Here is a 51,972-nt window from a genome sequence, read left to right as displayed (position 1 = left end):
AGGGAGATTGGAATTCTAAAGGCGTTAGGCGCATCTAATAACCAGGTAATACTAATATTCCTCCTTGAAATACTCATAATGAGCATAATAGGCTCGGTAATAGGCATAGTACTCGGCATAGCAGGTGCCTACCTGGCCAGGTACATAATGATTAGGCTGAACCTGCCAATAATAATACCCGTGATATTACTACCAACGCTATACATATACTCACTAATAATAGCCATAGCCACATCGGTAATTGCATCAATACCGTCGTTAGTATCAATAACGAAGATCAGACCTATGGAGGTACTAAGGATTGAGTAAATTAAGCTTAGGAAATTAGATCAAGGCCCTCAGTAATCCTGAAATCAACCCTATACCTGGCACCTAGGCTCTCTGATTCAAGTAATTGACCAAAGAGTCTCTGCGGTGTTGCGTCCGTGACCCTCACCCTCACGAATGCGCCAATGTCGGCCTTCCTCACTGCAATCGGTTTGTAATTGTATGAACGAACAACGTAATTCTCACCCTTAAAGTCGACCTCACTCACGATACCCCACATCTCCCTGCCAATGAACATCCTATTCCTCTCTAGGGCGACCTTGTTAAACGCATCAGTGGCGATTTTACTCCTCTCCTTCTTAACCTGCTCAGGCACCTGCTCCATATACGCAGCCTCGGTAAATGGCCTACGGCTATACCTAGCCAGGTTAACCTTATCAATACCCAACTCCTCAATTAGCTTCACACTCGCCCAGAAGTCCTCATCAGTCTCCCCAGGGAAGCCCACAATAATGTCCGTGGCAATGGTCGCGTCAGGAAAGACCCTCCTAATCCTCATGATGATGTCCCTAAATAGGTCGACTGTGTACTTCCTCCTCATTAGCATTAGTACCCTATCACTACCACTCTGCACTGGGACGTGGAAGAACCTATAAACACGCCAATCGGACTTCACAACATCAAGGAGCCTATCAATTATTCGGCTTAACTCAAGGGGCTCCATCATCCCTAGCCTAATCATGAATCTACCACCAACCTTTCTCAGAATATTCTCAAGTAAGTCCACAAGGTCATAACCTCTGTCACGCCCATAAGCGCTAATCTCCTGCCCCGTCAGGTAAATCTCCCGTGCGCCCTTACTAACGGCATTGGCAATGGCATTGATTATATCGTCTATGTCGTAACTCTTCACCCTACCAAAACCCATCCTACCAATCTTCGTAACGCAGAAACTACAATTACCTAGGCAACCAACCTGTATCGGTACTACATACCTATGCCCATGAAGCTCGGGGTAGTAATTGGGCAGGTACTTTGCCGGTCTATCATCATAGATATAAATATCCGCATTACCATTCATAGCCTCATCTATAAGCTCAGCCCCATGTGATGTGACAAGCACGGCATTAGGAGCCGCGTCCTTTATGGATGCTGGTCTAACCCTGGTTAAGCACCCAATAACGATTAACCTCTTATCCTGATACTCCTTGCTCAACTTCCTCAGAAGCTTAAGCTCATTCCTCTCGGCCTCTTCTCTAACGGCGCATGTATTCACGATTACTACGTCAGCAGACCCCACATCCTCCGTGTACTCCCAGCCAATGACCTAAGCCTAGTAATCACTATGTCACTATCCGCCTTATTCAGCCAACAACCAAATGTTATCACGGCAAACCTACCGCCCATACCTCATTAGTAACGGGCAACATTAACGCCCTTAAAAACCCAGGCGCGCATAATCACAACTCTGGCACCTTTTTCGTTAAAAACAGGCAGTGTTTTTAAATGGGTAATTCATTGAGTACTAGGAATATGATGATAACGGCATTAATAGTACATGCAATACTTACGATGATTGGGGTAGATCCGCAGACCCCATTCACTGTGACAGGAATCACTTGGTACTATGGATCCTACACAGAGCCCGTGGGTAATTATACTCATGTATACACAGGCGTTAATGTAAATAGCACCTTAGTGATTAGCATAAATGACGAATCATCAATACCAATCAATGCATCCTACACCCTAAGCATTGGAAGTTACTCAATCCAGGGCCTATGGGAATTACAGCCAGGGAATAACTCATTTAATATAACAGTACCGGCGTTACCCGAGAATAACTATAACGCAAATCTAATAATATCCACGGTAAGTTATACCATTAAATATTACTTCACGGTGTCCTCAGTGGTACCTGGAATAATCATAAATACAACAACAACGAAACTCTATAGTGGCATGCTCAAGTAGTTACGTTTGAGATAATGAATAGCACACCCATACCAATAAGCTCAGCATTAATAACCGTGACCGGAATAAACGCTGCAGTTGGTAATGGCGTAATTACCGTAAAGCCCTCAGCAAGCGTAGGCATAACCATAACCCCAGGCCCGTACTCGCTGGGTACATCAACAATAACATTCAAAATCACATATACCGATGCTGGAGGCTATACCTGGAACGAGACAGAGACAGAGACTTTCACGGTAGTATCAACACCAGTTTACCTAAATCTAGTCATGCAGAGCACTGTTAATTATGGCAATTACATGCCCATAACAATAAATGCAACAACGCCCGTGGGGCTGCAGAACCAGAAATTAAGTATCTACGTTGATAATAATTACATAACATCATTAATGACCAATAACTATGGGATCGCGCAGTACTTACTACAAGCTAATTATAGTCCTGGCTCCCATGTATTAACAGTAGCGTTTACTAACACCACGTATTTTCAGGAGCCGTCATTAATTATACCTTCATTGTGCAGCCAGGCACCGTGTATATAATAGCCAATGTGAATAGTACCAATGTGACATACGGTAGTGCAGTTAGTATTTACGTAAAGTTATCACCATCAATTTCAGGTGGAACACTAACCATAAGTTACCTAATCAATGGGACAACAACCATGGGGACAATAGGTAGTTATACCCCAGTAAACGGCACGGCACAGGTGACTTGGATTCCGCCGCAGGCAGGAACATATTTAATAACTATTTACTACATAAACTCGCCCAATTACCTACCAAGCTCCACAAACCTAACAATAATTGTTAATAAAGCTCCCTGTTCATTATCAATAATAATTAACGGAACACCAGAGGTATTGCACGAAATATTCATTTTAAGTCAAATGAAGCCGGTAATCATAAACGCTCAATTAAACGTATTAGTAATAAGTAATACCTCATCAATAATTGGAACAATGTACATAAATGCAACTGGATTTGGTACATATACCTTCATACCGAAACTACCTGGTAATTATTCAATAACAGTATCCTGGCCTGGAAACATTAATTACCAGGGATGCCGCGCAACTTATGCACTAAATGTGATGAAGGCACCATTAACTCTTTACGTTAATGGAAGTAGTAACTTAATTGCAGCAGGTGGCTATGAAACATTTAGTATAAATATCACGACGAACATACCAATTAACTATGTTGGTGGAAACTTAACAATAGTAATTAGAAGTGGAAACAAAACTGTAAATACCTATGAAGTGCCAATTAATGGATACTATATGAAAAGTTCAATACAATTCTCTAAACCTGGCCTTTATGAAGTGTTTGTACAATACCCTGGCAATAATTACGTCATGCAGAGTATCTACGGTCCGTATTACGTAACGGTAATACCAGGCCTTCTGGGGATACCTTGGTACACATTACTTGCCTACTTAATATCAATGGCCCTTGGAGTATCAATGGGCATAATAATTAATCGTAAACTCCATCGAGCGTAGCAATGAGACCCGGTAGCTCAGCCACGCTTCTAATCACGAACTTTGTCGGAAAATCCCTAGCCCATGTGGACACTCCTATATTTACTGTACCTAGCCCATTAACCAGCAGGATATCCCTTGGATGGTCAGTCACATAGGCAGCATCGCCGGGTGGCAATTTGAGGATACCGAGCGCCTCTTAACTAAGTCAAGCTTATCATGACCGGGGCCTAAATCACCCAGTGACACGCACCCCTCTATGAATTCCGTGAAACCGTAATACCTTAACTCATGCATCATGCGCGGGCACTCCAATTCCCTACCGGTGGCTATGATTAATCTCTTATTCATATTACGCAGAGTCTCCAGCGAACCTAGAACGCCTGGGAACACCTCACCATATTCTCCCCTCTCTATGTACAATGTCCAGCATTCATGCCAGAACCAGAAATTCCTCGATAAATCACCAAGTATCTCACTTAATGATGGATCTCTATAATAAACATTGAGCAGGTAATTAATATCGCCACTCACGTTCTTGCCATACCTCGCCGCGCACTCCCTTAATATACCTAGGAATTTAGGTAACGTATTTACCAAGGTCATGTCGAGATCCAGAATTACGGCTTTGATAACCATAGTGTAGGGAATATGTTTTCTTCTTAACTCATTAATAAACCATTTTACTACATTTGATGAAGAGTAAAACACTTATTAAGAAAATCGCAACTTAACTATACAGTGAACAAGCCAAGGTTTAGAATCGAAATAATCCTTGAACAAGATGGGAAGGTACTAATGGATGATCTAACGGCGAGACTTCTTGAGATCCTTGAGAGAAAGGGTTCTTTACTATCCGTGGTTAAGGACCTTGGATTGCCATATTCAAGGGCTTGGGAATTGATTAATAAGTTGGAAAGTGGGTTGGACATTAAGATCGTTAATTCAAGGAGGGGCTATAAAGGAGGCATGTCATTAACTACGGAAGGCAGGGAATTGCTGAGTACGTATAGGTCAATAGTGAGTAGGTACGTGTGGAGCCCCGACGGCACCGTGTGCGACACAGTCTACGCCGGGAGCGATGATTGCATAGTTAGGGACATAATTAATGAAATGAGGAATGAGGGTTACTGCATTGATGCCTATTGGGTTGGCTCAATGGGTGGGTTAAACATGGTCATTAATGGCTTGGCCGACATAGCCGGTATTCACCTAATCGATCCAACAAGCGGTGAGTACAACATACCCTACATGAACTCATTGGGTGCCTGGGATAATGCCGTCTTAATAAGGGGCTACATGAGATTACTAGGCATTGTGCATAGACCGTACCTAAGCATTAGCGATTTAACGGACATACTAGGGCTAAGGATGGTTAATAGGAATCCAGGTTCAGGCACGAGACTGGCAACGGAACTCCTACTAAATGGAATAGCTAGGCATATTGGGTATAGCGTGGATGAGTTGAGGAGGATTGTGAGGGGTTACGATGATGTTGTTAAGACGCACGTGGAGGTTACGGAGAAGGTTGCCAGGGGACTTGCCGACTATGGCGTAGCCATTGCCGGGCAGGCACTTACAATGGGGCTTGCTATTAAGCCCATAGCCCTCGAGGAATTCGACATAGTGGTCTCTAAGGCGAGTATCAATAAGCCGGCGGTTAGGGAGTTCATGCGCAGGATAAGCAGGGCCGGGCCTAGGCCCGGTTATATAATGCTTAGGAACACCGGTGAGGTTTACTCAAGGTAATCATAATCGCTGCCGCCAACGTATACATTATGCAACACTCTGTAAAGGGCATCAAGACCCTCACCAGTCTTTGCGCTTATTGGTATTGGCTTAGGAATGGTGCCAATAGCCGTCAATATATCCGACAACCTAACACTCAAGTCAGCCTCCAACTTATTGGCCTGACTGGACATTAATGCCTCCCTGAGCAGGTCAGTCTCCTCACCCCACTCAAGTATTTCATCAACCACAGACCTATCGAGCAAGTCAATCTTATTTAATACGTTTACCTGGGGCATGTTAAACCTAAACTGTGTTGATAATGCCAGAAGCATTGATGACACATAACCACTAGGGGTCTGCGCCTGTGTTGCATCTATTACGAAGACTACGGCTGACCTATCCATGCTTAATCTATTGATTAATACCGAGCCAACACTCCTAAAGGCGAATAGCTCCATCTGGCCCGGCGTGTCTATGAGGACGTAGTTCGCGCCAATATCCATTATTTGGCTCTTAATCTCCTGAGCCCTAACAGCCAGCATGTCTATTGCGGCTATTATCGACCCATTGGGGCCAAGCTTATACTTCCTCATTAACTCCCTGGCCGAAACCACGTCCCTAATGTCTATATCCGGTATGTAGGGGACATACTCCACGGCCGGGTCTAAATTAACAATGGCCACATCATACTGATTATTCTCAAGCCACTCAGCAAATGTATTAACAAGCGTTGTTTTTCCTGATCCAGCAGTACCCACTATAAATACTGTGAACATCCAACTACGTAAGTAAAAACCTCAATAAAAAAACTTCCGAACCGCATTAAACACTCATGTATAACGTAGCCGTTAAAGCCCTAGCCGCGGCATCGCCAAGCAGCATGTACCTAACGCTATCCTTTAAACCCACGTAGTTGGCAACCACGGTCACTAATGCACCGCTTATTAATGACCCAATTAACGTACCAACACCATAGAATAGGTTGTACAGGCTAACCGCCGTTCTTCTATCTTCGGAATTATCATATACGAAGGATATATAGGCAACATTAGAGACGGAGTTTGTGAATCCCGCCACCGTGTTTGCTAGGTAAATCACATAAACATTATTGGCTAAGGCATACGATAATGGAAACGTCACAAGCAAGAACCTCCCCAGAAACATTACCAACTTCCTATTCCTATCAAACCACCTACCCACAAATCTCTGCAGGACTAGGGTTGACACACCACTAATCACATTAACAATAGCCAACTGCTCAACATTCATATTAAGCAGATAAACCTGAGCTAATGGGAAGAGAGGCCATGCAAAGCTCCATACAATGGCAAATAGAGTATTGATGAGGAGGAACCTTGTTAATTTCCTATTACTCCTAAGCATTGATAACGGCTCGGTAATTACCTGATCGCTGGGATCTGCCGATTCAATGCTCCACGCATTAATTGCGTTGATGAAAATAAGCGATGCCGTGGTCATGAATACATAGTGCATTACCACATAATTACTACCGACTATGACGCCCGTAATTAATGTAGCCAATAAACTGCCTATGGAACCATAAAACGCAAAGTTAGCCAATACCCAACCCCTACTACCTCTACTCAGTCTCTCCATTATTAATGCCCACGCGAACGAATTCGCACCACCAATACCGGCTATCAGACGTAAGTTATTAAGTACATTGTGGGATTCCCATAGGCTATGAATGCCATTATGAACCATAAAACGGCAAGCAACAGCGTTGAAAACTTCAGCAACTGCTCAACCTGCCTAACCCTCCTCAATGGCAATTGGACTACGCCACTGAAGAACGATGATGCTGATGAAACAATACTGATACCAACGTTGGGCACGCCTATTACGGTGGCTAGGAAACTCATGAAGGGGGATGCAAGTCCATTAGCGAGGTTCTGAATGAGTATGTAATTTTTCAATTTCTTATGATCCATATATTAACTAATCATTGAATGAATTAAATTGCTTAAAAACCATATCCAGATTCAGCCCGGGTTCTATCAATCACTAGGTCATCCTGGTCCAGTACTCATCACCGCAGATACTCCATAAATACAATAAAAATAAGACTTACCCACTAAGGACCTTTAATCATTAGGTATGCTAAATCACCCATGAATAGTACCAACACAAAAAGTACTATTACGAATGTTACGACAAAACTCACCGAAGCATAAAGTGAGTATAGGGTCAATACCCAACAGCCACAGAGACATCGAGTATAAGGCAATAAGCAAAAGCCAACTCCGTAATGATTGAGGATTGATTGTGGTGGACCGGCCGGGATTTGAACCCGGGATTTCGGGCGCCTATGCGTCTCCCGCGCGCCAAGCGGCATCCTTCCAGGCTAGACTACCGGCCCAGGAAGAAACGTAAATCAGCAAATTTAAGCTTTTAGTCTCGTGGGTCTATTGCCGATTCTATGCAATGCGGTGGTACGTAGTCCACGAGCCTTATCCTATCTGTCGCAATCAATACCTGGTAACCATCCTTTCTTAGGCAGTCTGCGTTTATCCTCAGTATTACCACATCGTCACCATGCCTAATGGCCACCTCGTATGCATCCCTCGGGTCCAGTACCAAGTGCACGTACTTCCTATTCATAGGCTTTATCCCCTCACGCATTATCTGCGTTAAGGCGCTCCTCGTGGTTCCGTGATATAGGGTCTTCACTTCATTATCAATCTCATACTTTATATTGACATTGAGTGACTTATCATGCCCATACCTAGCCCTAATCATCCCATCCCTAACCTCAAATCTACCCTTTGGGTCTAGCAATGCCACGGCCATTACATGCTCCCTCGTTAACCATAAGTAGGACTTGAAACCCCACTTGGTCCTTATTGAGTTACTAATTCGTCAATACCTACCCAGCCTTCGTTATCCATTAATAAGTTAATCACCTTAGGGTTGTGCCGAAGCAGGTAAGTCATTAGGTGACTTAGTTTGCTCCTTAAATAACCATCTATGACTAACTTAGCTGGTGAACCGCAATGGATGGAATTTTCAGTGTATGCACCGCATATAGTGCACCTGTAGATTGCCCTCATACATCACTAAGCCATAAAATAATGCTTCAAATCTTTATATTCCCTTGTCCTGTCATCAGAGGCAAATCATGAATAAGTAGCATTATCAGTCATAAATACCTAACACCGCTTGGATCAAGCCTACCCAGGAATTGCAATTCCTCATCCGTCACAGGTTCAAGCATACTTAATGGTTCCCTAACTCTTGGCTTAAAGGCCATGTTATTTATTACTTCATCAATATTAACGCCAGAAAACAAACCAGTCAGCACCAATTCTCCTGAAACATGATCAAATTCAAGCATTGCCTTTGGCGTGCATATTGTTAAGTGCGGGCCCTGCTTCGTGGGGCCAGGAGCCGTGATGAAGTCAACCCTCTCAACAAGCGTCCTCCTCGAGTGTTCCCTAAGCCACATCACTATCCTACGGGCCCTCCTATAAAGGTAAGCCGCGGCTGCACCGCCTGGTAGTCGAACCCTGGGCTTTTCATAATTACCGATTACGGATAAGTTCATGTTACCACGGCGATCAACCTGGGCCGCCGAGAAGAACATTACGTCTAGCTGCCCTCGCCTGGCGAGATCAAATGCGTCTAGGCTTATTACAAAGCCCCTACCATTAATTAGCGAGTATGGGTCCCCCGACGATGGCGTTATTATGAAATCCTCGGGTTCATAAATCTCGGCCACATTTATAAACCAAGTATTTACACCCCAATGCCTAGCCAATGCTACTGCCAATACCGCCGGGACTGAGGCCAAGCCCGTATAGGCAATGTCACCATCCCTTAACTGCCTCGCCATGCACTTAATGACGTTATCCATGTCAGCCATGGGTAAACACCTCAAGCACCTTCTCAATACTAAGCCCAGCCTTAACGCTGTCGAAGTACTTCTTGATAATTTCGTAATCAGCCTTATAGTAGCCGTACATCGACGTTGGCCATGCACCCCTTGGCGAATGCACAACCGCGGTCACCATAAAGCCAGGTATTGTTAATCGCTCTGGGTGATCCCTAAAGTAATCCTCACTGACTATCTCCTCAGCCGTAACTATAGCCTTCCTGGCGGCTTGGATCTTAAGTAAATCCTCGTATTTAGGGCCATAAATCTCAACATCACCTCTCTCATCAGCCTTGTGGACATGCACCAGAGCCACGTCAGGCCTTATCGCCTTGACCACGACTAACTCCTGATCATTAAATGGATCCTTAGTCACCTTCCAAATGCCCCTCTTGACGTTCAACGGGACTAAATCACTGTCCAACGCTATTGCTGATGGCATGAAGGGAAGTCCGTAAGCCCCTGCACGGAGTCCCGCCATTACACCCTCACAAACATCCTCTACGAACTCCACCTCGCCGCCCTCCACCATTCTCCTAAAGCCTGGCGCAATGCCGAAGTGCTCGAAGGTGACCATCGCAGCCCTAATCCTCTTAACCCTACCTGAAATCGTTAGCAGATCAAAGGCGAGCCCAGGCTCCCTATCCACTAATGCCAAGTCCCTCTTGTTTGACTTGACTATGGCTATAGCCATCGACATGGGGTTACGGTGAAAGGACATGCCTCCAATCGCTATTTCATCACCATCATTTATCAAATCTAAGGCTTCGTTAATGCTCATTAACTTGTTCCTAGCCATTCGCAATCACAGTACTAATCTGCTTAAGCGGAGGTATTAAGTTTTATGATATGAATGCCTTAGGTGCAATTAATACCTCGTCACCATCATTAAGGCCGGTAAGCAAGCCCCTCAGCCAATGTATGTCCCTACCATTCACAATCACTACGTAATTCTCATTAAGCTCATTACCCCTAAGCAGTATTTTTGGTATTTCCGGATTTAATTCACCAAGCCTTATTATTAAATCCTTAACCGTGGATCCATCCGGTACCTGCACAGTTATGTTTATAGCGTTGGCAAGCTCATGCAAATTAGCCGATAGTATTACCCTCACCCTCATAATTATCAGATACAAACAGAGTCAACAAATGCCCTTGCCAATTCCCTAGCGCGATCTATCGAATTCGTCTCCTCAACACATGCGTTCTCCTCATCCTTCATGTAAACAATGTATTTACCACCAACCTCGTAAATTATGCTTCTACCAAAGCAGTTCTCCTCAAGCAACGTCTGATAAGCCTCAATAGGTTCTTTATCAGATAAACCATCAATAATACTCCTCACCTTATCATTATTACACTCCATTAAGCACGTAGGAATTATAGTCCTTAATAAATATAACGTTAATACTTAATTAAGCTAGCACATGCTAAGTTACCGGATGGGAAGAGAATACCCGAGATACCCCTTGGTGGGTGTTGGCGCCGTAGTTATTAGGGATGGTAAGATCCTCCTAATAAGGAGAGGTGCGGAGCAATAGGGGTAAGTGGTCGGTACCAGGCGGCATGGTTGAACCAGGCGAAGACCCAGACCGTGCCGTACTTAGGGAATTGCGGGAGGAGACGGGCATTATTGGTAGGTCAATAGGGCTCTTTGGCGTTTACCAATACATAGAACGAGATAAGGAGGGCAGGGTTAAGTACCACTTCTTACTGCTCGATTATTTAGTGGAACCCATTGGCGGTGAACCTAGGGCATCGAGTGATGCCACGGAATTAAAATTTATTGATTTAAGGGGAGCATTAAACCTCGACCTAACAGACACCGCCAGGCAATTGATAATGGACCTAGTGGATTCGGGACCCAGACCGTGTGGCGGCGGCCTAATTAAGTACGTTAATAAAGTATCTCAAAATCGCTAAACTCATTCCGGGGCTCCTCATACTCCACCTCAACATCCTCAACCACGGCCCCCGGTGGCCCCTGCTTGGTAATACTTATCAACTGCTCGATGGCGTCGTCCGGGCCCTCCGCCACTATCTCCACAGTGAAGCCGTCGGTAGATTCCTGACAAAGCCCTTAATGCCCAGCCTCTTGGCATTCCTCCTCACAAATGCCCTGAAGCCAACTCCCTGGACTAGGCCTTTAACAAGTATGTGGACTCTCTTCATCTTATGGTCCGAATAACGCTTTAAATGGGTCTTTAAAGGGTATCTAACGTGTTAATTACCGACGTTAATAAAGTGATTAAGGCGTTGCCTGGGATTGTGCTTTTCATAAGTCTATTGTTCCTCATTGGTATCAATACCGCGCATGTTCTGATCATGGTTGCGCTCTTTGTGTTGTTTTATGAGTTATTTAGGAAGTATCCGTTAAGGATAATTGGTTTATAGTACCGTTGGTTTCGGAGGTCATCCTTGCATTATCTGTGGCGTTTATAATTAGTAATGCCTATATCTACGATGCACTGGCCGTATTCGTCGGAATCACTGTACTAGTTCTGTCATTGAGGGTTTCTGACTTTAGGGCAATTATTACGTTAGCTCTGTTGTATATCCTATACCTATTTTACATGGGTTATGTTAATCCAGCGCCTCCTGAGCTTTACTTACTGGTTAATTCGCTCCTCATATTTATGTCCTCATTAGTAATCACAATTAGAAACTCGATCATAATGTATAGGATTGACTTCCCAGAGGATTTGATTGATAGGGTAATAACATACTTAGGCGTATTATTGATAGTACCGGCGGCAGTATTTCTCTTCGTATTTAATCAACCTACGTGTATATGACACTGGTACCATCTATAGTGTCGGCAACACCAATGATGAGAAGACTCCCGGGCTATATCTCTGCAACCCTATTAATACTGACACTTGTTTATGGCGTTTACCCAACAATTAGGATTTATTGGTTGGGTGTCACTGCCTTAGTACTTATCTTCACAATAATGTACTTGAGACCAACCAGGTTAAGGTTTGTTAAGGGGTTAAGACCACCAATATCGTGGTTAGGCGCCTGGTTGGGCGGTAAGTACCTAGTTGATGATGTGGTTGCCACGGGCGGTTTCAGCTACGTGCTTAGGGGCAGGGACGAGTTGGGTAGGGTTTACGCCATCAAAGTTCTTAAGGACCGGGACTCCCGAGGTAATCCGTTAGCTAACGACCCAAGGTGCTCTCGTCATTCAAGAAGGAGATGAGCGAGTACCTACTCATTGAAAGCCCACACATTGTTAGGGTGTTTGAGGTTCACATACCACCTGACGAGAAGCTTCCGTACAAGTCACTGGAGGATTACTTGAGCGAGCCGCCTTACGTGGTTATGGAGTTCATGGAGGGAGGATCACTGAGGGATTTAATGAGGGAGAAGGGACCACTAGAACTCAATGAGTTCTTGAGGCTGGCGTACTCGATAACGCTTGCGTTGTCCGAGCTCCATAAGGCGAATATAATACACCTAGACCTTAAGCCTGAGAACATATTGTTTAAGGATAGGGAGAGAAGGATCGTGAAGATCGGCGACTTGGGCGCGGCTAAGATAATGGTTGGTGGTAAGTCCTACGTATCGCAATTCTCAATAGCCTACGCAGCCCCCGAGGTTAGTAAGGGCGTTGCTGATGTTAGGTCAGACATTTACTCACTTTCCTGCATTTTTTTTATGAAATGCTGACTGGTATGAACCCGCACATGCATAGATTAAGTAGTGGCCAGGCAGTAGTACCTCCGCTCAATAATTATAGGCCTGACATACCGCCTGAAATAGTCATGTTAGTGATGAGAGGCCTTGAGTTAAACCCATCGTTAAGACCCTCAAGCACAGGTGAGGTATTGGCCGTTCTTAAGAAATACCTAAATAACGCATAGATTGCCTAGTCATTGCTTTTCCTCGGTTATTATCGATAACTTAATTACTGTGTAATAGCCAAGCCTAATGACAACATCACCACTAAACCTATACTCACTCACCTTCTTAAATGTGTCACCATCAAGTACGTACGTGCCATTTGTACTATTTAAGTCCTTAATTAACAATTCATTTCCAACCATGGTTATTACCGCGTGTTTCCTCGATACCGTTGGATCCGGTATTATCACCATATTCTCAGGACTCCTACCAAGGGTTATCTCCCTAATTATTGATAGGTCAAAGACGACCTTAAAGTCCTTCATGAAGTCCCTGGGGCTCTCAATAAACGTTAACTCAAGCTTACTAGGGCTTCTTCGCATCGTTTCTGTATTCGGTAACTCCATCCTCCTAGTCTCTTCGGTATGCTCCATTACGCATTAACATGAACTCGAAACACCTTATAAGAGTTACTATCATTCGATCATTCATTTAACCTTAGGATTTAGTCGTTGACCCCTGCATGCCCTGCGTAGTCGATGGAGCCGAAGTTTGAGTCTGCGTTTGCGCGGACTTGCTGGCTGATGGTGCTGTTACTGATTCCCTGCGTATTGGCGCCCTAGATAACGCAGCCTTCTTCTTCCTCTCATCCTCAGACCTAACCTTTAGTATCCCCAGGTAAATGGCACAATTTATGCAGTAGGTCTTGGTTACGTAGTACCTAGGGACGATGGCGCCCTGCTTCTCAAGCTCCCTAGCCAAGTCACCAGGCACTGGTGAGTATGGTACAGTAACCCTAACGGCCTTGGACCTAGGCACTAGCTTACCGCAATTGTCGCAATAAACCATTGGTTCCTTGCCCTTATCCCCCTTGTGTCTTCCTCGATTTTTCCTCTTCTTCGGCATATCTTGGTCCATTGCATTAGGCGCTTAAAAAAACATACCCCCTCCGTAACCACGTACTGATTAAGGAAACTTGCTTGCCTCATAAGGTTTTTAATCATGAATTAATGATTACATAGGGGCTTAATGAAGGAGGCGACACTATACAAGGCGTTGCCGGACGGTAGGGTCGAGTGCACAGCATGCGCAAGGAGGTGTAGGCTTTCTGATGGGCAATATGGATTTTGCGGTGTTAGGTGGAATTTAGGTGGCAAGCTTTACCTAATGGTTTATGGCAAGATCTCGGCAATAGCGTGGATCCAATCGAGAAGAAGCCACTTTATCACTTCAATCCAGGCTCCATGGTCTTGTCCTTCTCAACGTACGGCTGCAGCTGGGCATGCCAATACTGCCAGAACTTCGACATAAGCCAGAGGAGAGTCCTCGAGGGGTTCGAGGTAACCCCGGAGAAGATTGTTGAACTGGCTGAGACTTACGGAACCCAGGGAATCACATATACGTATAATGAACCATCGATATTTGCAGAATTTGCGTATGACGTTGGAATCCTAGCTAGAAAGAGGGGGTTATTCAACACATTCGTTACTAACGGGTATATGACTGACGAGGCTATTGACTACATATCTAAGTTCCTCGATGCGGCTACCGTGGACTTTAAGGGTAATGCCGAGCCCAAGTTCCTAAGGAAGTTCTCATTAGTCCCAGACCCAGAGCCAATATTCCAGGCACTCCTTGAGATGAAGAAGAAGGGAATATTCATCGAGGTTACCGACCTCGTGGTCCCGGAAATAGGCGATAACCTTGAGTACGCCCGTAAGCTGGCTAGGTGGGTAGTGGATAACCTGGGGCCCGAGACGCCTATGCATTTCCTTAGGTTTCACCCTGATTATAAGGTTGATTACCTACCACCAACGCCAATAGAAACCCTTGAGAAGCACGCCCAAGTGGCTAAGGAGGAGGGGCTTAAGTATGTTTACATTGGTAATGTTCCAGGGCATAAACTCGAAAACACCTACTGCCCGAACTGTGGTAGGGTTGTTATTAGGAGGAGGGGCTTCGACATATTGGAGGTTAACTTAACGGAGGATGGCAAGTGTAAGTTCTGTGGCGCCAAAATAAACATTGACGGTAAGGTGTGGCCAACCTGGAGGTTAAGTGATAGGTTTGCTACGTACCCATTGAATTATTGTCTAAGTACGTTAGGATAACCAGGGAACAGATTGAAGAAGCCAGAAGGAGGATGCACGTTAAGACCCAGGGATGAACTAATTCATCGCTTTAATTCTAATATTAGTGATGCAGAGGACCCTGCCTGATATATTAATGGTGTTTCCATTAACCAGCATTGTTATGCCCGTAGTCTCGTCAGTTAGGTGCAATTGATTCGCAGGGAGTACCATGTTTATGGTACCAATACTAACGTAGATTCTAATCACGTATTCCCTATCATCCTTATCAATAAGTGTTAATACAAAAGATGATGAGTTATCACTCACTTTATGTTCCTTCCACCCTAACAACCAATATTCATCATACTTAGTATTGATGCTCCTCAACAATGAGGTAAACTCGAATTCATCAAAACATCTACCCACTATTATGTTTAACTTCCTTAAAAATCTCCTCAAATTCCTGGTGTATCCCTTAGCCAACTCTACGACCATTTCATCTCATTAATGGACATTGCTTAAAAATATGTCTATAAAAATAATAATTCAATACGGGAAAATACCGTAATGATGACTTAATGATTACCACAAATAATGTACAAATAACTTAAATGACCAATAATAAGTTGATAAAAATATACGTTATTTATCCACGACCCTAACCCTAACCTTAACACCATTAAGCAGTGGCGTACCTGCGTATTTGCCCTTAACACGACCCGTGATTGCGTTTATAGGCTTGCCATCAAGGTCAATAAGGCTACTTTTATAAATTAACGCCACACCAGGAGGCACATTACTGTCCTTAACGGCCCTAACCCTGATGTTGCCAAACTCATTCTCTAGGATAACAATACCCTCATAATCATGGGTATAAACCACGGGCTCCAAATCACCGTAAACCTCGCGGAATTGCGTATTAGTGTAAAGCGGGTGCGAGGTAAAGACTAGGTGAACCTCATTGTTACTTAATTCGCTAGGCTCTACGGGATTAGGCAATGGGAGTGCATCGGGCTCGTTTGCGGGTAAATACCTCGGCTTTACCTTAACGATTTTCCTCTCCCTAAGCTCCTCTAAAGTAGCGCCAGTAGCCTTATGGCCTTATCCACGGCTTCCCAGGGATCCTCAAGGAGCAGTGGATGAGAGACCTCAAGCTCCTTAGCTAACCTACGTATTAAGTCAACCTCCGTTATACCCTTAGGGGATTTAATTGGTTCGTTGTAAACCAGGTAATCATGCCAATAACTATAAATCACGTCATACTTCTCGAGAAATGTCGGCGCTGGGATAACGACATTAGCAAGCTTAGCCGTTTCAGACCAATACGGGTCATGAACAATTAAGGTAACCCTACCCTCGCGGGCAGCCTCAATCAGCTTGTCACCACCTGGTAGGGTAACCACGGGGTTCTCATTCCAGACATACACAAGATCAACCTCACCCCGCTCAATATAATCCCCAAAGTCAGCCATGTATAACCCTGGATGACCTAGCCATGTGAAGACCCCTAAGGTAATCAAAGTCTATTCCCCAACCCAGGGAGTTCGAGTAGTAATAACCCCTCTCAAGACCGACCAGGGCTGGGATCAGCGAGATCATGCCTATGGCATCACCACCATTTAAGGAACGACCGAGAGCAAAGCCAATCAGTGTTAATGGCTTATAATCATGGTAAAACTCAGCAAGCCACCTAATGCCATCAACAGACACACCACTAACCCTTGACAAGTAATCAAGCGAAAACCTCCCAACGTAGTCTGCCAACTCCTCGAAGTGCCTGACCTTACCCTCGACAAGGCCCTCCTCAATCAGCACCTTAATAATGCCTATGGCTAGAAACACGTCAGTGCCAGGTCTAACTATAACCGCCTTATCCGACTTCCTGGCCGTGTCGCTAAGCCTAACATCAATAGCCACCTTAAACTTCTTAATAAATAAGGCCCATATGTGCGGCGCTGACACACTAGCTGGGAACGCCCAGAACACGGCAGCTTTGTATTTAATGAAATCCTCCGGCAAAGCGCCCATACTAGTGCCGTAATGCGCCTTAATGGCTGCATGACCCTCAGCGGAGCATATCGACCTATCAGTCTGTGAAGCCCCAATCACATTAAATAACCTGTCTGGAAAATACCACGTGAGTAATCCCTGATTTCCATCGTAGTCTGTACGTAGTATCCTTGCTGGATTCCTCTTTATGGCCTCTCTGAGTAATTTTGCCACGTATTTAATGGCATCATCGATACTAACCTCCTTACCGTCTATATAGGCTGAAGTAACCCTATTCCTCTCATTCCTGATTAGGTCGGCCCTACCCCTAGCACATGTGAGGCCGTTAATTGGGAATATATTAAGTGGCTTGTAGTTCTCGTCAAATATGCATGTGTCGTAGCAATCCCTCGTGCATGCAATTACCATATTAATCATGTGATCAGTCACGTACTAATTATAAACTGATTCCCAGCGCTAAGTGAGGATTAGCCATGAATAAGGCATTCGATGTTGCTGTGATTGGTGCAGGTTCCACGGGAGCGACGACGGCGTATTACCTCGCTAAGGAGGGCTTTAGGGTTTTGGTGATTGATAAGCGTGGGGTTGCCCAGGGAATGACGGCTTATTCCCTAGGCTCATTAGGAGTTATTACGCCAATGAGGATGTGGCTCGAATGTCGCATTACAGTCATAGCTTTTTCATGAACTTTGAGAGGGAATTTGGCGTTAACGTATTTACGAAGACGGGCCTCCTGGTTATTAGTAATGATGAGACCGGCATGAGGAGAACCTTTGATATGCTACGTAGTATTGGCGCTAATGTTCGATTATTAAGTGGTGATGAGGTACGTGAAGCACTTAACGCCAGCACTACGTGGGGTGAGGTTGGCGTTTACGAGGAGGATGCCGGCTATGTTGATACGGGCCTATACACAAACACCGTAATGAATAGGGCTAGGGAGTTGGGTGTTGAGTTTGTGATTGATGAGCCCAAGTCGAATTTAAGGGTAATGAGGTAGCTGGCGTGAGGCTCATTAATAGTGGTGAGGTTGTGAGGACTAATCACTACATTATTGCAACCAACGTTTGGACTCAAAAACTACTACCGCAACTAAACCTGCCGATCAAGAACATCATTGAGAGGGTGATTAGGGTCGAAATAGGCAGGTCACTGCCTAACGTGTTTGATTACGTGAACAACTTCTACATAAGGCCCGAGGGCTCTCGCTACGGTTTAATGGGCCTACTGTACCCACCAGAGGATGCCTGGCCTGACCCGGACAACTTCAATCCATTGGCTGAACCTGAGTTTGATTATGCCGTTAACGTGATGGAGAATGCCGCCAAGAGAATGCCGTGGTTCATAAACGCCAAGTACCTGGGTGGCTGGAGGGGTTTATACGACGTCACCCCTGACTGGATGCCTATAATTGATGAGCCGGTTAAGGACTTAATAGTGGTTGTTGGCTTGAGTGGTCATGGCTTTAAGTTGGCGCCGGCCTTCGCCCTAATGGTCACGGAATTAATAAAGTATGGGAAAGTGAGGACATTCAAAGACATATTAAGACTGAGCAGGTTTAAGGAGGGAAGGTTAATACAGGGAACTGTGCAGGAGAGGGCTGCATTTTAATGAGGCTATGGATACACTCTTTGTCCTCCCACGTATGTTTCTAATATCTTTATGTTTCTTAGCTCCTTATCGCTTATGCCTAGTGGGTCTTTATCAATTATTATGAAGTCGGCGGGGTAACCTGGCTCGAGCTTCCAAGCCATTCTCCTCACGGAGTAGATATGCAGAGCCGTATGTGTAGTAATGAAGTGCGTCTGCCACGCCTACCCTCTCATTCTCCGTGTACTTACACAGCTCTATACCCTCATAGCAACCCCTGGTAACCGCCGCATACACCGTCTCCCATGGGTTTAGTGGCTCGACTGGTGCGTCCGTGCTGAAGCCGAGCATTACGCCATTATCAATCAACGTCTTGAATGGGTACACGTACCTAGCCCTATCAGCACCAACCCTATCCATAACCCACCAATCACTAATTACGAAGTGAGGCTGAACAGCCAATACGATACCAAGCTCCCTAATCCTCCTCACTAGGTCCTCCCTGAGGACTGAGACGTGTTTAATCCTGTGCCTAAGTACTTGGGCATCGCCTAGCTTACCGTAAATATCGAGTATTACCTCAACCATCCTATCCCCAATACCATGAATAGCAAGTTGAAGACCAGCCTCACTACTCCTCCTAGCAATACTCATCAACTCGTCAAAACTGTAATTCGGCCTGCCGGAATTACCTGGATCATCGTTGTACGGTCTCGACAACCAGGCGGTCCTAGCTCCAAGCGAACCGTCGGCGATAACCTTAATACCATTAATCCTCAGGTACTGAGAGCCGAAGCCTAGACCAACAAGCTTAACGAGCTGCCTCAGTGACTCGATGATGTCAATCCCATGGTCGAATGGATTTAGGTAAGCCCTAACCCTAACCGGTAAATTACCGAGTTCCCTCTCAATCATTATCAGTGATTGTAGGCTTTTTAGGTCTACGGATACGAAGCCCACGGTAGTGACACCAAGCGATGCTGCGTATTTCATGGAGTTCATCATGAACTCCCTATAATCATCAAGTGTGTACGAGTCCCTCACCAACTCCTCAACCTTATTCAACGCCTGCTCAATAATTACGCCCGTGGCATTACCCCTCTCATCCCTAATCACATCCCTATCCACCGCATTTAAGAGACCGGTTAACTCCATAGCCCTTGTGTTAAGCACGGCGGCGTGGCCACAGACCCTAACTAACATGACGGGTCTATCGCTGACCACCTCATCGATGTCGAGCCTACTAGGCCAACGCCTCTCCCTAAACAATTCCTGATCCCAACCCCTACCCATCACCCACCTGGTCTTAACACTCTTCACATACTCCCTAAGCCTACTCTTCAACTCCTCAATACTATCAATACCCCTTAAATCCAGCGTCGCCAGGTTAATGCCTATCGAGTCCAAGTGCGCATGGGCATCGATAAATCCCGGCATCACAACACGGCCCTTTAAGTCCACTTCCTCAAGCCCGAGGCATCCGCAATCCTCAAAGCCCTTGTTTCATCACCGACATAGGCAACCCTATCACCAATAACGACCATGGCCTCAGCCCTAACCAGAGGCTTGAATGATGGATAAACCAACCCATTAAACAAGACAAAACCATTAACCATTGCCTAGAGTTATTAAAGCGCCTATGTAAGCGTTACTGGTGAAAGTCAACGGGCACCTTAACCAGCGATGCTATCTTCGAGGCCGTAGTCAAGTTAGCCCGAGCCCTAATAATCTCATTACCACATATGAAGTTAACCATGTAGTATCTGCCGTGCCTAACCATGACGATCCTATCAACCCTCAACTCCCTATGGTATAACTCCGAGAATGAGAGAATGATCGCAATGACTATAATGCTAATTAAGAAGTTAAATGCTATCAAAAGGAGGGATAGGACAATCAATAACACCGTAGTTGAGGTACATAACTTAACTAATACGCTGTATTCATAAACCGTGATACAACGTCCATATATCACTCAGGGAAACACTGCCCACTAGGAATTAACGGGCATTATAATTTTATAAATTTACATAATCATCAGCAGTATTAACCAAGGTACGTTGGCGGACACCCCTGGGCTAATTGACCACCGGCCCAGGTCTCATTGAGCTCAACACCAGGCGTTGGGACCGCATAGGTTTGGCCGTTATAATTCACATAGCTAATGCCGGGAACGACATTATAATAGACGTACTGACCGATCTGGCTTGGTTGGGCCATACATAGTAATATTCGGGGGCTGTTGTTCCGGACTGCTGTAAATTAGTCATCTGGCCCATACTTGAAAGAACATTAATGAGCCACTGAGCCTATGTCGGTAATCCGCCTGTCTCAACTATGGTCTCGACAACCACGCCACCCTCAACGGCGGAGGCTAACGTAGATATGACTTCAAGTATTGGTACATTAAATACATTGGCTATGTATTCCGCCTCTAATGGAACATTAACTTCTAAAGTACCGTTGGGGAAGTAGAAGTCGTAATTACCTTGATTATTTATCGTACACCCTGAATATACAGGCGTTGGTAGCTCAAGCCGTAGTAACTTAGGAACTGAAATATGGCTGATACTGGGCCGTTACCGGTATCAAGACCTGTTACGGCTTGTCCCTGCATATTAAGCCCTATGACATAATAGAAATACTGATTCGTAGGTGCATATTCAAGGCATTCTGCGGCAGTTGCATCATAGTCAACGCAATACCAGTATTGGTATTGGGCCATACCATAAGCGCCAGGCGCGCCTATATAGTAAATGCCAGGTCCCTTAATATTGACTCCAAACTCGCCAGGAGACGTACCTGGTACATATAAATAAAACGATGATGAGCTATATGTGGAACCAACCGCGTAGGCTATTACCTGCCCACTGCTTGTCTCTAACTCCTCAGCGTATAGGGAGAATGGTTCTGAGGATGATGATTGTATATTAAGTCCCAGATTAACAGTACCTCCACTTAATGCGCTAACCACACTTTGACTCCATGAGACCCATAGCAGTGGTATTGTCCCGTTATAACCCGTGCAGTTTGTCAGAGCTAAAAATCCACTGGCTGTTAATGTAGTGCCGGGTGCGTAATATGGCGCTTGTCCTATGCAGTCGTATAATTGGCCGGGTTGGTCCGTGTTATTCGTTAATACGAGCGTAGGCCCTCTAATTGCCGGCCCAACAGCCTTAGTCGATTCATGGGTATGTTGGGTGGCGCTGATGTGTTTATCTCAACATTGACTGTTATTAAGTAGGACTCATTGCCGATGTATAACGATGCAGGTGCGTACGGTACCGTGAATGCCTTGATGTAGACCCCACGCGGTGTTTGGTACGTAACAAAGACCAGCAATGCCGTGTACAACCCAGGCTGTAGCGAGTGCCAGGTGCTCCTCAACATCCAGGAGACCCACCTACCCACTGCGTAGCAATGCCAGGGGAGTCCATGGGTATGATTACTCTGGAGCCTCGAATAACCCAACGGGGATTATGTGGTAGGGCGTTAGGGCGAATACGGTGACCGAGGCATTACTCAGCGGTGAGCCGCCTACGGATTCAATACTTATTACCACCCTTGAGTAATTAATTCCGTTGGCCCCAACCCTATAGATGGCGTAATCCTCAGTAACACCCTTAACCGGCGAGTAGGTCCAGGACCTATAAAGCGTGGGTTGCTGCCCTAGGCTTACCAGTACGATTACTATTAATGAAAGGGCCAGGGTGAGCATTACGAGTGTTACGACTTTGACCCAAGCCATAACCATCACTCCCATTATTCCCACTAGGATTTTTTTTACTCGGGTGTTCTTAAGAGGTGAATCGAGAGGCCGAGGGATGACCCATTCATACATGATGGAGAATTTATATATTGGGTGGCGATATGATTTATTTGATGATTAGCGTTGAGGAGTTGATTAGGAAATTGATGGATAAGGGAGTCGATGTTACTGAGTTACTGCTTGATGCTTTAAGCATGAGGGATCCTGAGGAAAGTATGAGGGAAAGAATAGCATTGCCGAGAAATACTTGAGTGAGGCCAGGGAATACGTTGGTAAAGGTGATGCTGTTCAAGCCAGTGAGAAGCTCTACAAGGCTGCTGAGGAGTGCGTTAAGGCGTTGGCCGAGAAGTATAGAACGCCCGAGTACCAGGAGTTCATGAGGGAGGGTAGGTGGCACACGTACCTACTCGGCATGGCCAGTAAGACCCTGGCGAAAGAACTCGGTTATTGGGTACTTGATGGCTGGAACGCCGCATACGACCTACACGTATGGGGATTCCATGAGAGAAAGTACACGATTGAGTACGTGAAGGTGAGTATGACGAAGATAGAGGAGATGGTTAGGGAGGCTAGGAAGGTTATCTCGTAAGGACCGAGGATGTGATGGCGTGGTGGACCGGCCGGGATTTGAACCCGGGATCTCCCGCGTGCAAGGCGGGCATCCTTCCAGGCTAGACTACCGGCCCAAGGAAAAGCCGAGAACCAAGAAATTTAAGCTTTTGCCTGTGCTTGGCTTAGTTCTTTCTCGTAGACTATGAACCTGCCGTAGTAATTCTCGAAATCGCCATTCTCCGTAGCTAATACCTCGGTTTTGGTGGGCGTTGTTGGTGGCCCCACGGAGAATTCACCAAGGCCTATACCCCTGCCAATGTACACTTCGTCTATCATAGTCATTACGAAATCCTCGGTGGCTCTCGTACACATCCAATGCCTCTTTGTCGTGCAGAAATAACCATTGGTTCTCCTTAACGCATTTCTAATTACTTCCCGCATCGCTTCTCCACGGACTGTGCCTACCTGGCTCGGCCTTGCTATGCCCGTGAATAGAGTCATTACTTCGTGGAATCCCAGGGACCTTGCCAGGCGTTGGCTTGGTTCATTCCAGTCAGCGATCATTAACATTGCATACTTGATACCGCTTCTCACGGCCTCGCCGAGTACGTACTCAGTTAATGCCTTACCAATACCCATCCTCCTGTAATTAGGGTGTACTCGAATTCCCTCCAGCCATGCAGTACTCATTTCCCTGATTAATACCATGTTAATCACGCCAACTACCCTATCCTTAATGACCGCCACGTATGCCGTGCCCTCGCTAATCCACTCATTGATTGCCCTAGGTACGTAATCACCCCATTGAAACGTATTCCTCGTGAATTTCACTACTTGCCCCACGTCACTAGGTATTGCCTTTCTTATCGTTAATTCATTCATTACAGCCGTAAATACCGAACTTCTATTTTTACCTTTCCCATTGCCCTCGCAATAAAGCACTTAAACATGTGTATGTGTTGCTTCCCGTGGGCTCATTAACACTGAGTTTTAGTGATGGTACTTTGATCGTGGAGGGCCCTGCCACGGTAACGGTGATGAGCGGGCAATGTGAGGTGCTAGGTTGTCCCGTAAGTGGTTCATTGAATGTCGAGAGATTTAGGGCGCTACCCATATTTGCCAGGGGTTCATGCACGTTATCCGTTAATGGTGGCTCTGTTAGGTATGTTGATGGTAATACGATACCAAGCGATTGGGATGGAATTAACCTCGAGGGTATCGCCTTAATAATCGGTGACATTGATTCTGGTAAGACCACGTTAACAACGTACCTATTGAATAGGCACGTAGCCAAGGGCTTAAGTACGTGCGTCGTGGACGCTGATGTTGGTCAGTCATCAATAGGGCCTCCAGGTGTCATTGGGCTTTCCTGTGTTGGATTACCAACACCGACACTCGAAGATCTGCACATGATGAGCGGGTTCTTTATTGGTTGTAACAGCCCATGCAATGCGTTGGTAGGTTTATCAGTGGGGTTAGTGCAATGGTCAGGGAGGCCTTTAGTAGGACTCCTGGCCTCGTGCTAATCGACATGCCTGGCTGGGTTGGGGATGGAGGTATTGAGTTGATTAGAAACGTGGTTGATGCCGTCGGTGCGGACTACGTCGTGTCCATAGGCATTAACTTACACCTGCGATCAGGCGTTAAGGTGATTAATATCTCTAGGTCAAAGTACGTGAGGCCTAGGACTCCTGACGAGAGGAGATTTCTGAGGAATCAGGCCTTACGTAGGTACTTAAGTGGTGAGTTAATTAGTGTCAATATAGGGTTGGACAAGCTCATTGGAAACTCGGCGATTGAGTGTGTGATTAATAATTGTGGTCATTACGTAATCGATAATGTGGCTGAAGTCACTAGGCATGGTGGCGTGGTTAAGGTGCCTTCTAGGCTATTTAGCAATATATTCATTGGCTTAATGCGTAGGGGCTTCCTGGCAGGTTTTGGCGTGGTTAAGGAATTTAACCTTAAGGAGGGTATAGCCAATGCCCTTGTCACCACTGATTATTTTGAGGAGGCAGTCATGGGTAGGCTACGTGTTGACCCGGAGAAGCTTGAGGAGATTGAACCATTTCCACTACTTTAATAGCCTGAGACGTAGATTGCGGTGACGATGTTTAGGTTACTGCCCGTCCACCCAGTACGTATTATGGTGTTCGTCCTTTCGAATACGACCGCGGTATTATTATTACGTAACTCATTCACTGGGTCAATACCTAACTTAATGGCCTCATCAATTAGGTGACCATCAGTGACACAGCCCGCCGCATCCATGTTTCCGTCAATTCCGTCAGTCGCCATGGAAATCATGGAGACCCCATCAACGCCCCTCACCGACAATGCGAAGCCCATGCACATTTCCGTTGTCCTACCACCTCTACCATTACCCACTACCGTAACTGTCGGCTCACCACCAGATAGGATCAAACCGCGCCGAATTGGGACACCCCTAAACCTGGCCTCTAGGGCTATACTCGCCAAGTACCTACCAACCTCCCTGGCCTCCCCATCCATCCTGGACGTGAGTATTAGGGACTCCATACCAAGCGACTTGGCATAATTCGCTAAGTCCGTGAGCACGTCCATATTACTCGCAATAACGTAATTCCACGTATTAACCAACTCCTTAGGCGTCTCCTCAACCATGCCCTTCAAACCCTGCTCAAGAACCTCCCTAACGGTACTGGGTACTTTATCCCAAAGACCCCTATTCCTCAGTATGGTTATGGCGTCCCTATACGTGGTTGGGTCAGGGACGGTTGGTCCGCTGGCGACTGTTGCCGGGTCATCACCAGGTACATCGCTTACTATTAACGTTATTACCCTACCACCCCTCTTAATCACCTCCTTGGCTAGTCTCCCTCCCTTCGTCATTGATAGGTGCTTTCTCACGGTGTTTATCTCATGAATAGTAGCCCCACTCCTCAGTAGTAGGTTATTTACCTCTTTAATGTCTTCAAGGCTCAGACCCTTTATGGGCACTTCGACCAGGCTGAACCACCACCACTTATTAGGAATAGTACATAATCACCACTCCCAACGTTACTTAGCAGGTCAAGTATCTTCAACCCAGCATTAATGCTTGCCTCCGTTGGTAATGGGTGTGTTGATTCGAGAATCCTTATCTTCCGTAGATTACCCGGCGTTCCTCTGGGCACCACGGCGATCCCATCTATTATCCTATCGTAGGCCACATCTTCAATTGCCTTGGCCATCCCTATTGAGCCCTTACCAATGGCTATAACGTAGAAATCATCAACTTCATGCCCCATGATCCTTACCCTACTATTACCAACACTTATGACCTTTGAAGTCCTAAGGTATAAGTCCGAGGATTTGAGGATTAGCCTAGTAAATCACTCAGTAAATCACCACCGAATACGGGAAATACCACATGAATTATTAATGGCAATTGATTTTTAAGGGTTAGGTAGGCACCATAACCGTATGATTGACACCGATGGATTAAGGGCAAGGTTGAGGGAGCTTGAGGAGGTTAAGGATGTGGTTATTGAGACTGGGGTTAAGGTGAATAGGCTTTCTAAGTCCGTAATATACTCATTGATTAGGGATGATATTGAGACAGCACGTAAATACATAAGGGAGATGCAGGATCTCGTTAATAAACTCAGGGAATTAATCGCCAAGTACCAATGTATTATAATAACGCAGTAATCAGCCTCCAGGAGTACGTTGAGGCCATGACAATGTGGTTCTTCATGACTGAGAACAGAATACCAAGCCCGGGCGAGCTAGGTGTCGATGCCGAGCCTACATAAACGGCATTGCCGACTTCACAGGCGAGCTCAGTAGAAAGGCTACCGAGGAGATGATTAGGAATAACCTAGACTTCGCGTTAAAGGCTAAGAGGGTGATGGAGGAGCTTTACCTGGATTTACTCAGTCTAGAGCCCAGGGATTACGAGATGAGGAAGAAGGTTGATTACGTGTCCTCCAACATTAACTGGCTTAATGAAAAGATATTCTACAAGACATTAAATATTAAGGTGGTTCAGGAACAATCATCGAAAAGTTCTAACGTAAATAATTCGCTGAGTAAGACTTAAAAACTTTCTAAATTTTTCGATCTCGTGACCTCTCTTCACCGGAAATATAGGAAATGAACAAAGTTCTACAGTAAATACAAGTGTAAAGCTGAGAAGGGCACTGACGTTTTGGGACCTGCTCTTCCTATCAATATCGGGTATGGTTGGTAGTGGCTGGTTGTTCGCAGCCTTAGCGGGTGCTGCCTATGCTGGCCCGGCATCATTAATATCCTGGCTCCTAGCTGGGGTATTCTTCATATTCATAGGCCTATCATATGCTGAGCTAGGTTCAATATTCCCATTCAGTGGCTCGCTTGTTCGTATTGACCACTACGTACACGGCTCAATCTCTAACTACCTGCTTGGTTGGGCGTACTTAATTGGTTCAGCCACCACGATATCCATGGAGGCCGAGGCAATAATAATGTACACAAATAAGTACTTACCGCTCTTTAGTACCGAGTCCGGCTACTTGACGCCGCTGGGTATTTTGACGGCAGCGGCATTAATAGGTGTTTTTACAGCAATACAGGTAATTGGCGTTAACATATTCGGTAAGGTTAACACGGCAATAACCATTTGGAAGTTCATAATACCCACGGCCACGGTAATACTCCTAATAACCCTATACCTACACCCAGGTAATTTCACGGCATATGGAGGATTCGCACCGCTGGGTTGGGCGGCTGTCTTTACGGCATTAATCCCCAGCGGCATTATCTGGGCCTATGAGGGATTTAGACAGGCCCTTGAGTATGCTGGTGAGGCCAGGAATCCAGGGCGTGACGTACCAATGGCCCTGGTTTTATCGATAATACTCGTGGCAATACTATACATGGCATTGGAGACTGCGTTTGTAGGAGGGATCGACTGGGGCAAGATATACCTGCCTAATAGTAAGGGTCAGTACGTAACTCCAATAAAGCCCGGTGATTGGAGCGACTTAATAAACTCCAATTGGGCAGGCTCACCATTCTACTCAGAGCTATACGCGAGCGGCATCATAGTCCTAGTGCTGTGGGCCACGATACTACTGATTGATGCGTGGATCTCACCCGCGGGCACCATGGGCGTGTACATCGGCACGACAGCAAGGAGTCTCTACGGACTTTCAAGGCAGGGCTATTACCCAAGCATATTCGGTAATTTACATGAAAGATTCCAGACCCCGTGGTTCTCATTCATAATTACTTACTTAATAGCCGTATTATTCCTACTGCCATTCCCAACCTGGTATCAAATAGTCAGTATATCAACAACGGCAACAATAATCAACTACCTGGCTGGTGGCCCAGCATTAGTCATATTAAGGAGGACTGCACCAAATGTTGATAGGCCGTATAAGGCCCCGATGCCATTACTGATTGGGCTGCTGAGCTTCGTAATGTCCTCAATGCTCGTTTATTGGACTGGCTGGCCTTACCTGGCTATATATTTGTGATAACGGCCTTTGGCTTACCATTACTAATCTTAGGTTATAGAAAGGCCATTGGTATGGGCTATGGTGAGGCCGTGGCTTTCTCAGTGATTTTCTGGACTGCGTTAATTATGGTGATTTATTACGGATTCGTGGTCAACGCACTACCGTTTTACGGGTATTGGTCTGCGTTCGCATTAATATTGATTGGGGGTGTTACGTATCTATACTATAGGTCGAGGGATGATTACGTTAGTAAGGAGGTTAAGGCGAGTATCTGGTTCATTGGCTACATGATTGTGTTTGGTGTTCTATCTACATGGGCTCGCTGGGAATGGGCTACATTCAATATCCATGGGACTACCTAATTGCGTTGGCCGTATCAATGGTATTCTTCATAGTATCGGTGAGACAGGGATTTGAAACCAAGGAAATAAGGCAGGTTAAGGAGGGTAACTTACCTATTGAGTAGTCATGCGGTAACGCAACGCTTAGGGTTTAAATCAAAACAATGAATACCTATTGTTGAATTCCTTATGTGCGAGGATGAGGCGTTAAGGGATGTAATACCCAGTGAGGCTTTGTTTATGTTTAGGAAACCCATAGGTAAGGACGTTAGCGCTGCTTGCGACTTCCTAATGAGGCATTATAGAGATGAGTACTGGCCTAGGAGAGCTGGCGTAATGCCCCCATTGAGGAGGGTAAGGAGTAGCCATGTGATTAAGTTACCAAGCCCCAAGGCATAACGATGGCTGTAAGCAACGCAGTTACCATAAGAAGAAGTGCGGAGGATTTCATCGATGAGCCGATAAGCATTGATGACTTAGCAACAATACTGTTCTTAGGGCTGGGTATTACGGGCTGGACCCAGGCCTATGGGCTTGATAAGTACCCACTTCGTGCATACCCATCCGCGGGCGCCTTACAGCCCATTGAGGCTTACCCAGTGATTAATAACGTGACGGGGCTAAGGGAAGGGCTTTATCACTATGACCCATTCAACCACGCATTAGAAATCATTAAGTTGGGTAGGTTTAATTCATTAATGGTTGACCTAGCCCTTGGACAGGACCACGTTAGTAGGGCGTCAGCGGTTGTCATACTCACGGCATTCTACTCACGAACACGCTGGAAATATTGGAAGAGGGCTTTGAGATACGTCCTTATTGACGCTGGCGCTGTCATGGAGAATATGTATATTGCGGCCACTGGGTTGGAGCTTGGTGTTAGGGCCGTGGGTGCCTTTTATGATGAGGAGTTGTGCGGATTCCTTGGTATTGACTGTATTGAGGAGTTTCCCGTACTTCTAATGCTTATTGGTAAGGAGGCACGTGGTTTTTAATCAAGGGGGTGAATTATTCAATGCTCATATCGAGCCTATTATGCTCCTTATCTTCTCAATCTTCCTTTCCAACTCACCGCATTTCTCATTAACGATCTTACTCACTTCATCTTCCGTGTATAATCTTTCAATCCTTAAATTAGAGAAATTAAGCCTATTTGCCTTTTGATCGTATGAAACCACGACGCTTATCCTCACGAGAGCCAGCTTATCGATGTTCCTCTTAATCATCTCGTCATACACGGTCTTATTCAACTCCGCTATGTCCCTAAGTATAACGTCCTCGGGAATAATCTTCGAAAAAGCCGCGAATGCAGCGCGCCTTAGCTTATCCGCGAACCTAGCCGCTATTATGATGCCTGTCCTTAACTCAACGGTTAATGGTCCATGGAATATGAATCCACTGTATAGTTTTTCATATTCTGCGGCTCGTTCCTTATCTCGTTCTACGTCCTCACTTGGTTTCCAAGACATATTACACTATTTAATTGGGCTTCATTTAAAACTTATTTTCCAATGCTGGGTTAAATACTTAAGTAGGGGATAAGCTCTATTTATTTTGATCTGAATTGGGCGGGTTACGTAGAGTTGTGCTTGATGTTGATATACCAAGTAGTGTCTCTACCGTGGAACTCGCAGATAGGTTGGGCAGGGTTAGTGGTGTTAAGGCTGTTAATGTCACCGTGACTGACACAGACGTCGAAGTTCTCGGCCTAGTTATCGTTATTGAGGGTGATAACATAAATTATGACGATGTTAAGAGGGTTATTGAGGACTTGGGCGGTGCAATTAGGAGTATTGACCAGGTGATTGTTGGCGAGTACATACTTGAACTTAATCCTCAGTTACTTAAGGAGAGGTGAGTATGGTAAGTATTGACGGTAGGTACCTGGTGCTCGGTTTCCTGGATAGTGTCTTGACGACGCTCGTGTTAGGCGAGACCACGCGAAGTACTGTTAAATTAGTGATTATAGTTACGACGATAAATCTAGTAACGGCGTTCATGGCTGAGTATATCGAGGAAAGGAGCTCATTAAGCCATATCGAGAGAACGCTATTGATGAGGAGGGGTTCATTATTGAGGACTAGCCTACATAGGAGGGCCATATACGATGCATTAATTAAGGGCTTGGTATTTGGCGCCGTGTCGCTGCTGGGCGCCTCAGTTACGAATTATACGATGTACCTGGTTAGGGTGTTTTGGATACCCGTGATTCCGGTGATCATTCTTGGGGTTTTTGGTACATTAATGAGTAGGTACTTTAGGGGTAATGCCGTACTGTGGCTTACCCTCTATGTAATACTTGGTATTGTAATGTCGTTTATAGGGACCATTGTTTAATAATGGGCGGTAATTCAATGATAATAATATTCATGATGACAAGTTAGTTGGTTTGCCCTCCTTCAATATCTTATTTCCAAGCTCAGGATTCACCTTAACCAGTTGATCCTTAACCCTGTCCAGGAATGCCTTATCCTCCTCCTTATTCCTGAGTTCGTCAGGTAGTAATATCGGTATTTCATCCTTTATTGGGTACCAGCGACCGCACTTGGGGCAGTACAATATGCCCTCGACGACCTCCCTCTTGATGCATTCATCGCAGGGCAGCTCCTGCGGGTTTGGGTAATTCTTTATGAAGACATTCTTAAGGGCGCAATACTCCTCACAAAACGGTCTCTTATTCCACTCATACTTTCGTTCAGGGTACTCCTTCTCCCTGAGCACTATTAATGTTAGTGGGAATGTCTTGTCGTATGGGCATGCCAATACATCCATTAACCTGTACTTCACGAGAAAGCCCTGTTAATACCCTTTAATTACTTTTACCTTTAGTGAATTTTGAGCGCCTCAGTACTTCCTCTCCTCGGGTTTCCATCTAGTTATGCGGACGGGCACGTAACTAAGCCTTGGACCATCAGTCGTGTAGAAGTACAGGGTATGCTTCAACCAATTGGCATCGTCCCTCTTCGGATAATCAAGCCTGTAGTGGGCACCTCTTGACTCAGTCCTCGTTAATGCACCAACTATTATTAGCTCAGCCTGCTCAAGTAGGAAGTCAAGCTCAAGCACATCCCTAAGATTCGTGTTATAGTACCTGCCCTTATCCTCAATCCTAACATTTGGGAACCTCTCCCTCAATCTCTTTATTGTTGAATAGGCCTCCTCAAGCCCGCTCTTATCCCTGAATACGTATACGTAGGTGTCCATTGTCCTATTCATCTCCTCCCTAATGGCATATGGGTTCTCGGCACCAACCTCCTTATGCAGTAACTTATTGAATATCCTACTCTCCTCATTGGCTACCTTCGTCGCTATGTCACCGCCATAATCAAGCATTGAGTCAGGGGCGGACATTGCATACCTAGCCGCGGCAGCGCCTGTTAACCTACCCCATACGAGGCACTCACTCAATGAGTTGCTACCTAGTCTGTTGGCTCCGTGAACACTGACGTTAGCGGCTTCACCAGCAGCCCACAGGTTTGGTACCTTGGTTTTGTCCTCATCAAGCATTACTTGGCCATATAAATCAACGTGTACGCCGCCCATCATGTAATGCATCGCTGGTCTGACGGGTATTGGCTCATCGACTGGGTCAATACCCAGCGTCTTAATCACTATCTCCCTAATCATAGGCAATCTCTTGTTTATTTTCTCCTCACCAAGGTGCCTCAAGTCCAGTAATACGTAACAGAGCCCAGACTCCTCATCCACAAAGCCCCTACCCTGTAGGCACTCAGTAACTATTGACCTGCTAACTATATCCCTGGGTGCGAGCTCCATTCTACTTGGCGCGTAGTTCTTCATGAATCTCTCACCCTCCTTGTTAATTAGGTAGCCGCCCTCACCCCTGGCGCCTTCCGTTATTAAAATGCCATTAGGTACTAGGCTGTTGGGTGGAATTGTGGAAACTCCATGTCCTTAAGCGGTATACCTGCTCTATAGGCCAGTGAGTAGCCATCGCCTGTTGATGACCAAGCCATCGTCGTGAACTTGTAAACCCTGCCATTACCACCAGTTGCGATTATACCTGCCTTGGCGAGAATTACCTTGAACTCTCCAGTCCTTAGGTCTATGGCGGTGACACCCTTAAATACTCCGTGATCCATTAGTAATGACGTGACAAAGTGTTCATGGAGCATTTCTACATTATCAAACCTAAGCACGTTGTCGTATAGCGTACTCATCAGGAAGAAACCACTCTTATCCTGGGCAAACGTGGTTCTAGGGATGGACATGCCACCAAATGGCCTTTGAAGAATCCTGCCCTTCTCGTCCCTAGACCAAGGAACGCCTAGGTGATCCATGAATATGATCTCTTTCGGAGCCTCCTGAACTAGTAATTCAACTGCATCCTGGTCGGCCAGGAAGTCGCTGCCCTTGACAGTATCGTACGCGTGCAAATCAAGGCTATCACCTGTCTCCTTTGGATAAAGGACTGCGCTTGCACCGCCCTCGGCACTAACAGAGTGACTTCTCATGGCATGGACCTTTGATAAGACTGCGATCCTTATTTTGCCCTGGGAAACCCTGGCTGCTTCAAATGCAGCCCTTAAACCAGCCAAGCCGGAACCTATTATCACTAAATCGTACTTAAGTACCTCAACCATACTCTAGTTCGTTTTACATAGGTGATTTATATTTTCTTCCCCTATTGAGGTTACTGACTTGGGATAAGCATTATTAATACCCTCCCCAGTATGGCTTGCTTGAATGTCGTTTTTAAATGAAGAGGAGTTGGAGAGTAAGATTAAGGAGTTGAACAATGAGATCCTTAGGATTAGGAGCGAGGTTGAGAACAAGGAGAGAGAGAGGGAGAGCCTTCGTAGCGAGTTAAATAAGGTTAGGGAGGAGTTAAGTAGTGTGATTGGTCAGCTCAATAGTAAGAGGGCCGAGTTAAAGAACGTTAAGGATGAAATGGCTAGGTTGAGGAAGAGTAGGGACGATATAGTGAGTACATTAAAGCAGCTTAAGGAAAGGAGGCTTGAGCTATTCCAGAAAATTAAGGAGTTAGTAGGTAGGGTAAAGAAATACAGGGAGTTATTGAAGATCATAAATGACCTAGTTGGTGGTAAGCCTGTTGATAAGGAGAAATTGAAAGAATTAATAGATAAGCTTGAGTTTGAGCATGAGATCTCGCCCACAGACCCCGAAAAGGAGTGGGAGTTCTTTAGGACTATACAGCAGTTAGAGAAGGAGTTGAATGCGGCTGAAATCCTCTCGAGAATTAGGGAATACATAAGCCGTGATTCTCAGGAAATTGAGAAGATGCGTAAGGAAAGGATGGAACTAGGCCAGCAAATGAGAAATCTCTATAGTAATGTCCTTGCTAATATCAAGACTCAGATACAAGAACTTAAGAAAAGGAGGGAGTCCATTGTTAATGAATTAATTCAATTAAAGGGCAAGAGGGATTCACTTAAAGCTCGGCGGGATGAGTTGAAGAGGGCTATATTAAGTAAGTCGGCTGAGATTAAGGAGTTGAGGACTCGTTTAAGGGAATTAAACGATGAATTAAACAAGTACCAGCTATTGCTGGCCGCCGCGCGTAAATCAAAGAACCTGGCCATGAAGAAACAAGAGGAGATGAGGATTAAGGAGGAAATGAGAAAGAGAGCCGAGGAGGGACTTCAGAAATTAATGAAGGGCGAGAGAGTATCACTGAATGATTTATTAGGGCTGGGGCTAGAGGAGGATAATGAGAAGTGAGCCATGTCTAAGCTCGTAAGAAGGTTAATAGTGCTATACGTTGATAGGGATAACGACGTAGGCGAGAGACTTGGTGTTCCTACGCCAATAATTGGTAGAAATAACGTGCTTAAGGTGCTACGGAATACATACTCAGGTACCCAGATGACTCCGATGCCAATGCCATGTTCGGCGCTATTCAGCTCTATGACACTTTAATCTCAACGTTTGGACCAGAAAATGTTGAGATAGCAGTAGTTACAGGAACCAGTTCAGAGGATGTTACGGCCGATATGAAGATACTTAATGAAGTTGATAGGATACTCCAGGTGTTTGATGCTGACGGTTTCATAGTGGTCTCTGATGGCCCATCTGACGAGATAGTCGTTCCCCTAATACAATCAAGAAGGCCCGTGGTCTCCGTCAGAAGGATAGTCGTTAAGCAGACAAGGGGTTTTGAGGAATTTGCCGTGTTAGCCAGGTACTATATTGGTAAGTTATTTAGTGAGCCAAGGTATAGAAGGTACGCGCTTGGTGTGCCTGGAGCGCTTCTGCTGATTTATGGAGTCTTTTATAGCGTGTGGCCCTACATACCTTCAATAGTTAGGACTATGATCATAGCAAGCATAACGATATTGCTTGGCGTTTCATTTATAATTTATGGCTTTAACTTTCATGAAATATACTCCGATTCCTTAGAATGTATGAAGCCACATTCTTCATATCCGCTCTCTCTATATTCTTCGTAATAATATACTCATTATCTACCTACTACATGCTGCACCAGACCATACCGCTTTGGGGTCCATTGAATGTATTTGATTTAATGGGACTCGTGATCGGCGCTATATTCACGGTTAATGCAATCGAGGTTTATATAAAATTCAGGGTAAGGCCGTTTGGTAGGATAGCCGCTGATGTGCTCTTAACAATATTCCTGTTACTGGTAGCGAGTGATCTAGCTGGTTATATGCTTGGTAAGGTAGGTACGTATGCCCTACTTACTGATTTGGCGATTTATACCGTGGTAGGGTTAATAACATTGATAACACTAGGCATTCTGAGGAATAAATATGGTAAGGCTAAGGTGGAGGCAAGCCAGGATCTAAAGGCATTGGCATACGGTGAATTAGAGGCACTAAGCGATTTATCCGGCGGCTCTCTTGATCTTATTGATGATACTAAGGATTTAGTAATAGAGTATAGGGGTGATCTTAACTCATTAAGTAGCGTCATTTGTAGGGCATCATTGATCAAACGTATATGGATTATTAATGACGCAGTCGAGAAACCCCTGGTTAAACTTGATAGATCAAGGTATAGAGTTCTAAGAAGAGGTAGAAGAGGTGATGCCGTTATTATTGATTTACGTATCGCAAGACTTCTCGTTAATTTAGCGAGAACTAATGAGAATAAGATCTTCCTCGATCCATTTGTTGGTTCGGGTGTGATAGCGCAGGAGGCCCTTATGATTGGTGCCCATGTAATCGGGATAGATATTGATTTGAGGTACGTGAAATCATTAGTTGGTAATGCGTACGTAGATACTGTGAACTCGGATTCCTTATTAAGTCCCATTAAGGATGAATCAATACATGCTATAGCCACCGACCCACCATATAATAAGTTATCAATAAGTGAGGTAGACCTTGACTCGCTATATAGAAAATTTGCCGAGGAAGCCTTTAGGATTTTAAGAAGTGGCGGTTATGTGGCTTTTTCACACCCCACTTATGTTGATTCCCTTGATTGGTTTCTAAGCACTGGCCTTGAATTAGTAATCAACGGTTTGCAGTATGTCCATGGTGGATTAACACGGCTGATATACGTCTTTAGGAAGCCCTAATCAATACCGAGTGATTTCCTTAAGTTCTTAGCTGCGGCAATGGGATCGGGGGCTTGCGTTATGGCCCTCCCAACAATTACCACATCAATGTTGGTATCCCTTATTTTAGGCGCCACCTTCTCATCAATACCACCAGCTATTGCTACGGCTAGACCATAATCACCCTTAATACTCACAGCCTCGCTTAGCAATCCCTCAATGGTTAAGCCCCTACTTCTCTGCACATCGATACCTAGGTGAAGACCCACGTAATCAGGCCTTAACCCCGCATTGAGTAATTCCTTGACCCTAGTAATGGGATCCCTAACACTTATCATATCAACTAATGATTTACCGCCAAGTCTCCTTACCTCATTTATGAACTCACTAATTGTCTCATTAGCCGCGGCGCCCAGGACACTCACTATATTAGCACCTGCATTAATGGCCAGCTCAGCCTCAAGGGCACCAACATCCATAGTCTTTAGGTCGGCCATGATCTCGGCATTAGGACAGGCAACCCTCAACGCACTGATGATGAAAATACCGGCCGTCTTTATTAATGGCGTTCCCGCCTCAACGATATCCACAGCCCCAGCATTGCATAGTCTACGTGCCAGACGAACCGCCAAACTGGGCTCTATAAGGTCTAGCGCAACCTGTAGCTTCAATCAGACTCACCAACTCCTAAATATTATCTTGACCGGAATACCCATCTTTAACTCAACGAGAATAGGCACATCGGCCTTATCGCCAAGCTTATTAATGATTACCTCAAGTACGTCCCTAACTCTGGCGAGCGCCATTAGCCTATCTGCCATGGCCTTTCTACTCTCATCAAGTGCCTCATACTCATCAATTGGCCTTGGGTCGAAGATTATTTTTAACCCAGTAAGCTCTATCGCCGTTGACAATGACAACTGCTGGCCCTTTCCCACTATCTCCTCTATCATTTGCAGTAGTGCCATGTACTTATCAGCCTTAACCTTTAAGTCGCCCATCATGCCCTCGATCTCCTTAATCCTCTTCTCAAGATTACTTATTTGATTATTCACGTAATTAAGTAGTTCCTTGACTCCGTTGAAGGTCATTAATTCGAGATCGGGCGCACTTGACATATTCATGATATATTGCCAAGATACTTTAAAAAAAATATCGCTTGCGAAAAAAAATAAATGCAGGTTAACTTAACCACCAGGGTCTTGTCCAAAGGAATTCCTCAATAATACTTCTTTCCTCTGGGCCGAAGATCTCCAAATCATTGAAGGTCTTTAATTTTACATACTGAGCATCATTTAGGGAACTCCTTAGGTGTCTTAATGATGCCATAGATGCTATATGCCTAATCGCATCGGTAATGTCTGAAAATTTTCTTCTTCTAATCACAAACCAACGTGAACCTCTTATGAATGGACCAATAACGCTCGGTTCATTGATGTACTTCTTAAGAAATCCCTCGGCAGCATCCGAGTTCACGGGAGGCCCCCTATGTATTTCGTATGGGGGAAGCTCCAGTTCATTTAAGGAGATCATTAAAAGTATTACTGATCTATCATCACTCCAAGCCATCGATCTAATAACCTTAAAATCAAGCTTCCTAAGGTTTTTTTGTTAATGATACCATTAACTTCCTGATTTCACCCCATACAATGTCTGGCGATGTGTTACCTGGATAGGGCATTCTCACAACCACGGTTGGTAACACCCAAACGGCTTTGCCACTTTATGTATCTTCATGAAGAACTCTTTCCGTGGATTCCTAAGGAACTCCCGCGATGCTGCTATAGCCATAGACAGCACATCCCTACTTATCGATGCCGCTGCATTGCGGTTTGGGTCAACTGGGTCTATTATTATGACCGGTGACTTAAACTTCCTTACAGCATCCCTCTCATTGTATGTACCTGTCATGTCTATAAACACATGCTTTATTGGCCAATTACTAATGGCCTTTATTACATTAATAAACGAACCATAGTGTATTACCAGTAACTCGCTCACATAACCGCTGAACCCCTGAACCTTAATCTCGGCGCCATAAATACCCACCGACTTAAAGAAGGCCTTAAGTAGTCTCACATCGGTATTTCTTTGGCCAAGCTTACTTTTTATGAATTCAGTATGTAATGGCGTCCTGTCGGCTGCGGTTAATGGTTTCTCACCAGGTTTATGCGTATGCATGGTACCACGTCGATCTCGAAATCATCAATTAAAAATTGAATGTAAGGATGCTGCGCATACTTAATGTTCCAGTTAATGTTATTCTCAACGGCTATGCCTATCAAATCATTGATTATACTACCATCCTTAATCATATTAAAATAATCCCTGGATAAAACAATAAAGATATCGATATCCCTATCCCCCGGTAACCACGTGTCCTTAGCCACAGAACCCTGTATTGTTACATCGAAATTCCTATAATTACGCTTTAATAATTCGCTCGTTAATAATTTAAGTATATCATTTGCTACATTCATTACTTTAACCTTCTCCTCGGGGCTTGGTGTAACGATTTTCGTAGCCTCCAATATGACTTCCTCAATATTCACGGTATAAATTATACTATGAAATGCATTATAAACTCACTCCTATCACCTACCTATTAATGACTGCATTAAGCCTATTCTTAATTTTAAGAAGTAGATCCTTAATTCTATCGAGGAAGTCCTCATCAGCAATAAAGCCACGTAACTCCTCGATTATTTCATCAGCACCCATATCGAGCGGGTTTAAACCGAGGCCTGCCAAGTAAGCAAGTACCTCAAGAGCTAAGTCCTCACTTAAGCCCTCCTCATTAATAACGTCCACCATAAACTTACCAACAACGTATAACTTAAGTGTATTAACGTCAGTATTAAGTACGTGGGCTAAACCTTCATAATCGCCTCTACGGAATTCCTCAATAAATGCGTTAAAGCTGCCGTACCTATCCCTAATTACGTTATCGAAGTACCTACTAACTGCCTTAACGTATTTCGAGTATATCCTAACGGCATCATCAATTTCCTCAACACTGTCTATGGCGCCTCTATAGGACATTACGGCGCCCTCTGTCGTTAGCTCATCAATTAAGCCTCATTTATTAACTCGAGGAATTTATCACCAGCCTCCTCGTAAGTCCTCCAATCACCCTCTTCAATAGCCTTACATAGTAGGTAGAAGGCTGAACATAGATCGCCCTTTATCTTCACGGCACTCCAATACTCTTCGCTCAGACCCTGGACATTACTTAAGGCGTTCCTGCAAATATCGTAATACTGCATGGCCCTTGCTATATCGCCATGGGTAAAATAATAATTGGCCAGGACCTCTGATGAGTCCATCATGCTCAATACCTCGTTGGCCCTTGCCTCCTCAATACCAACAGCCTCCCTGAAATTAATCACAGACGACGCATATAATTTGGATGCATCCTCAATCATGCCCTTCTCGCATCGTGATTGCCCTCATCATGGAGCTCGATGCCTTAACCCTAAGGTCCTCGGCCTTGGCTATCTTAGACATGGCTCCATGAACCGCGCCTTACTAATGTTACCAATACCTTCATAAACGGCTGCAGCCACGCTGAACCTGGTAATTGCCCTGTCGTAGGCAGCTATTGAGTATAGCGCTATTCCAAGGGCCTCATTCACCCTAGCACCTAATTCGTCCTTTATGTCGATGCCTATATTCTCATCGACAGCGATAATGCCTGGCTCTAGATCCATGCTAATTAATAATTGTACCAGGTCTGGAACCCTGTCTAGGTCTATGAACCTAATAACTTTAGTAACACCATTCTTAATACTTTCCTCATCCAAGTCCTTAATAAATGAGTAATCGCTTATGGATAGCGTGCACTCGTTATTACAGGATGCCAGGTCATGAAATGCACTATTTCTAATTAAGTCCTTGGGTACAGTACCTTCAGCAATTGCATGAATATTGATGCCACGGAGTTTGTTACGCATTCACGATCCCAATGACAAGCATCCGGTATATTACCCACATTAAGCACCTTCAAATGTCGGGACCCACCCTAATTAATTTTATTAATCCTAAGCTAAATAATGGCACAATAAAGATTAAAAGATCCAAGAGGGTAGGTACTATATATGAAAAGTTATGATGTGATAATACTAGCTGGCGGATTAGCAACAAGGCTCAGGCCCCTTAGTTATTCACGCCCTAAACCTCTATTGCCTGTGCTTGATAAGGAGATCATCGATTGGATCATGGAGTCAATAACGAAGATACCACTAAATAGAATATTCATATCAATAAGGTACATGGGTGACTTAATAAAGGAGCACATGGAAAGGGTATGGAGTGAGTTTAAGGATAGGCTGATATTTGTGATGGAAAACAAGCCATTAGGTGATGCTGGCCCAATTTCCTTAATTAATGAGAAATATGAGCTTTCAGACACGTTCCTCGTGGTTTACGGAGACATACTCAGCGATATTGATGCAAGGGCCCTTGTAAACTTCCACGAAAAGATGGGCGGGACTGCCACAATAACACTCACAAGAGTTGATGATGTGTCTAGGTATGGAGTCGCCCAACTAGATGAGACAGGCAAGATAATAAACTTCATAGAAAAACCCAAGCAATACGTTGGTTCCAACTTAATAAATGCGGGTTTTTATGTTTTCACGAAAGAGATTACTAGGTTAATACCAAAGAATCCGGAGGGTCAGGTTAAGCTTGCTGTTGATGTTGTTCCAAGGTTACTAAGGATTGGGAAGGTCTATGGGTTTATACATAGTGGTCTTTGGTTTGATATCGGCACACCAGAGGATTATATGAAGGCAAACTTCAGCATCCTAGTTAGTAGGTGTAAGGATGACAATGATTGTGTAAGTACCGACTTACCACAATCAGTTACAATACAGCCCCCAGTCTACTTAGGCCTAACGTCACTATCGGGAGTAATACGGAGATTGGTCCGAACGTTATAATACATAGGAATACCAAGATTGGAAGTACTGCTAAGATAGTTAATTCACTCATCTTTGAGGGGTCCTCATTGTGTGATGGCGTTTACGTATCGGGAAGTATCATTGGGAGTAATACGTACATTGGTAAATGGACTAGGGTTGAGGATGGGTCTGTGATTGGTGATGGCGTTTACATAAAGGACTCAGTGTTCATAGCAAAGAACACGAAGATAGGCCCGTATAGAGAAATAATGGAGTCAATATATAAGGAAGGCGAGATCATCCTATAAACTAAAATTTAAATACCCATAGGTGCATTTAGGCCGAATGTCCCAGGAAGTTAGGCAAATAGTGAGGATTGGCGATACTGATTTAGATGGATTTAAGCCCGTTGCTTACGCCTTAACCAGGATAAGAGGTATTGGAATACCAACGGCATACGCAATATGCAGGTATTTGGGGATAAACCCATCAATTAGGTTAGGTCAACTTGACGATGAGACTATTAGGAAGCTTGATTGGGCCGTGAGGAATTTGCACCAGTTTGCACCTGGTTGGTTCGTAAATAGGCCCAAGGATCCAGAAACGGGGCGAAACATCCATCTACTGGGTGCAGACCTAGTGTTAGCAGCAAAAAGGGATATTGATTTAATGAAAAAACTAAGGAGTTGGAAGGGCATCAGACATAATCTGGGACTTAAGGTTAGGGGCCAGAGGACCAGGACAACGGGTAGGTTAGGCTTAACGGTTGGTGTGGCAAAGGGTAAGACAGCAGCTGGAGGAGGGGGAGGCGGTAGCAAATAAGATGCAATATGATTATGTCATAATATATTAATCTTTAATAACTAATTATAGATGCTTTGATAAATACTCAGTTGCATTATTCACTGTGTATTCTTTTGTATTCAATTCTAATCTATATAATAGTGTACGTATTAAGTTATCATTATTTCTTTGTATATGATACTTCTACTAGGCATGTTTTACACTTGAAGAGAAAGAAATTTAAAAGGACAGACAGTGATTACCATGATCGAGTATGAGTATCGTGAAGTCATTGATTAAACTTGAATTTAGGGAGTTAAGGAGTAGTGATATGAAAATGGTTATTGATTTATATAATTCACTAAGTAGCGATAGCATTTATTATAGGTTCAGGGGTTTCTTTAAGGATTTTGAGAAGTACGTAAAGTCGGTCTTTTCTGATTCACGTAATATAGTCTATGGAGCCTTCCTGGGTAATGAATTGGTTGGCGTCTTAGAAGCTGTTTACATAAGTGATGGTTGTTATGAAATGGCTATTGTGGTTAAAGACGGCTATCAGGGTAGGGGTATTGGTACTAAGCTCGTTGCCTACGCAATCAATGACCTGAAGAGAAGAGGTATTAAGACCTTGATTGCGTACACCACCCCTGATAATTATAGGATTCTAGCCATATCCAGGAAGTTCCATGGAACCATAAAATGCATGCATGATGAATGCACCACAGTCTTTAATCTACAGAGCATGAATATAAATGCTGATCAATTCTTAAATTAAAGACCGTTTAATTACATTACCGTGGAGAAGGTAATATTATTACTCACTGAGGCATCCCTTGAGACAGTACCCAAGGAGTTACTGAGTAATCCAGTGATAATAAGGGACGCGAGAAGAAGAGGGGTAAATCCAAGGTACTTAATCCTTGATAGGGCGAGACATCATAGGTTAATGATTAACCTACCCAACGCTGAAAAGCGTGGAAGGCCGGATATACTTCATCAAGTACTCCTTCTAATTCAAGGTAGCTTACTTACACGTAATAACTTAATTAAGACCTACATACACACAATAAATGGCTTGGTGATTGATGTTGACCCTGAAATACGCCCACCACGTAATTACAATAACTTCATTGGATTAATGAGTCAATTATTTGAATTGGGTAGGGTGCCACCCACTGGTAGGCCATTGATGAGGTTCGTGAACGGAATTAACTATGTATTAAATACCGAATTACCTGACCGTAAAATACTCCTTGATGATGCGAGGGGTAAAGAGATAGGGTTGAAGAACTTTGTTAATTATGTGAAGAACTTTAAAAGACCTTTAATAATGATAGGCACATTTCCTAAGGGTTCATTTGAAGAACGTACTTACGAATTAGCCGATGATATTTTAAAAATTGGGAAGTACGTCATGGATTCATCATCAATATTGTGTAGGTTATTAACGGCACTTGAGATCGAAATGGGACTCATCACCTGAAAAATAAGTAAACATTTATAATTTCATCCCTTTAATAATCGAGAATAAGTGTTAGGTTATGTGTGGTATTATTGGCATTACGTCGTTGCCAAATAACCTTAGGGAACCCATTGGTAAGGTAGTTAGAAGATGCCTTGAGAAACTTGAGTATAGGGGTTATGACTCAGTCGGCATTGCGGTCATTAAGGGTAATTATATAGAGGTTAGGAAAGGTAAGGGTAAGATTGCCGAGGTTAGTGTGAGGTTAAACTTCGACGAGGTTAACGGCACGAGCGCCATTGGCCATACCAGGTGGGCTACCCATGGAAAGCCGAGCGACGAGAATGCGCACCCGCACACGGACTGCTCAGGTAATGTCGCTGTTGTTCATAATGGCATAATCTCGAATTTCCTGGAGCTTAAGGAGGAATTGATTAGAGAGGGTCACGTATTTAAGAGTGAGACGGATACCGAGGTCGTTGCCCATTTAATTGAGGAGTATTTAAGGCTTGGTTACAAACCCTTCGACGCATTTAAGGCTGCATTATCGAGACTAAAGGGTGCCTATGCATTTGTCGTTATAATAGCCCAGGAACCCAATAGGCTTTACTTCGCCAGAAATACCTCACCATTAGTCATCGGTATTGGTAACGGCGCTAATTTCATTGCCAGTGATATACCGGCCTTTCTGGAGTTCACGAATACCGTGATAGTACTTAGGGATGGCGAGTATGGGTATATTGAGCCAGGCAAGGTCTATATTGAAAAAGATGGCGTTCCTATTAATGTTGAGGAGAGGGTTAGGCTCATTAGTTGGACACCTGAGATGGCGAGTAAGGAGGGTTATCCGCACTTCATGCTTAAGGAGATTCATGAACAACCCTTCGCCATAAGTTCAACACTGGCAGGAATTAATGAGGGGGAATTCGACAATGTAATAAACCTTCTTCTAAATTCGAGAAAGGTACTGATAATCGGCGCCGGCACGTCATATCACGCAGGCCTTGTTAGCGATTACCTACTCACGTCAATGCTCGGTCTCGATACACATACAATCATATCCTCTGAGTATAAGAAGTACGTTAATGCTATCAATGATAATGACACTGTAATAGCTATCAGCCAGTCAGGCGAGACTATAGATACCTTGGTTGCCGTGAGGGCGTTTAAAGAGAGGGGTGCTAAGGTCGTTGCCGTATCGAATGTCATCGATAGTGCAATACCTAGGGAGTCGAACTACGTGCTTTACACGAGGGCGGGTCCCGAAATTGGCGTTGCCGCCACTAAGACCTTCACCACACAATTGGTTATTCTTACAATACTTGCCTTAAGGCTGGTATTGCCATGGGTAAGCTGGGCCAAGGTGAGTATAGGAATCTCATGGACTCCCTCAATAAGGTACCGGGAATCCTTCAAAACGTTATAACTAGGACCGAGGGCAGGATTAAGGCGTTGAGTGAGTATATGAAGAGCAGAAACAATGCGTATTACCTGGGTAGGGGTATTGGCGTCCCACTAAGTATGGAGGGAGCCCTAAAGCTGAAGGAGATAGCGTATATACATGCTGAGGCATACCCAGCAGGTGAGAGTAAGCATGGGCCAATAGCGCTTGTTGAGGAGGGTTATCCTGTCGTATTCTCAATACTTGATGATGATAATGTGGATGCACTACTCGGCAATATTATGGAAATGAAGGCTAGGGACGCGTACACCATAGGTTTTGTCCCTGAGAAATACGTTGGTAAGTTTAGGGAATTACTGAACGTGACGTTTGAGCTGCCTAACATCGACTATAGGATTGCGCCAATAATATACGTAGTGCCGATGCAATTACTCGCTTACTACACAGCAGTTGCACGTGGTTACGACCCAGATAAACCGAGGAATTTGGCGAAGACGGTGACCGTGGAATGAACAGCGTATTGAATTACAGGGAGGTTCTCGGAGTAGTACTTAGTGGTGGTAGAGGCACTAACATGGAGCCATTAACGCCCTATCTCGATAAGCCACTCATTAGGTTACTAGGTAAACCGCTCATTTATTATCCAACGAGTAACCTGGTTCACCTGGGTTTAAGGACCATTTACATTATTTCTAGGAACCCAACTAAGGTGGGTAACGAGGTTGGTCGATACTTCAATAATGTTTCGATAGAAAATGTTGGACAGAGAGGTGATGATATCGATAGTGCATTAAAAATGATTAATGAAATTTCTGGTAAGGGCACGACAATAATATCATTTGGTGACGTTATACTGCCCCGGGAAGCCTATGAACTAGCATTGAATAGCCACGTGAACTCAGGCAAGTCAGTAACCATATTAATGACCCCATTATCAGACTTGCAGGGTTACTTTGAGGTTCAGGTGAACGACGTAGTAGCGATAAACAAGGTGAACGAGCATAAATCAGGCTATGCATGGACTGGGATATTAATTGCTGAAAGGGAGTTCCTAGCCTCATTACAGGAATTTAACGGAAGTATAAACAACACCTTAAGGCGGTTCAGGGGTAATATCAACGTAGCCCTTTGGAGCGGATGGTTTGTTGACGTTAGTTATCCCTGGGACTTACTAAGCGCCATAAAGTACTTGATGAGCGATTTAAGGGAGGCTAGGATCAGCAAGGATGCTGATGTCTCGTCTAGGGCTGTCATAGAAGGGCCTGTGATAGTCGATGAAGGCGCCAGGATAGATCACGGCGCAATAATTAGGGGGCCCGTGTACATCGGTAGGAATGCGTACGTCGGTAATAATGCATTGATTAGGAACAACACATCACTTGAGGAGGAGTCGGTGATAGGTGCTGATGCTGAAATAACGGAGTCACTCATTGGGTATAGGGCTACCGTGGGTAGGGGCTCATTCATAGGTAGTTCAATAATCGGTGATGAAAGCACCATAGAACCTGGCGTTGTAACACTAAATGTATTACCAAGTGGTGTCGAGGTATCGCACCTATCACCAGTCATTGTTAAGGGTAAGCAAATAGCCAAGTTGGGCGCCGTTGTGGGACCCAAGGCCAGGGTTGGCGCTAATTCCGTGGTTTATCCAGGATCGATAATAAGCCATAATAAGTATGTTCCACCATTATCAGTATTAAGGCAATGAACAAAAATGTACGTAGCGATATTCACATCTAGGCAGGACTATACCCTAGAGCTAGGAACGGGTATTTACTTAAGGCCTAGGTGTGACTATGCATTATGGTTCTGGAACACGTATGAATTAATTAATAGGGAGATGGAGTATTGCAGTGATTATGAATTAATGATTAGGTACCTGGATACTTATAGAAGGTTACGGTGGGAAAAAAAGCGTTAAGACGATTGCGAATTTGAAGAGCGATCTCACGAAGATAAGGGCTGAGCTGAGAAGGGGATGCTTTGATGAATTGATATGCCTAGCGAATAGGATATATGAGTATAATAGGGCGGTGAATATGTTGTATGGTTATTATAGCGGATTCATGAATTAAGCCCCGAGGATCTCTCCAAATTATCCATAGCCCTTAACAGGTATAATATGCCCTTAATGAGCCTTAGAGTGTTTAATGAGTTAATACGTTCATCAAATGATGAACTGAAATACTTAACCTTTCTATCATTGTTAAATCCAGTAATGTGGCCATCGCATATAACTATGGATACGAAGATCATACCATATCTAAATTGGATTCTCATATATATTAATGGCCACTTCGTGATCCTTATAATAAGCTTAAATCGCGCATATGCAATCAGTGACTTGAATATTAATATTAATGGCGGTAGAGTGGCTCTTGGTAATGACTATGAAATTAAGTCAATAATGTCGACACACATAGTGACTAGAATCGAGTCCCTAGATGGCCATGGGTTATTATTCATAGGTAATTGGAGCGATGAAGCCGTTGATTTAAACCTTGATTTTAGGCCAAGGGAGGGTTCCATCAAGGCTTATCACTTGATGTAAATCTTTCCCAATTAATACCAACGATCGTACCTCCACATGATTACGTATCGATTAAATACAGCGTATGAGAATGGGATTACTAAGTAAGTTTGAGGTAATTACGCCATCCTAGGTGCTAGGTAAAACTGAATGGATCCTATTGCAAAATCTATCGTTAGTTTTAATGGCTTATTATTATCAAACTCTATTGTTACAGTCTCACTTATCTGCTTCATCGGCCTTATGAAATCCAGGAGTAGTTCAACGGAGTATACGGCATCATGAGAGCCCTGCACTGAGTATTCGTAAAATACCTCATCACCGCTGGAGTAGGTTGTTTCAATTGACTTACCACCCTCACCCTCAGCCAATATGGAGAAGGAATCCTCCTTTGCAAAAAGCTTCACGGAATCGGAAACCTCACTGGCTGAACTTAATAGGTCAACAAATACGTCCATACCCATCCTAATTCTGACGGGGTACTCAAGCTTAGGCTCAGGAACTTCCTCCTCGGCTATGTTAATTATTGGAAGCCCAAACCTCCTGTAGAAGCCGCCCTCCCTACCCTTCTTTGTGTATATGGTTATGAAGAACCTATTCTTAGCAGTATCAACGCCCAGCTCAACCTTCTCCTTAGCCTTAACCCTCTTCAAAATCTTCTTAACAAGGTCAAAGCTTATCCCAACCTTCAACTCCTTCGTCACTGTATACTCCTCGAGACTTGAACCAGGTATGTTCAGGATTACCAGGGAAACCTTGCTTGGGTCTATGGACTTCATCTTAATACCCTCAGAATCAATAATGAAGTTAGACTCCTGAAGTAGGTTAGCTAATGCGGTGAACACGTACCTAAACTCCTTACCCTTTGGGAACATTATCCTATAATACTCCTCACTCTCAACAACACCGCCTGCACCACCCTCCTCAGCACCCTCCTCACCTTCACTAACCTCCTCTATTTCCTCCGTAGTTTCTTCCGTCTCAACACCCTCAACCCCCTCTTCCTCACTCTCCTCACGTTCCTCCCTCTCAGACTCCTCATTCTCAACCATAATTAAATTGGTATTAATGTAATTGTATTTAAAAGGCTTTTATCGCCTAAATTAAGGTAATTTTAGCTCAGGCATTGATGGAAAGGAATTACTATCTCTCTAGGTTCTATCTGTATAAATGCCGTATTTGATGATTGGTATTGATGACACGGATTGGGAGGGTGGTGGATGCACCACGTATGTCATGTACTCATTCGTTAAATACCTAATTAAGGATGGACTAATTAATAACATTGTTGGGTTGCCGCGATTGACCAGGTTAAATCCATATGTGCCATTTAAGACCAGAGGAAATGCATCCCTATCAATAATAATCAATGCCAAATCTGAGAATGATGCTACGGATTATGTTGAGCTAATGAATTCACTGATTGACCAAATGGTTAAGAGAGTTGGTAAGACAAGCCCTGGAATCGCATACGTAATAAGCGATTCAATAAATGTTGATGAACGATTAGCATGGTTTTATAGGAAGAGCGTTAGGGACGTGGTCACGCTGGACCTCGCGCAAAGAGTAGCTAATAAGATAAATGCCAGACTCATGGGTGGTAGGGGCGTCATTGGAGCGCTGGCCTCTCTGGGCTTTGTACCAATCGACGCCACCTATGAATTCATAGCATATAGGCTTGAGGACGAAGAGAGACCGATTATTGACCTAGTGACGTGAAGATTTGGGACCGTGTAACGAACCCCTTTACATTCCTAAATATATATGAGGACCAAGTACTTATTGAACCTCACGGCCCTGACCCAGTCCTCTTTGGCATTAGGGTGATTCACCCCATCATGTACTTGCCATGGGTAATTACCTCGCTAATAAGTATAATGCCGTTGGATGGATAATATACATAACTAACCAGGGAACTGATGAACATAGGTCACACGTAAATGAACCTATCCCATATAGGAATATTGACCTTATGGGTATTATTACGGACATTATGTTTAATGAGAGAGGGCATACCCAGGCTATTTTGGATGAGAAACAAAGGGTAATGGCATATAGGCACTTGGGTATTTCCAGGGAGTTAGCAGATTGTATTGGATGTTTAGTACAGGCGTGGGGTGGTGTTAAGCCTAATGGTAATTCCAGCTTATATATCGAAGGAATGAGGGTTCTCCATGATAGACATATTGAAGTGAAGAATCCTAGATGCCCGGTTTGTGGTGGCCCAATGGAATCCGCAGGCAGGTCAGGCTTACTAAGATGCAAAAGGTGTGGTTTTCAGGATAAACTACCTAGAATACTAATGCCAAGGAATAGGTGGTTTCTGGCAAGCCCCAGAGCCAGTGAGTACAGGCATTTAATGAAGCCCAGTGAGAGGGTTGGTCTTGAGGGTCTTGCACTCTATATGCCTAAACCATTTCTATGGGTTTATTGATTACTATAGAGAAAGGTTTTTAATGCATTTAATTACGGCACTCAAGAAGCCTATGAATGTTGAGAATGTCATTGAATCAAGGATAATTAACTCCCTTAGAATTGACTTGAATGTAGGTATTAATTATGAAGTCAAGTTACGGCGATTAAACAGGTTAATTAGGCTACGGAAGCTAATGAACCTTGGACTTTAAAGTTGACAATAAATAGTTCAAGAAGGTTGGTAGTTCATTCTCATGAACCCACAGCATTACTGGTAGGTTAAGTCCTTCATTGTACTTATGTCTAATGCCAATGGGATACTCAACGACCTTCATTGCGGGGATATCATTCTCCGAATCACCCATATACATTACTGGTCCCTTTATACCATGAGCTCCCGAAGTCTCGCCACAGCATAGCCCTTATCAACCTGAATCCCTGGATATATGTCTATGAATGGATGACCTCTATACCTGATTACCTTAAATCCTAATTCATTCGCAAACCTAATAATTTGTTCAAGGGCTTCCACGTTAATGGCACCCTTAGTTCTCCAATCAATTCCTAATCCACCAATTAAATCACCAACACGCTTAATCTCTAAATAAACACCCCTTAACTCATCGACTTTATTGATAACATTCATTAGAGATTCAAATCTACCTTGCCATCTAGGTAAATCCTCATGAATATAATAATTGCCATCAATCCTCACCTCAAGACCGTTCGTGCAAGACCACGCCCTAGCAAACCCCGTCCTCGGTATTAGAAAGTCACAGTCCTTTGTGCTTATCACGGCTATTGGTATGTACTTACTTATTTCACTTAGTTTTTCATAAATAGGCTCAGGGGGTCTACTCAATTGCCTGGCAACGTTTATTGGCGCTATTGTTCCATCATAGTCAGTAAACAATGCCGAGACATTCCTAAATAGGTTAATTGTATCATTAAGCATTATCGAATTCACGTAATATAATTAATTTAATAAGATTTATTTTTCTTCACAAATTCCAAGGCATTGAATGTATCTTAATAAGTACGAGGAGGCCATGCTTCGTGGTGATTATGGAGATGCCATTGCAAGGGCAATGCAGGTCATAGTTAGGGTTGGTGATGTATTAAAGGCTGATAGACTAATTGAGATAGAAACTGCGCATATTGCCGGTGTCTCCTACCTAACAATAGGTGATCCAGGCCTTGAGTACCTAGAGGATTTGACCAGGTCTAACGCTAAATTTCACGTATTTACGACGGTAAACCCTGTGGGTATTGATATAGCCAATGATTGGGGTATAGAAAAGGAGTTCATTGATAAGCAGTGGAAAATAATAAATGCACTAAGGAGTATGGGCGCTAGTTTATGGCTGACATGCACCCCATATGAATATCTACGTATTAGATCAAGGACTTACCACGCGTGGGCGGAATCGAATGCCGTCGCTTATATAAACGCGGTCCATGATGCATGGACCGAGAAACTACCGGGACCCTTCGTAGTCCTATCGGCGTTGGTTGGTAGGGTTCCAAGGTATGGACTTTACACGCTTAAGGGTAGGGTACCAACGCACGTGGTTAAGGTTAATGGAAAACAGCCAATTAATGACCCATTAATTGCGGGACTTCTGGGTAAGAAAATAGCTGAGGAAATCGGTGATGGAAGGCCATACCTAATGGCCAGGTTTAATAGTAATGCTGTGATTAAACAGTTACTGGCTAGTTATGCCACGTACTCACCCCACGCATTCATGGTAATCGATGAACTCACACCAAATCATAAGGAGTACTTCACTATGATGGATAAACCCGAGAAAATAGACATAGATATCAGCGATATTGTCAAGAATGCAGGAATTAAAAACCATGATTTTGATGCAGTATTCCTTGGATGCCCTCACTATGGCATTGATGAGGTAATGTCGGTAGTTAATTACGTAAGAAACAAAGGAACGAAGAAGGCCAAGAAGCCTGTTTATATAG

At 44.3% G+C, this 51,972-nt stretch carries 76 protein-coding genes, 2 tRNA genes and 10 pseudogenes (2 of these 88 running past the window's edge); 43 read left to right on the top strand and 45 right to left on the bottom strand.

Annotation, left to right across the window (positions count from 1 at the left end):
- Positions 1 to 309, top strand: partial view of an ABC transporter permease gene (locus tag JCM16159_RS16580; RefSeq protein ID WP_243666477.1) — the 3' portion only. The gene continues 294 nt to the left of window position 1, outside the view; only the last 309 of its 603 coding nucleotides appear in the window; the start codon falls outside the window, past its left edge; it ends in the stop codon at positions 307 to 309.
- 7 nt (positions 310 to 316) lie between these two features.
- Here JCM16159_RS16580 and JCM16159_RS08995 read toward each other — a convergent pair whose 3' ends face one another.
- The gene (locus JCM16159_RS08995) at positions 317 to 1,543 is read right to left on the bottom strand and encodes a MiaB/RimO family radical SAM methylthiotransferase (protein WP_367834423.1); all 1,227 of its coding nucleotides are present in this window, start codon (positions 1,541 to 1,543) and stop codon (positions 317 to 319) included.
- 5 nt (positions 1,544 to 1,548) lie between these two features.
- Complete coding sequence (locus tag JCM16159_RS19205) at positions 1,549 to 1,674, bottom strand: hypothetical protein (protein WP_367834422.1); 126 nt, start codon at positions 1,672 to 1,674, stop codon at positions 1,549 to 1,551.
- A 111-nt stretch (positions 1,675 to 1,785) separates the two neighbouring features.
- Here JCM16159_RS19205 and JCM16159_RS08990 point away from each other — a divergent pair, with 111 nt between their 5' ends.
- From JCM16159_RS08990 to JCM16159_RS08980, 3 genes are read left to right on the top strand one after another with little or no spacing between them, the layout of a single operon-like run.
- Entirely contained in the window at positions 1,786 to 2,241 is a 456-nt protein-coding gene (locus JCM16159_RS08990; protein WP_243666476.1) for a hypothetical protein, read from the top strand.
- Between the two features lie 14 nt (positions 2,242 to 2,255).
- A complete protein-coding gene (locus JCM16159_RS08985) occupies positions 2,256 to 2,783 on the top strand; it encodes a hypothetical protein (RefSeq protein WP_054857595.1) in 528 nt (175 codons plus the stop codon).
- On the top strand, positions 2,774 to 3,745 hold the full coding sequence (locus JCM16159_RS08980; protein WP_054857594.1) for an Ig-like domain-containing protein: 972 nt from the start codon (positions 2,774 to 2,776) through the stop codon (positions 3,743 to 3,745). The genes JCM16159_RS08985 and JCM16159_RS08980 overlap by 10 nt, the downstream gene beginning before the upstream one ends.
- Here JCM16159_RS08980 and JCM16159_RS16575 read toward each other — a convergent pair.
- Entirely contained in the window at positions 3,720 to 3,902 is a 183-nt protein-coding gene (locus JCM16159_RS16575) for a hypothetical protein (RefSeq protein ID WP_243666475.1), read from the bottom strand. The genes JCM16159_RS08980 and JCM16159_RS16575 overlap by 26 nt on opposite strands.
- On the bottom strand, positions 3,875 to 4,363 hold the full coding sequence (locus JCM16159_RS08975) for an HAD family hydrolase (RefSeq protein WP_054857593.1): 489 nt from the start codon (positions 4,361 to 4,363) through the stop codon (positions 3,875 to 3,877). Before JCM16159_RS08975 ends, JCM16159_RS16575 begins: the two co-directional genes overlap by 28 nt.
- A gap of 102 nt (positions 4,364 to 4,465) precedes the next feature.
- On the opposite strand from JCM16159_RS08975, the gene JCM16159_RS08970 reads away from it, so the two are divergent.
- Positions 4,466 to 5,473 (top strand): substrate-binding domain-containing protein, encoded by a 1,008-nt coding sequence (locus tag JCM16159_RS08970; RefSeq protein WP_054857592.1) that lies wholly within the window; start codon positions 4,466 to 4,468, stop codon positions 5,471 to 5,473.
- Here JCM16159_RS08970 and JCM16159_RS08965 read toward each other — a convergent pair.
- The 10 genes from JCM16159_RS08965 to JCM16159_RS08930 all read right to left on the bottom strand — a co-directional run bounded on the left by JCM16159_RS08965 (position 5,461) and on the right by JCM16159_RS08930 (position 10,713).
- Positions 5,461 to 6,231: an ATP/GTP-binding protein gene (locus JCM16159_RS08965; RefSeq protein WP_054857591.1), complete on the bottom strand. Its 771-nt coding sequence runs from the start codon at positions 6,229 to 6,231 to the stop codon at positions 5,461 to 5,463. The genes JCM16159_RS08970 and JCM16159_RS08965 overlap by 13 nt on opposite strands.
- Positions 6,232 to 6,277: 46 nt before the next feature.
- Positions 6,278 to 7,072 (bottom strand): MFS transporter, encoded by a 795-nt coding sequence (locus JCM16159_RS08960; protein ID WP_243666474.1) that lies wholly within the window; start codon positions 7,070 to 7,072, stop codon positions 6,278 to 6,280.
- 44 nt (positions 7,073 to 7,116) lie between these two features.
- Positions 7,117 to 7,407 carry a hypothetical protein gene (locus tag JCM16159_RS16570; protein ID WP_243666473.1) on the bottom strand — a complete coding sequence of 97 codons (291 nt, stop codon included), beginning with the start codon at positions 7,405 to 7,407 and terminating at the stop codon, positions 7,117 to 7,119.
- 335 nt (positions 7,408 to 7,742) lie between these two features.
- A tRNA-Ala gene (locus JCM16159_RS08955) sits at positions 7,743 to 7,835 on the bottom strand.
- A 32-nt stretch (positions 7,836 to 7,867) separates the two neighbouring features.
- The gene (locus JCM16159_RS08950; protein WP_367834421.1) at positions 7,868 to 8,266 is read right to left on the bottom strand and encodes an RNA 2'-phosphotransferase; all 399 of its coding nucleotides are present in this window, start codon (positions 8,264 to 8,266) and stop codon (positions 7,868 to 7,870) included.
- 50 nt (positions 8,267 to 8,316) lie between these two features.
- Entirely contained in the window at positions 8,317 to 8,409 is a 93-nt protein-coding gene (locus tag JCM16159_RS19200) for an RNA 2'-phosphotransferase (protein WP_367834431.1), read from the bottom strand.
- 206 nt (positions 8,410 to 8,615) lie between these two features.
- Positions 8,616 to 9,338: a CoA-transferase gene (locus JCM16159_RS08945; protein ID WP_054857590.1), complete on the bottom strand. Its 723-nt coding sequence runs from the start codon at positions 9,336 to 9,338 to the stop codon at positions 8,616 to 8,618.
- Positions 9,331 to 10,146 carry a CoA transferase subunit A gene (locus JCM16159_RS08940; RefSeq protein ID WP_054857589.1) on the bottom strand — a complete coding sequence of 272 codons (816 nt, stop codon included), beginning with the start codon at positions 10,144 to 10,146 and terminating at the stop codon, positions 9,331 to 9,333. The genes JCM16159_RS08945 and JCM16159_RS08940 overlap by 8 nt, the downstream gene beginning before the upstream one ends.
- A gap of 43 nt (positions 10,147 to 10,189) precedes the next feature.
- On the bottom strand, positions 10,190 to 10,483 hold the full coding sequence (locus JCM16159_RS08935) for a MoaD/ThiS family protein (RefSeq protein ID WP_243666472.1): 294 nt from the start codon (positions 10,481 to 10,483) through the stop codon (positions 10,190 to 10,192).
- Positions 10,474 to 10,713, bottom strand: a complete 240-nt coding sequence (locus JCM16159_RS08930) for a hypothetical protein (RefSeq protein WP_054857587.1) — start codon at positions 10,711 to 10,713, stop codon at positions 10,474 to 10,476. The genes JCM16159_RS08935 and JCM16159_RS08930 overlap by 10 nt, the downstream gene beginning before the upstream one ends.
- Positions 10,714 to 10,874: 161 nt before the next feature.
- Between JCM16159_RS08930 and JCM16159_RS08925 the strand changes: the two genes are divergently transcribed.
- Positions 10,875 to 11,270: an NUDIX hydrolase gene (locus JCM16159_RS08925; RefSeq protein WP_367834420.1), complete on the top strand. Its 396-nt coding sequence runs from the start codon at positions 10,875 to 10,877 to the stop codon at positions 11,268 to 11,270.
- Here the strand turns inward: JCM16159_RS08925 and JCM16159_RS08920 are convergent.
- Positions 11,245 to 11,519 (bottom strand): annotated as a pseudogene (locus JCM16159_RS08920) (acylphosphatase). The gene JCM16159_RS08925 and the pseudogene JCM16159_RS08920 sit on opposite strands and share 26 nt — an antisense overlap.
- A 48-nt stretch (positions 11,520 to 11,567) precedes the next feature.
- Between JCM16159_RS08920 and JCM16159_RS16565 the strand changes: the two are divergent.
- Genes JCM16159_RS16565 through JCM16159_RS08900 form a run of 5 tightly spaced genes read left to right on the top strand, consistent with a single transcriptional unit; the run spans position 11,568 to position 13,213 of the window.
- Positions 11,568 to 11,741, top strand: coding sequence for a hypothetical protein (locus JCM16159_RS16565; RefSeq protein WP_243666471.1), 174 nt, complete (start codon positions 11,568 to 11,570; stop codon positions 11,739 to 11,741).
- Between the two features lie 5 nt (positions 11,742 to 11,746).
- A complete protein-coding gene (locus tag JCM16159_RS08915; protein ID WP_054857586.1) occupies positions 11,747 to 12,142 on the top strand; it encodes a hypothetical protein in 396 nt (131 codons plus the stop codon).
- Complete coding sequence (locus JCM16159_RS08910) at positions 12,139 to 12,549, top strand: hypothetical protein (protein ID WP_054857585.1); 411 nt, start codon at positions 12,139 to 12,141, stop codon at positions 12,547 to 12,549. Before JCM16159_RS08915 ends, JCM16159_RS08910 begins: the two co-directional genes overlap by 4 nt.
- The gene (locus JCM16159_RS08905; RefSeq protein ID WP_243666470.1) at positions 12,522 to 13,019 is read left to right on the top strand and encodes a protein kinase; all 498 of its coding nucleotides are present in this window, start codon (positions 12,522 to 12,524) and stop codon (positions 13,017 to 13,019) included. The genes JCM16159_RS08910 and JCM16159_RS08905 overlap by 28 nt, the downstream gene beginning before the upstream one ends.
- A 5-nt stretch (positions 13,020 to 13,024) precedes the next feature.
- Positions 13,025 to 13,213 carry a hypothetical protein gene (locus JCM16159_RS08900; protein ID WP_243666469.1) on the top strand — a complete coding sequence of 63 codons (189 nt, stop codon included), beginning with the start codon at positions 13,025 to 13,027 and terminating at the stop codon, positions 13,211 to 13,213.
- Between the two features lie 9 nt (positions 13,214 to 13,222).
- Here the strand turns inward: JCM16159_RS08900 and JCM16159_RS08895 are convergent, their stop codons facing one another.
- Both JCM16159_RS08895 and JCM16159_RS08890 read right to left on the bottom strand, forming a co-directional pair.
- Complete coding sequence (locus JCM16159_RS08895; RefSeq protein WP_054857582.1) at positions 13,223 to 13,627, bottom strand: FHA domain-containing protein; 405 nt, start codon at positions 13,625 to 13,627, stop codon at positions 13,223 to 13,225.
- A gap of 64 nt (positions 13,628 to 13,691) precedes the next feature.
- Entirely contained in the window at positions 13,692 to 14,099 is a 408-nt protein-coding gene (locus JCM16159_RS08890) for a 30S ribosomal protein S26e (protein ID WP_054857581.1), read from the bottom strand.
- Between the two features lie 123 nt (positions 14,100 to 14,222).
- Here JCM16159_RS08890 and amrS point away from each other — a divergent pair.
- A pseudogene (gene amrS / locus JCM16159_RS08885) lies at positions 14,223 to 15,360 on the top strand (AmmeMemoRadiSam system radical SAM enzyme).
- A gap of 1 nt (position 15,361) precedes the next feature.
- Here amrS and JCM16159_RS08880 read toward each other — a convergent pair.
- Together JCM16159_RS08880 and JCM16159_RS19195 are read right to left on the bottom strand one after the other, a co-directional pair.
- A complete protein-coding gene (locus tag JCM16159_RS08880; protein ID WP_054857580.1) occupies positions 15,362 to 15,760 on the bottom strand; it encodes a hypothetical protein in 399 nt (132 codons plus the stop codon).
- 147 nt (positions 15,761 to 15,907) lie between these two features.
- A pseudogene (locus JCM16159_RS19195) lies at positions 15,908 to 17,683 on the bottom strand (molybdopterin-dependent oxidoreductase).
- A gap of 80 nt (positions 17,684 to 17,763) precedes the next feature.
- On the opposite strand from JCM16159_RS19195, the pseudogene JCM16159_RS19190 reads away from it, so the two are divergent.
- Positions 17,764 to 18,275: pseudogene (locus JCM16159_RS19190) on the top strand (NAD(P)/FAD-dependent oxidoreductase); the annotation flags it as partial.
- Between the two features lie 5 nt (positions 18,276 to 18,280).
- Positions 18,281 to 18,886, top strand: coding sequence for an NAD(P)/FAD-dependent oxidoreductase (locus tag JCM16159_RS19185; RefSeq protein ID WP_367834419.1), 606 nt, complete (start codon positions 18,281 to 18,283; stop codon positions 18,884 to 18,886).
- 5 nt (positions 18,887 to 18,891) lie between these two features.
- Here the strand turns inward: JCM16159_RS19185 and JCM16159_RS19180 are convergent, their stop codons facing one another.
- The 8 genes from JCM16159_RS19180 to JCM16159_RS08845 all read right to left on the bottom strand — a co-directional run bounded on the left by JCM16159_RS19180 (position 18,892) and on the right by JCM16159_RS08845 (position 22,613).
- Entirely contained in the window at positions 18,892 to 19,029 is a 138-nt protein-coding gene (locus JCM16159_RS19180; RefSeq protein WP_367834418.1) for an amidohydrolase family protein, read from the bottom strand.
- Entirely contained in the window at positions 18,980 to 20,326 is a 1,347-nt protein-coding gene (locus JCM16159_RS08865) for an amidohydrolase (protein ID WP_367834417.1), read from the bottom strand. Before JCM16159_RS08865 ends, JCM16159_RS19180 begins: the two co-directional genes overlap by 50 nt.
- Entirely contained in the window at positions 20,317 to 20,481 is a 165-nt protein-coding gene (locus JCM16159_RS16540) for a hypothetical protein (RefSeq protein WP_243666464.1), read from the bottom strand. Before JCM16159_RS16540 ends, JCM16159_RS08865 begins: the two co-directional genes overlap by 10 nt.
- A 32-nt stretch (positions 20,482 to 20,513) precedes the next feature.
- Entirely contained in the window at positions 20,514 to 20,765 is a 252-nt protein-coding gene (locus tag JCM16159_RS08860; protein ID WP_243666463.1) for a hypothetical protein, read from the bottom strand.
- Between the two features lie 146 nt (positions 20,766 to 20,911).
- Positions 20,912 to 21,085: a hypothetical protein gene (locus tag JCM16159_RS16535; protein WP_243666462.1), complete on the bottom strand. Its 174-nt coding sequence runs from the start codon at positions 21,083 to 21,085 to the stop codon at positions 20,912 to 20,914.
- Positions 21,086 to 21,362: 277 nt separating this feature from the next.
- The gene (locus JCM16159_RS08855) at positions 21,363 to 21,839 is read right to left on the bottom strand and encodes a hypothetical protein (protein ID WP_054857579.1); all 477 of its coding nucleotides are present in this window, start codon (positions 21,837 to 21,839) and stop codon (positions 21,363 to 21,365) included.
- Between the two features lie 161 nt (positions 21,840 to 22,000).
- Positions 22,001 to 22,276 (bottom strand): hypothetical protein, encoded by a 276-nt coding sequence (locus JCM16159_RS08850; RefSeq protein WP_054857578.1) that lies wholly within the window; start codon positions 22,274 to 22,276, stop codon positions 22,001 to 22,003.
- Between the two features lie 34 nt (positions 22,277 to 22,310).
- Positions 22,311 to 22,613, bottom strand: coding sequence for a hypothetical protein (locus JCM16159_RS08845; RefSeq protein ID WP_243666461.1), 303 nt, complete (start codon positions 22,611 to 22,613; stop codon positions 22,311 to 22,313).
- Between the two features lie 134 nt (positions 22,614 to 22,747).
- Here JCM16159_RS08845 and JCM16159_RS08840 point away from each other — a divergent pair.
- Positions 22,748 to 23,223, top strand: a pseudogene (locus JCM16159_RS08840) (PaREP1 family protein).
- Between the two features lie 20 nt (positions 23,224 to 23,243).
- Here the strand turns inward: JCM16159_RS08840 and JCM16159_RS08835 are convergent.
- Both JCM16159_RS08835 and JCM16159_RS08830 read right to left on the bottom strand, forming a co-directional pair.
- Positions 23,244 to 23,320: transfer RNA gene (locus JCM16159_RS08835), tRNA-Ala, on the bottom strand.
- Positions 23,321 to 23,345: 25 nt separating this feature from the next.
- Positions 23,346 to 24,068 carry a GNAT family N-acetyltransferase gene (locus JCM16159_RS08830; protein ID WP_054857620.1) on the bottom strand — a complete coding sequence of 241 codons (723 nt, stop codon included), beginning with the start codon at positions 24,066 to 24,068 and terminating at the stop codon, positions 23,346 to 23,348.
- A gap of 155 nt (positions 24,069 to 24,223) precedes the next feature.
- Here JCM16159_RS08830 and JCM16159_RS08825 point away from each other — a divergent pair.
- Positions 24,224 to 25,269: pseudogene (locus tag JCM16159_RS08825) on the top strand (Clp1/GlmU family protein).
- On the opposite strand, the gene JCM16159_RS16530 reads toward JCM16159_RS08825, so the two are convergent.
- Positions 25,266 to 25,697, bottom strand: coding sequence for an MOFRL family protein (locus JCM16159_RS16530; RefSeq protein WP_243666495.1), 432 nt, complete (start codon positions 25,695 to 25,697; stop codon positions 25,266 to 25,268). The pseudogene JCM16159_RS08825 and the gene JCM16159_RS16530 overlap by 4 nt on opposite strands.
- Before the next feature lie 207 nt (positions 25,698 to 25,904).
- Positions 25,905 to 26,398, bottom strand: a pseudogene (locus JCM16159_RS16525) (DUF4147 domain-containing protein); the annotation flags it as partial.
- A gap of 232 nt (positions 26,399 to 26,630) precedes the next feature.
- Here JCM16159_RS16525 and JCM16159_RS19175 point away from each other — a divergent pair.
- From JCM16159_RS19175 to JCM16159_RS08800, 8 genes are all read left to right on the top strand, one after another.
- Positions 26,631 to 26,858 carry a hypothetical protein gene (locus JCM16159_RS19175; RefSeq protein ID WP_367834416.1) on the top strand — a complete coding sequence of 76 codons (228 nt, stop codon included), beginning with the start codon at positions 26,631 to 26,633 and terminating at the stop codon, positions 26,856 to 26,858.
- Positions 26,837 to 26,962 (top strand): hypothetical protein, encoded by a 126-nt coding sequence (locus JCM16159_RS19170; protein WP_367834415.1) that lies wholly within the window; start codon positions 26,837 to 26,839, stop codon positions 26,960 to 26,962. Before JCM16159_RS19175 ends, JCM16159_RS19170 begins: the two co-directional genes overlap by 22 nt.
- Before the next feature lie 50 nt (positions 26,963 to 27,012).
- Positions 27,013 to 27,249, top strand: coding sequence for a hypothetical protein (locus JCM16159_RS19165; protein WP_367834414.1), 237 nt, complete (start codon positions 27,013 to 27,015; stop codon positions 27,247 to 27,249).
- Between the two features lie 139 nt (positions 27,250 to 27,388).
- Entirely contained in the window at positions 27,389 to 28,669 is a 1,281-nt protein-coding gene (locus tag JCM16159_RS08810) for an APC family permease (RefSeq protein ID WP_243666460.1), read from the top strand.
- Entirely contained in the window at positions 28,633 to 29,013 is a 381-nt protein-coding gene (locus JCM16159_RS16520; RefSeq protein ID WP_243666459.1) for an LptF/LptG family permease, read from the top strand. Before JCM16159_RS08810 ends, JCM16159_RS16520 begins: the two co-directional genes overlap by 37 nt.
- Positions 28,980 to 29,117: a hypothetical protein gene (locus JCM16159_RS16515; protein WP_243666458.1), complete on the top strand. Its 138-nt coding sequence runs from the start codon at positions 28,980 to 28,982 to the stop codon at positions 29,115 to 29,117. The genes JCM16159_RS16520 and JCM16159_RS16515 overlap by 34 nt, the downstream gene beginning before the upstream one ends.
- Before the next feature lie 64 nt (positions 29,118 to 29,181).
- Positions 29,182 to 29,391 (top strand): hypothetical protein, encoded by a 210-nt coding sequence (locus JCM16159_RS08805; protein ID WP_054857576.1) that lies wholly within the window; start codon positions 29,182 to 29,184, stop codon positions 29,389 to 29,391.
- Between the two features lie 2 nt (positions 29,392 to 29,393).
- Positions 29,394 to 29,987: a SagB/ThcOx family dehydrogenase gene (locus JCM16159_RS08800; protein WP_054857575.1), complete on the top strand. Its 594-nt coding sequence runs from the start codon at positions 29,394 to 29,396 to the stop codon at positions 29,985 to 29,987.
- Between the two features lie 24 nt (positions 29,988 to 30,011).
- Here JCM16159_RS08800 and JCM16159_RS08795 read toward each other — a convergent pair whose 3' ends face one another.
- The gene (locus JCM16159_RS08795; RefSeq protein ID WP_054857574.1) at positions 30,012 to 30,461 is read right to left on the bottom strand and encodes a DUF2258 domain-containing protein; all 450 of its coding nucleotides are present in this window, start codon (positions 30,459 to 30,461) and stop codon (positions 30,012 to 30,014) included.
- Positions 30,462 to 30,577: 116 nt separating this feature from the next.
- On the opposite strand from JCM16159_RS08795, the gene JCM16159_RS08790 reads away from it, so the two are divergent.
- Both JCM16159_RS08790 and JCM16159_RS08785 read left to right on the top strand, forming a co-directional pair.
- The gene (locus JCM16159_RS08790; RefSeq protein ID WP_243666457.1) at positions 30,578 to 30,850 is read left to right on the top strand and encodes a DUF211 domain-containing protein; all 273 of its coding nucleotides are present in this window, start codon (positions 30,578 to 30,580) and stop codon (positions 30,848 to 30,850) included.
- Between the two features lie 2 nt (positions 30,851 to 30,852).
- Positions 30,853 to 31,329, top strand: coding sequence for a hypothetical protein (locus JCM16159_RS08785; protein ID WP_054857573.1), 477 nt, complete (start codon positions 30,853 to 30,855; stop codon positions 31,327 to 31,329).
- A 30-nt stretch (positions 31,330 to 31,359) separates the two neighbouring features.
- On the opposite strand, the gene JCM16159_RS08780 is transcribed toward JCM16159_RS08785, so the two are convergent.
- Entirely contained in the window at positions 31,360 to 31,779 is a 420-nt protein-coding gene (locus JCM16159_RS08780) for a Trm112 family protein (protein WP_054857572.1), read from the bottom strand.
- A 57-nt stretch (positions 31,780 to 31,836) separates the two neighbouring features.
- Positions 31,837 to 33,596: pseudogene (locus JCM16159_RS08775) on the bottom strand (succinate dehydrogenase/fumarate reductase flavoprotein subunit).
- Positions 33,597 to 33,699: 103 nt separating this feature from the next.
- On the opposite strand from JCM16159_RS08775, the gene JCM16159_RS08770 reads away from it, so the two are divergent.
- The 3 genes and pseudogenes from JCM16159_RS08770 to JCM16159_RS16500 all read left to right on the top strand — a co-directional run bounded on the left by JCM16159_RS08770 (position 33,700) and on the right by JCM16159_RS16500 (position 36,520).
- On the top strand, positions 33,700 to 34,695 hold the full coding sequence (locus JCM16159_RS08770) for a coiled-coil protein (RefSeq protein WP_054857571.1): 996 nt from the start codon (positions 33,700 to 33,702) through the stop codon (positions 34,693 to 34,695).
- A gap of 3 nt (positions 34,696 to 34,698) precedes the next feature.
- Positions 34,699 to 35,423 (top strand): annotated as a pseudogene (locus JCM16159_RS16505) (DUF373 family protein).
- Entirely contained in the window at positions 35,375 to 36,520 is a 1,146-nt protein-coding gene (locus JCM16159_RS16500) for a TRM11 family methyltransferase (RefSeq protein WP_243666454.1), read from the top strand. Before JCM16159_RS16505 ends, JCM16159_RS16500 begins: the two are co-directional and overlap by 49 nt.
- On the opposite strand, the gene JCM16159_RS08755 is transcribed toward JCM16159_RS16500, so the two are convergent.
- The 8 genes from JCM16159_RS08755 to JCM16159_RS16485 form a co-directional block, all read right to left on the bottom strand.
- Positions 36,517 to 37,170, bottom strand: coding sequence for an orotidine 5'-phosphate decarboxylase / HUMPS family protein (locus JCM16159_RS08755; RefSeq protein ID WP_054857570.1), 654 nt, complete (start codon positions 37,168 to 37,170; stop codon positions 36,517 to 36,519). The genes JCM16159_RS16500 and JCM16159_RS08755 overlap by 4 nt on opposite strands.
- A gap of 6 nt (positions 37,171 to 37,176) precedes the next feature.
- Entirely contained in the window at positions 37,177 to 37,617 is a 441-nt protein-coding gene (locus tag JCM16159_RS08750) for a hypothetical protein (protein WP_243666453.1), read from the bottom strand.
- A gap of 64 nt (positions 37,618 to 37,681) precedes the next feature.
- Positions 37,682 to 38,068, bottom strand: coding sequence for a hypothetical protein (locus JCM16159_RS08745; RefSeq protein WP_054857569.1), 387 nt, complete (start codon positions 38,066 to 38,068; stop codon positions 37,682 to 37,684).
- 114 nt (positions 38,069 to 38,182) lie between these two features.
- A complete protein-coding gene (locus JCM16159_RS08740) occupies positions 38,183 to 38,680 on the bottom strand; it encodes a hypothetical protein (RefSeq protein WP_054857568.1) in 498 nt (165 codons plus the stop codon).
- Positions 38,647 to 39,051 carry a nucleotidyltransferase domain-containing protein gene (locus JCM16159_RS08735; protein WP_054857567.1) on the bottom strand — a complete coding sequence of 135 codons (405 nt, stop codon included), beginning with the start codon at positions 39,049 to 39,051 and terminating at the stop codon, positions 38,647 to 38,649. Before JCM16159_RS08735 ends, JCM16159_RS08740 begins: the two co-directional genes overlap by 34 nt.
- Before the next feature lie 46 nt (positions 39,052 to 39,097).
- Positions 39,098 to 39,541 (bottom strand): hypothetical protein, encoded by a 444-nt coding sequence (locus tag JCM16159_RS16495; RefSeq protein WP_243666452.1) that lies wholly within the window; start codon positions 39,539 to 39,541, stop codon positions 39,098 to 39,100.
- 29 nt (positions 39,542 to 39,570) lie between these two features.
- The gene (locus JCM16159_RS16490) at positions 39,571 to 39,924 is read right to left on the bottom strand and encodes a hypothetical protein (RefSeq protein ID WP_243666451.1); all 354 of its coding nucleotides are present in this window, start codon (positions 39,922 to 39,924) and stop codon (positions 39,571 to 39,573) included.
- Positions 39,925 to 39,993: 69 nt separating this feature from the next.
- Positions 39,994 to 40,452, bottom strand: coding sequence for a hypothetical protein (locus JCM16159_RS16485; protein WP_243666450.1), 459 nt, complete (start codon positions 40,450 to 40,452; stop codon positions 39,994 to 39,996).
- Between the two features lie 144 nt (positions 40,453 to 40,596).
- On the opposite strand from JCM16159_RS16485, the gene JCM16159_RS08725 reads away from it, so the two are divergent.
- From JCM16159_RS08725 to JCM16159_RS16465, 10 genes and pseudogenes are all read left to right on the top strand, one after another.
- Complete coding sequence (locus JCM16159_RS08725) at positions 40,597 to 41,442, top strand: nucleotidyltransferase family protein (protein WP_243666449.1); 846 nt, start codon at positions 40,597 to 40,599, stop codon at positions 41,440 to 41,442.
- Positions 41,337 to 41,711: an NDP-sugar synthase gene (locus tag JCM16159_RS16480; protein ID WP_243666448.1), complete on the top strand. Its 375-nt coding sequence runs from the start codon at positions 41,337 to 41,339 to the stop codon at positions 41,709 to 41,711. Before JCM16159_RS08725 ends, JCM16159_RS16480 begins: the two co-directional genes overlap by 106 nt.
- Positions 41,712 to 41,748: 37 nt before the next feature.
- A complete protein-coding gene (locus tag JCM16159_RS08720; protein WP_054857566.1) occupies positions 41,749 to 42,225 on the top strand; it encodes a 30S ribosomal protein S13 in 477 nt (158 codons plus the stop codon).
- A 235-nt stretch (positions 42,226 to 42,460) separates the two neighbouring features.
- Entirely contained in the window at positions 42,461 to 42,961 is a 501-nt protein-coding gene (locus JCM16159_RS08715) for a GNAT family N-acetyltransferase (RefSeq protein ID WP_054857565.1), read from the top strand.
- A gap of 21 nt (positions 42,962 to 42,982) precedes the next feature.
- The gene (locus JCM16159_RS08710) at positions 42,983 to 43,669 is read left to right on the top strand and encodes a ribosome biogenesis protein (RefSeq protein ID WP_054857564.1); all 687 of its coding nucleotides are present in this window, start codon (positions 42,983 to 42,985) and stop codon (positions 43,667 to 43,669) included.
- 58 nt (positions 43,670 to 43,727) lie between these two features.
- Positions 43,728 to 45,562, top strand: a pseudogene (glmS, locus tag JCM16159_RS08705) (glutamine--fructose-6-phosphate transaminase (isomerizing)).
- On the top strand, positions 45,559 to 46,758 hold the full coding sequence (locus JCM16159_RS08700) for a sugar phosphate nucleotidyltransferase (RefSeq protein ID WP_054857563.1): 1,200 nt from the start codon (positions 45,559 to 45,561) through the stop codon (positions 46,756 to 46,758). Before glmS ends, JCM16159_RS08700 begins: the two are co-directional and overlap by 4 nt.
- Before the next feature lie 6 nt (positions 46,759 to 46,764).
- A complete protein-coding gene (locus JCM16159_RS16475) occupies positions 46,765 to 46,971 on the top strand; it encodes a hypothetical protein (protein WP_243666447.1) in 207 nt (68 codons plus the stop codon).
- A 13-nt stretch (positions 46,972 to 46,984) separates the two neighbouring features.
- On the top strand, positions 46,985 to 47,125 hold the full coding sequence (locus JCM16159_RS16470; protein ID WP_243666446.1) for a hypothetical protein: 141 nt from the start codon (positions 46,985 to 46,987) through the stop codon (positions 47,123 to 47,125).
- A 269-nt stretch (positions 47,126 to 47,394) separates the two neighbouring features.
- Complete coding sequence (locus JCM16159_RS16465) at positions 47,395 to 47,601, top strand: hypothetical protein (RefSeq protein ID WP_243666445.1); 207 nt, start codon at positions 47,395 to 47,397, stop codon at positions 47,599 to 47,601.
- 98 nt (positions 47,602 to 47,699) lie between these two features.
- Here the strand turns inward: JCM16159_RS16465 and JCM16159_RS08690 are convergent, their stop codons facing one another.
- A complete protein-coding gene (locus JCM16159_RS08690; RefSeq protein WP_054857562.1) occupies positions 47,700 to 48,632 on the bottom strand; it encodes a DNA polymerase sliding clamp in 933 nt (310 codons plus the stop codon).
- Between the two features lie 118 nt (positions 48,633 to 48,750).
- On the opposite strand from JCM16159_RS08690, the gene JCM16159_RS19160 reads away from it, so the two are divergent.
- The 3 genes from JCM16159_RS19160 to JCM16159_RS16455 are packed head-to-tail and all read left to right on the top strand — an operon-like array spanning position 48,751 to position 50,014.
- Complete coding sequence (locus tag JCM16159_RS19160; protein ID WP_367834413.1) at positions 48,751 to 49,299, top strand: DUF1743 domain-containing protein; 549 nt, start codon at positions 48,751 to 48,753, stop codon at positions 49,297 to 49,299.
- Positions 49,296 to 49,475 (top strand): DUF1743 domain-containing protein, encoded by a 180-nt coding sequence (locus JCM16159_RS19155; RefSeq protein ID WP_367834412.1) that lies wholly within the window; start codon positions 49,296 to 49,298, stop codon positions 49,473 to 49,475. Before JCM16159_RS19160 ends, JCM16159_RS19155 begins: the two co-directional genes overlap by 4 nt.
- Positions 49,430 to 50,014, top strand: coding sequence for a hypothetical protein (locus tag JCM16159_RS16455; protein WP_243666444.1), 585 nt, complete (start codon positions 49,430 to 49,432; stop codon positions 50,012 to 50,014). Before JCM16159_RS19155 ends, JCM16159_RS16455 begins: the two co-directional genes overlap by 46 nt.
- A gap of 172 nt (positions 50,015 to 50,186) precedes the next feature.
- Here JCM16159_RS16455 and JCM16159_RS16450 read toward each other — a convergent pair whose 3' ends face one another.
- Both JCM16159_RS16450 and JCM16159_RS08680 read right to left on the bottom strand, forming a co-directional pair.
- Positions 50,187 to 50,360 carry a hypothetical protein gene (locus tag JCM16159_RS16450; RefSeq protein ID WP_243666443.1) on the bottom strand — a complete coding sequence of 58 codons (174 nt, stop codon included), beginning with the start codon at positions 50,358 to 50,360 and terminating at the stop codon, positions 50,187 to 50,189.
- Positions 50,361 to 50,377: 17 nt separating this feature from the next.
- Entirely contained in the window at positions 50,378 to 50,950 is a 573-nt protein-coding gene (locus JCM16159_RS08680; RefSeq protein WP_243666442.1) for a trehalose-phosphatase, read from the bottom strand.
- 67 nt (positions 50,951 to 51,017) lie between these two features.
- Between JCM16159_RS08680 and JCM16159_RS08675 the strand changes: the two genes are divergently transcribed.
- Positions 51,018 to 51,972, top strand: partial view of an aconitase X catalytic domain-containing protein gene (locus JCM16159_RS08675; protein ID WP_054857561.1) — the 5' portion only. Its footprint extends 239 nt past the window's final position; 955 of the gene's 1,194 nt are visible here — the first part of the coding sequence; the start codon lies at positions 51,018 to 51,020; its stop codon lies off the right edge, out of view.

Origin of the sequence: Vulcanisaeta sp. JCM 16159 (genome assembly GCF_001316265.1) — an archaeon.
Lineage (GTDB): Archaea > Thermoproteota > Thermoprotei > Thermoproteales > Thermocladiaceae > Vulcanisaeta.
Note: the sequence above shows the minus strand (reverse complement) of the source record. Positions and strands in the feature narration are given on the sequence as shown.

What these genes read in the sequence shown, in the direction of transcription:
- JCM16159_RS19170 (WP_367834415.1), top strand. Translation starts at nt 26,837, where the DNA reads ATGTATTATAATAACGCAGTAATCAGCCTCCAGGAGTACGTTGAGGCC.
- JCM16159_RS08985 (WP_054857595.1), top strand. Translation starts at nt 2,256, where the DNA reads ATGAATAGCACACCCATACCAATAAGCTCAGCATTAATAACCGTGACC.
- JCM16159_RS16570 (WP_243666473.1), bottom strand. Translation starts at nt 7,407, where the DNA reads ATGGATCATAAGAAATTGAAAAATTACATACTCATTCAGAACCTCGCT.
- JCM16159_RS08950 (WP_367834421.1), bottom strand. Translation starts at nt 8,266, where the DNA reads ATGGCCGTGGCATTGCTAGACCCAAAGGGTAGATTTGAGGTTAGGGAT.
- JCM16159_RS16495 (WP_243666452.1), bottom strand. Translation starts at nt 39,541, where the DNA reads ATGTCCTATAGAGGCGCCATAGACAGTGTTGAGGAAATTGATGATGCC.
- JCM16159_RS08890 (WP_054857581.1), bottom strand. Translation starts at nt 14,099, where the DNA reads ATGCCGAAGAAGAGGAAAAATCGAGGAAGACACAAGGGGGATAAGGGC.
- JCM16159_RS08715 (WP_054857565.1), top strand. Translation starts at nt 42,461, where the DNA reads ATGAGTATCGTGAAGTCATTGATTAAACTTGAATTTAGGGAGTTAAGG.
- JCM16159_RS16475 (WP_243666447.1), top strand. Translation starts at nt 46,765, where the DNA reads ATGTACGTAGCGATATTCACATCTAGGCAGGACTATACCCTAGAGCTA.
- JCM16159_RS08720 (WP_054857566.1), top strand. Translation starts at nt 41,749, where the DNA reads ATGTCCCAGGAAGTTAGGCAAATAGTGAGGATTGGCGATACTGATTTA.
- JCM16159_RS08785 (WP_054857573.1), top strand. Translation starts at nt 30,853, where the DNA reads ATGGTAAGTATTGACGGTAGGTACCTGGTGCTCGGTTTCCTGGATAGT.
- JCM16159_RS08975 (WP_054857593.1), bottom strand. Translation starts at nt 4,363, where the DNA reads ATGGTTATCAAAGCCGTAATTCTGGATCTCGACATGACCTTGGTAAAT.
- JCM16159_RS08930 (WP_054857587.1), bottom strand. Translation starts at nt 10,713, where the DNA reads ATGGAGTGTAATAATGATAAGGTGAGGAGTATTATTGATGGTTTATCT.
- JCM16159_RS08940 (WP_054857589.1), bottom strand. Translation starts at nt 10,146, where the DNA reads ATGGCTAGGAACAAGTTAATGAGCATTAACGAAGCCTTAGATTTGATA.
- JCM16159_RS08965 (WP_054857591.1), bottom strand. Translation starts at nt 6,231, where the DNA reads ATGTTCACAGTATTTATAGTGGGTACTGCTGGATCAGGAAAAACAACG.
- JCM16159_RS16500 (WP_243666454.1), top strand. Translation starts at nt 35,375, where the DNA reads ATGTATGAAGCCACATTCTTCATATCCGCTCTCTCTATATTCTTCGTA.
- JCM16159_RS08700 (WP_054857563.1), top strand. Translation starts at nt 45,559, where the DNA reads ATGAACAGCGTATTGAATTACAGGGAGGTTCTCGGAGTAGTACTTAGT.
- JCM16159_RS08795 (WP_054857574.1), bottom strand. Translation starts at nt 30,461, where the DNA reads ATGTCTTGGAAACCAAGTGAGGACGTAGAACGAGATAAGGAACGAGCC.
- JCM16159_RS16450 (WP_243666443.1), bottom strand. Translation starts at nt 50,360, where the DNA reads ATGGGTGATTCGGAGAATGATATCCCCGCAATGAAGGTCGTTGAGTAT.
- JCM16159_RS08750 (WP_243666453.1), bottom strand. Translation starts at nt 37,617, where the DNA reads ATGTCAAGTGCGCCCGATCTCGAATTAATGACCTTCAACGGAGTCAAG.
- JCM16159_RS16535 (WP_243666462.1), bottom strand. Translation starts at nt 21,085, where the DNA reads ATGGCCCAACCAAGCCAGATCGGTCAGTACGTCTATTATAATGTCGTT.
- JCM16159_RS16515 (WP_243666458.1), top strand. Translation starts at nt 28,980, where the DNA reads ATGGGCTACATTCAATATCCATGGGACTACCTAATTGCGTTGGCCGTA.
- JCM16159_RS19180 (WP_367834418.1), bottom strand. Translation starts at nt 19,029, where the DNA reads ATGGCTTGGAAGCTCGAGCCAGGTTACCCCGCCGACTTCATAATAATT.
- JCM16159_RS08690 (WP_054857562.1), bottom strand. Translation starts at nt 48,632, where the DNA reads ATGGTTGAGAATGAGGAGTCTGAGAGGGAGGAACGTGAGGAGAGTGAG.
- JCM16159_RS08770 (WP_054857571.1), top strand. Translation starts at nt 33,700, where the DNA reads ATGTCGTTTTTAAATGAAGAGGAGTTGGAGAGTAAGATTAAGGAGTTG.
- JCM16159_RS08900 (WP_243666469.1), top strand. Translation starts at nt 13,025, where the DNA reads ATGAACCCGCACATGCATAGATTAAGTAGTGGCCAGGCAGTAGTACCT.
- JCM16159_RS19175 (WP_367834416.1), top strand. Translation starts at nt 26,631, where the DNA reads ATGATTGACACCGATGGATTAAGGGCAAGGTTGAGGGAGCTTGAGGAG.
- JCM16159_RS08895 (WP_054857582.1), bottom strand. Translation starts at nt 13,627, where the DNA reads ATGGAGCATACCGAAGAGACTAGGAGGATGGAGTTACCGAATACAGAA.
- JCM16159_RS08740 (WP_054857568.1), bottom strand. Translation starts at nt 38,680, where the DNA reads ATGCATACGCATAAACCTGGTGAGAAACCATTAACCGCAGCCGACAGG.
- JCM16159_RS08945 (WP_054857590.1), bottom strand. Translation starts at nt 9,338, where the DNA reads ATGGCTGACATGGATAACGTCATTAAGTGCATGGCGAGGCAGTTAAGG.
- JCM16159_RS08910 (WP_054857585.1), top strand. Translation starts at nt 12,139, where the DNA reads ATGACACTGGTACCATCTATAGTGTCGGCAACACCAATGATGAGAAGA.
- JCM16159_RS19205 (WP_367834422.1), bottom strand. Translation starts at nt 1,674, where the DNA reads ATGGGCGGTAGGTTTGCCGTGATAACATTTGGTTGTTGGCTGAATAAG.
- JCM16159_RS08880 (WP_054857580.1), bottom strand. Translation starts at nt 15,760, where the DNA reads ATGGTCGTAGAGTTGGCTAAGGGATACACCAGGAATTTGAGGAGATTT.
- JCM16159_RS19160 (WP_367834413.1), top strand. Translation starts at nt 48,751, where the DNA reads ATGCCGTATTTGATGATTGGTATTGATGACACGGATTGGGAGGGTGGT.
- JCM16159_RS16485 (WP_243666450.1), bottom strand. Translation starts at nt 40,452, where the DNA reads ATGCGTAACAAACTCCGTGGCATCAATATTCATGCAATTGCTGAAGGT.
- JCM16159_RS08830 (WP_054857620.1), bottom strand. Translation starts at nt 24,068, where the DNA reads ATGAATGAATTAACGATAAGAAAGGCAATACCTAGTGACGTGGGGCAA.
- JCM16159_RS08800 (WP_054857575.1), top strand. Translation starts at nt 29,394, where the DNA reads ATGGCTGTAAGCAACGCAGTTACCATAAGAAGAAGTGCGGAGGATTTC.
- JCM16159_RS16455 (WP_243666444.1), top strand. Translation starts at nt 49,430, where the DNA reads ATGGGTAATTACCTCGCTAATAAGTATAATGCCGTTGGATGGATAATA.
- JCM16159_RS16530 (WP_243666495.1), bottom strand. Translation starts at nt 25,697, where the DNA reads ATGGATGGGGAGGCCAGGGAGGTTGGTAGGTACTTGGCGAGTATAGCC.
- JCM16159_RS08745 (WP_054857569.1), bottom strand. Translation starts at nt 38,068, where the DNA reads ATGGCTTGGAGTGATGATAGATCAGTAATACTTTTAATGATCTCCTTA.
- JCM16159_RS08805 (WP_054857576.1), top strand. Translation starts at nt 29,182, where the DNA reads ATGTGCGAGGATGAGGCGTTAAGGGATGTAATACCCAGTGAGGCTTTG.
- JCM16159_RS08960 (WP_243666474.1), bottom strand. Translation starts at nt 7,072, where the DNA reads ATGGAGAGACTGAGTAGAGGTAGTAGGGGTTGGGTATTGGCTAACTTT.
- JCM16159_RS08845 (WP_243666461.1), bottom strand. Translation starts at nt 22,613, where the DNA reads ATGGCTTGGGTCAAAGTCGTAACACTCGTAATGCTCACCCTGGCCCTT.
- JCM16159_RS19200 (WP_367834431.1), bottom strand. Translation starts at nt 8,409, where the DNA reads ATGACTTACCTGCTTCGGCACAACCCTAAGGTGATTAACTTATTAATG.
- JCM16159_RS08680 (WP_243666442.1), bottom strand. Translation starts at nt 50,950, where the DNA reads ATGCTTAATGATACAATTAACCTATTTAGGAATGTCTCGGCATTGTTT.
- JCM16159_RS08725 (WP_243666449.1), top strand. Translation starts at nt 40,597, where the DNA reads ATGAAAAGTTATGATGTGATAATACTAGCTGGCGGATTAGCAACAAGG.
- JCM16159_RS08810 (WP_243666460.1), top strand. Translation starts at nt 27,389, where the DNA reads ATGGTTGGTAGTGGCTGGTTGTTCGCAGCCTTAGCGGGTGCTGCCTAT.
- JCM16159_RS19165 (WP_367834414.1), top strand. Translation starts at nt 27,013, where the DNA reads ATGATTAGGAATAACCTAGACTTCGCGTTAAAGGCTAAGAGGGTGATG.
- JCM16159_RS16540 (WP_243666464.1), bottom strand. Translation starts at nt 20,481, where the DNA reads ATGGTTAATGGTTTTGTCTTGTTTAATGGGTTGGTTTATCCATCATTC.
- JCM16159_RS16490 (WP_243666451.1), bottom strand. Translation starts at nt 39,924, where the DNA reads ATGATTGAGGATGCATCCAAATTATATGCGTCGTCTGTGATTAATTTC.